42 protein-coding genes and 1 pseudogene (1 of these 43 cut by a window edge) are annotated in these 57,671 nt (G+C 66.4%); 22 read left to right on the plus strand and 21 right to left on the minus strand.

Features of this window, described 5'->3' with window-relative positions:
- Positions 1-291 precede the first annotated feature (291 nt).
- The 4 genes and pseudogenes from CFB40_RS29560 to CFB40_RS29575 all read right to left on the minus strand — a co-directional run.
- Positions 292-1,239: a choline ABC transporter substrate-binding protein gene (locus CFB40_RS29560; RefSeq protein ID WP_089426758.1), complete on the minus strand. Its 948-nt coding sequence runs from the start codon at positions 1,237-1,239 to the stop codon at positions 292-294.
- A gap of 98 nt (positions 1,240-1,337) precedes the next feature.
- On the minus strand, positions 1,338-2,336 hold the full coding sequence (locus CFB40_RS29565) for a GlxA family transcriptional regulator (protein ID WP_089433175.1): 999 nt from the start codon (positions 2,334-2,336) through the stop codon (positions 1,338-1,340).
- 105 nt (positions 2,337-2,441) lie between these two features.
- Complete coding sequence (choW, locus tag CFB40_RS29570; protein WP_046549695.1) at positions 2,442-3,338, minus strand: choline ABC transporter permease subunit; 897 nt, start codon at positions 3,336-3,338, stop codon at positions 2,442-2,444.
- Positions 3,331-4,619, minus strand: a pseudogene (locus CFB40_RS29575) (quaternary amine ABC transporter ATP-binding protein); the annotation flags it as partial. The pseudogene CFB40_RS29575 and the gene choW, both read right to left, overlap by 8 nt.
- Positions 4,620-5,104: 485 nt before the next feature.
- Here CFB40_RS29575 and CFB40_RS29585 point away from each other — a divergent pair.
- The 3 genes from CFB40_RS29585 to CFB40_RS29595 all read left to right on the plus strand — a co-directional run bounded on the left by CFB40_RS29585 (position 5,105) and on the right by CFB40_RS29595 (position 10,621).
- Positions 5,105-8,506, plus strand: a complete 3,402-nt coding sequence (locus tag CFB40_RS29585; protein WP_089433176.1) for a DUF2339 domain-containing protein — start codon at positions 5,105-5,107, stop codon at positions 8,504-8,506.
- Positions 8,503-9,846 carry a DUF3999 domain-containing protein gene (locus CFB40_RS29590; protein ID WP_089433177.1) on the plus strand — a complete coding sequence of 448 codons (1,344 nt, stop codon included), beginning with the start codon at positions 8,503-8,505 and terminating at the stop codon, positions 9,844-9,846. Before CFB40_RS29585 ends, CFB40_RS29590 begins: the two co-directional genes overlap by 4 nt.
- A 121-nt stretch (positions 9,847-9,967) precedes the next feature.
- A complete protein-coding gene (locus tag CFB40_RS29595; protein WP_089433178.1) occupies positions 9,968-10,621 on the plus strand; it encodes a lytic transglycosylase domain-containing protein in 654 nt (217 codons plus the stop codon).
- A gap of 8 nt (positions 10,622-10,629) precedes the next feature.
- On the opposite strand, the gene CFB40_RS29600 is transcribed toward CFB40_RS29595, so the two are convergent.
- From CFB40_RS29600 to CFB40_RS29610, 3 genes are all read right to left on the minus strand, one after another.
- The gene (locus CFB40_RS29600) at positions 10,630-11,328 is read right to left on the minus strand and encodes a winged helix-turn-helix domain-containing protein (protein ID WP_089433179.1); all 699 of its coding nucleotides are present in this window, start codon (positions 11,326-11,328) and stop codon (positions 10,630-10,632) included.
- 40 nt (positions 11,329-11,368) lie between these two features.
- Positions 11,369-13,426: a potassium-transporting ATPase subunit KdpB gene (gene kdpB / locus CFB40_RS29605; RefSeq protein WP_089433180.1), complete on the minus strand. Its 2,058-nt coding sequence runs from the start codon at positions 13,424-13,426 to the stop codon at positions 11,369-11,371.
- Between the two features lie 359 nt (positions 13,427-13,785).
- Positions 13,786-14,574: a GNAT family N-acetyltransferase gene (locus CFB40_RS29610; protein WP_089426752.1), complete on the minus strand. Its 789-nt coding sequence runs from the start codon at positions 14,572-14,574 to the stop codon at positions 13,786-13,788.
- A gap of 279 nt (positions 14,575-14,853) precedes the next feature.
- On the opposite strand from CFB40_RS29610, the gene CFB40_RS29615 reads away from it, so the two are divergent.
- From CFB40_RS29615 to CFB40_RS29630, 4 genes are all read left to right on the plus strand, one after another.
- The gene (locus tag CFB40_RS29615) at positions 14,854-15,159 is read left to right on the plus strand and encodes an NIPSNAP family protein (protein ID WP_089426751.1); all 306 of its coding nucleotides are present in this window, start codon (positions 14,854-14,856) and stop codon (positions 15,157-15,159) included.
- 311 nt (positions 15,160-15,470) lie between these two features.
- Positions 15,471-16,121, plus strand: coding sequence for an NADPH-dependent FMN reductase (locus tag CFB40_RS29620; RefSeq protein WP_089433181.1), 651 nt, complete (start codon positions 15,471-15,473; stop codon positions 16,119-16,121).
- Between the two features lie 228 nt (positions 16,122-16,349).
- A complete protein-coding gene (locus CFB40_RS29625; RefSeq protein ID WP_011354057.1) occupies positions 16,350-16,568 on the plus strand; it encodes a hypothetical protein in 219 nt (72 codons plus the stop codon).
- A 95-nt stretch (positions 16,569-16,663) separates the two neighbouring features.
- Positions 16,664-17,566 carry an aminomethyltransferase gene (locus CFB40_RS29630; protein WP_089426749.1) on the plus strand — a complete coding sequence of 301 codons (903 nt, stop codon included), beginning with the start codon at positions 16,664-16,666 and terminating at the stop codon, positions 17,564-17,566.
- 137 nt (positions 17,567-17,703) lie between these two features.
- Here CFB40_RS29630 and CFB40_RS38285 read toward each other — a convergent pair whose 3' ends face one another.
- Complete coding sequence (locus tag CFB40_RS38285; protein ID WP_143329903.1) at positions 17,704-18,024, minus strand: hypothetical protein; 321 nt, start codon at positions 18,022-18,024, stop codon at positions 17,704-17,706.
- Between the two features lie 549 nt (positions 18,025-18,573).
- On the opposite strand from CFB40_RS38285, the gene CFB40_RS38290 reads away from it, so the two are divergent.
- From CFB40_RS38290 to CFB40_RS29695, 7 genes are all read left to right on the plus strand, one after another.
- A complete protein-coding gene (locus CFB40_RS38290) occupies positions 18,574-26,463 on the plus strand; it encodes an ESPR-type extended signal peptide-containing protein (RefSeq protein WP_143329905.1) in 7,890 nt (2,629 codons plus the stop codon).
- Between the two features lie 124 nt (positions 26,464-26,587).
- Positions 26,588-27,250: an OmpA family protein gene (locus CFB40_RS29670; protein ID WP_089426744.1), complete on the plus strand. Its 663-nt coding sequence runs from the start codon at positions 26,588-26,590 to the stop codon at positions 27,248-27,250.
- A gap of 402 nt (positions 27,251-27,652) precedes the next feature.
- Positions 27,653-28,798: a DUF2827 domain-containing protein gene (locus CFB40_RS29675; protein WP_089433184.1), complete on the plus strand. Its 1,146-nt coding sequence runs from the start codon at positions 27,653-27,655 to the stop codon at positions 28,796-28,798.
- A 14-nt stretch (positions 28,799-28,812) separates the two neighbouring features.
- Positions 28,813-29,967: a DUF2827 domain-containing protein gene (locus CFB40_RS29680; protein WP_089426742.1), complete on the plus strand. Its 1,155-nt coding sequence runs from the start codon at positions 28,813-28,815 to the stop codon at positions 29,965-29,967.
- 25 nt (positions 29,968-29,992) lie between these two features.
- Positions 29,993-30,457: a DUF4019 domain-containing protein gene (locus CFB40_RS29685; protein ID WP_089426741.1), complete on the plus strand. Its 465-nt coding sequence runs from the start codon at positions 29,993-29,995 to the stop codon at positions 30,455-30,457.
- Positions 30,458-30,488: 31 nt separating this feature from the next.
- Positions 30,489-31,625 carry a DUF2827 family protein gene (locus tag CFB40_RS29690; RefSeq protein ID WP_089433185.1) on the plus strand — a complete coding sequence of 379 codons (1,137 nt, stop codon included), beginning with the start codon at positions 30,489-30,491 and terminating at the stop codon, positions 31,623-31,625.
- A 23-nt stretch (positions 31,626-31,648) separates the two neighbouring features.
- Entirely contained in the window at positions 31,649-33,634 is a 1,986-nt protein-coding gene (locus CFB40_RS29695) for an FkbM family methyltransferase (protein ID WP_089433186.1), read from the plus strand.
- A 98-nt stretch (positions 33,635-33,732) separates the two neighbouring features.
- On the opposite strand, the gene CFB40_RS29700 is transcribed toward CFB40_RS29695, so the two are convergent.
- From CFB40_RS29700 to CFB40_RS29710, 3 genes are all read right to left on the minus strand, one after another.
- On the minus strand, positions 33,733-34,149 hold the full coding sequence (locus CFB40_RS29700) for a hypothetical protein (RefSeq protein WP_089429033.1): 417 nt from the start codon (positions 34,147-34,149) through the stop codon (positions 33,733-33,735).
- 92 nt (positions 34,150-34,241) lie between these two features.
- Positions 34,242-35,045, minus strand: coding sequence for an EAL domain-containing protein (locus CFB40_RS29705; protein ID WP_089426738.1), 804 nt, complete (start codon positions 35,043-35,045; stop codon positions 34,242-34,244).
- Positions 35,046-35,823: 778 nt separating this feature from the next.
- A complete protein-coding gene (locus CFB40_RS29710; RefSeq protein ID WP_089426737.1) occupies positions 35,824-36,966 on the minus strand; it encodes a DUF2827 domain-containing protein in 1,143 nt (380 codons plus the stop codon).
- Positions 36,967-37,411: 445 nt separating this feature from the next.
- On the opposite strand from CFB40_RS29710, the gene CFB40_RS29715 reads away from it, so the two are divergent.
- On the plus strand, positions 37,412-38,734 hold the full coding sequence (locus CFB40_RS29715; RefSeq protein WP_089433187.1) for a galactosyl transferase GMA12/MNN10 domain protein: 1,323 nt from the start codon (positions 37,412-37,414) through the stop codon (positions 38,732-38,734).
- Between the two features lie 104 nt (positions 38,735-38,838).
- Here CFB40_RS29715 and CFB40_RS29720 read toward each other — a convergent pair whose 3' ends face one another.
- From CFB40_RS29720 to CFB40_RS29755, 8 genes are all read right to left on the minus strand, one after another.
- Complete coding sequence (locus CFB40_RS29720; RefSeq protein ID WP_089433188.1) at positions 38,839-40,953, minus strand: phosphocholine-specific phospholipase C; 2,115 nt, start codon at positions 40,951-40,953, stop codon at positions 38,839-38,841.
- Positions 40,954-40,995: 42 nt separating this feature from the next.
- Complete coding sequence (locus CFB40_RS29725) at positions 40,996-41,199, minus strand: hypothetical protein (RefSeq protein WP_039339629.1); 204 nt, start codon at positions 41,197-41,199, stop codon at positions 40,996-40,998.
- Between the two features lie 214 nt (positions 41,200-41,413).
- Positions 41,414-41,752, minus strand: a complete 339-nt coding sequence (locus tag CFB40_RS29730) for a DUF1493 family protein (RefSeq protein WP_089433189.1) — start codon at positions 41,750-41,752, stop codon at positions 41,414-41,416.
- Entirely contained in the window at positions 41,752-42,183 is a 432-nt protein-coding gene (locus tag CFB40_RS29735; RefSeq protein WP_089433353.1) for an STM2901 family protein, read from the minus strand. The genes CFB40_RS29730 and CFB40_RS29735 overlap by 1 nt, the downstream gene beginning before the upstream one ends.
- A 517-nt stretch (positions 42,184-42,700) precedes the next feature.
- Entirely contained in the window at positions 42,701-44,698 is a 1,998-nt protein-coding gene (locus CFB40_RS29740) for an acetyl/propionyl/methylcrotonyl-CoA carboxylase subunit alpha (RefSeq protein WP_089433190.1), read from the minus strand.
- Between the two features lie 45 nt (positions 44,699-44,743).
- Entirely contained in the window at positions 44,744-45,529 is a 786-nt protein-coding gene (locus CFB40_RS29745; protein ID WP_089433191.1) for an enoyl-CoA hydratase/isomerase family protein, read from the minus strand.
- A gap of 19 nt (positions 45,530-45,548) precedes the next feature.
- A complete protein-coding gene (locus CFB40_RS29750; protein WP_089426732.1) occupies positions 45,549-47,156 on the minus strand; it encodes a carboxyl transferase domain-containing protein in 1,608 nt (535 codons plus the stop codon).
- A gap of 31 nt (positions 47,157-47,187) precedes the next feature.
- Positions 47,188-48,369 (minus strand): isovaleryl-CoA dehydrogenase, encoded by a 1,182-nt coding sequence (locus CFB40_RS29755; RefSeq protein WP_039339638.1) that lies wholly within the window; start codon positions 48,367-48,369, stop codon positions 47,188-47,190.
- A 170-nt stretch (positions 48,370-48,539) separates the two neighbouring features.
- Here CFB40_RS29755 and CFB40_RS29760 point away from each other — a divergent pair, with 170 nt between their 5' ends.
- Positions 48,540-49,286, plus strand: coding sequence for a TetR/AcrR family transcriptional regulator (locus tag CFB40_RS29760; RefSeq protein WP_089426731.1), 747 nt, complete (start codon positions 48,540-48,542; stop codon positions 49,284-49,286).
- Between the two features lie 55 nt (positions 49,287-49,341).
- Here the strand turns inward: CFB40_RS29760 and CFB40_RS29765 are convergent, their stop codons facing one another.
- Positions 49,342-49,830: a MarR family winged helix-turn-helix transcriptional regulator gene (locus tag CFB40_RS29765; RefSeq protein WP_089426730.1), complete on the minus strand. Its 489-nt coding sequence runs from the start codon at positions 49,828-49,830 to the stop codon at positions 49,342-49,344.
- Between the two features lie 199 nt (positions 49,831-50,029).
- Here CFB40_RS29765 and CFB40_RS29770 point away from each other — a divergent pair, with 199 nt between their 5' ends.
- The 5 genes from CFB40_RS29770 to CFB40_RS29790 all read left to right on the plus strand — a co-directional run bounded on the left by CFB40_RS29770 (position 50,030) and on the right by CFB40_RS29790 (position 55,794).
- Positions 50,030-51,109: an aromatic ring-hydroxylating dioxygenase subunit alpha gene (locus CFB40_RS29770; protein ID WP_089433354.1), complete on the plus strand. Its 1,080-nt coding sequence runs from the start codon at positions 50,030-50,032 to the stop codon at positions 51,107-51,109.
- Positions 51,106-52,071: a PDR/VanB family oxidoreductase gene (locus CFB40_RS29775; protein WP_089433192.1), complete on the plus strand. Its 966-nt coding sequence runs from the start codon at positions 51,106-51,108 to the stop codon at positions 52,069-52,071. Before CFB40_RS29770 ends, CFB40_RS29775 begins: the two co-directional genes overlap by 4 nt.
- Before the next feature lie 49 nt (positions 52,072-52,120).
- Entirely contained in the window at positions 52,121-53,182 is a 1,062-nt protein-coding gene (locus tag CFB40_RS29780) for a Rieske 2Fe-2S domain-containing protein (protein WP_089433193.1), read from the plus strand.
- Positions 53,183-53,337: 155 nt separating this feature from the next.
- Positions 53,338-54,600: an MFS transporter gene (locus tag CFB40_RS29785; RefSeq protein WP_089433194.1), complete on the plus strand. Its 1,263-nt coding sequence runs from the start codon at positions 53,338-53,340 to the stop codon at positions 54,598-54,600.
- Positions 54,601-54,702: 102 nt separating this feature from the next.
- Positions 54,703-55,794: a porin gene (locus CFB40_RS29790; RefSeq protein ID WP_089433195.1), complete on the plus strand. Its 1,092-nt coding sequence runs from the start codon at positions 54,703-54,705 to the stop codon at positions 55,792-55,794.
- A 25-nt stretch (positions 55,795-55,819) separates the two neighbouring features.
- Here the strand turns inward: CFB40_RS29790 and CFB40_RS29795 are convergent, their stop codons facing one another.
- Positions 55,820-56,266, minus strand: coding sequence for a hypothetical protein (locus CFB40_RS29795; protein WP_089433196.1), 447 nt, complete (start codon positions 56,264-56,266; stop codon positions 55,820-55,822).
- Positions 56,267-56,665: 399 nt separating this feature from the next.
- Here CFB40_RS29795 and CFB40_RS29800 point away from each other — a divergent pair, with 399 nt between their 5' ends.
- Positions 56,666-57,671: the 5' end (the start) of a TonB-dependent siderophore receptor gene (locus tag CFB40_RS29800; protein ID WP_089433197.1), read on the plus strand. 1,184 nt of this gene lie beyond the right edge of the window; 1,006 of the gene's 2,190 nt are visible here — the first part of the coding sequence; its start codon is at positions 56,666-56,668; its stop codon lies beyond the right edge, outside the window.

A 57,671-nucleotide genomic window follows, 5' to 3' on the forward strand; every position in this document is an offset into this window, starting at 1 on the left:
CAAATGCGCGGGCAATTTCTGCGTATGCGGCATCCTGATTCCCCTTCGTGAAATTGGTGCGATTAACCAACACCAAAATACGCGATTACGAAAGGGTTTTCAATAATACAAGTTCGAAATTCGTATAACTAATTTTTCTTATATTTCTATCATTCAAATGCCAAGTCGCTCGAACACGGCGCTTGGCAAGCATACAAAAAACCCCCGAACCCAGATAACAACTCTGTCGTTCGGGGGCGCAGGGCCACCGTCAAACCGTAGGCTCAGGTGGAAAAGGCCAACACACCTCGCTCAATGCACGCCGAGATAGGCCTTCACCGCCGGCAGGCCCGGCTTGCCGTCGAGCGTCGTCACGCCGGCGAGCCACTTGTCGAGCGCCTGCGGGTTCGCCTTCAGCCACTCGGCCGCCGCCTTGTTCGGGTCTTCCTTGTTCATGATCGGCATCATCACGTGGTTCTCGATCGACGTCGTGAACTGCAGGTTCGACACGAACTTCGCGACGTTCGGGCAGCGCTGCGAGTAGTCGGGCGGCGTCGCCGTCAGCACCTTCGCTTCGCCGTAGTTCGGGCCGAACACGTCGTCGCCGCCGCTCAGGTAGTCGATCTTCATCTGCACGTTCATCGGATGCGGTTCCCAGCCGAGGAACACGATCCACTGCTTGTCGCGGATCGCGCGATTCACCTCGACCAGCATCCCGGCCTCGCTCGACTCGACCATCTTGAACTTGCCGAGGCCGAACTTGTTGCCGTCGATCATCTTCTTGATCAGCAGGTTGCCGTCGTTGCCCGGTTCGATCCCGTAGATCTTGCCGTTCAGCTTGTCCGCGTACTTCTGAATATCCGCGAACGACTTCAGGCCGCCCTGGTACACGTAGTCGGGCACCGCGAGCGTGTATTTCGCGCCGGTCAGGTTCGGCGTCGACAGCACCTTGATCTGGCCGGCCTTCGTGAACGGCTGGATGATCGGGTCCATCGTCGGCGACCAGTAGCCGAGGAACACGTCGATCTGCTTGCTCTTGATGCCGGCGAACGTGATCGGCACCGACGCGATCGTCTTCGTCGGGCTGTAGCCGAGCCCCTGCAGCATCGTCGATGCGAGGCCCGTGGTCGCCGCGATGTCGGACCAGCCGACGTCCGCGAAGCGCACGTTCTTGCACACGGGCGGATCGGCCGCATACACGGCCGACATCGGCGCGGTTATCCCGATCCCGCACACCGCTGCGATCAATAGGCGCTTCATCTTGCTTCTCCTCAAAGTGATGTCGTTTGCTTGAATGCGGGATCGTTTATTGAAGCCGCGCGCCGCGATCCCGGCGGCGTCGCGGACCATTAGGTTGGTCAGCGCCCCGGCAACCGGCGCTCGTAGCTCGGCGCGTGGCCGAACTGCGCACGGTAGGCCTTGCTGAAATGGCAGGGTGAATGAAAGCCGCAGACCGTCGTCACGCGTGCGATCGACGCGTCGGTCGTGCGCAGCAGGTCGCGTGCGCGCTTCAGGCGCAGCGTCAGGTAATAGTGGGTCGGCGACACGTTCAGGTACACCTTGAACATGCGCTGCAGGTGCCGCTGCGACAGCCGCACGAGCCGCGCGAGCTCCTCGAGCGACAGCGGCTCCTCGATGTTCGCCTCCATCAGCCGCACGACCTCGATCAGCTCCGCGCGCGAGAAGCCGACGCGCGCATCGACCGGAATCGGCTGCGTGTCCGTCGAGCTGCGGATGCGCTCCAGGATGAACTGCTCGGATACCTGCGCGGCCAGCTGCTGGCCGAAGCGCATCCCGACGAGGTTCAGCATCAGGTCGAGCGGCGCGGTGCCGCCGGTGCAGGTCAGCCGGTCGCGGTCGACGACGAACAGTTCGTCCGCAAAACCCACTTGCGGAAACTCGGCATGCAGCGAGGACAGGTTCTCCCAGTGCACCGTGCAGCGATAGCCGTCGAGCAGCCCGCTCGACATCAGCGCATACGCGCCCGTGCAGATGCCGCCGAGCGGCAGACCGCGTTCGGCGAGCGCCGCGAGCGTATCGCGCGCGCCTTCGTCGACCACGTCGCGGATGCGGATGCCGCCGCACACGATCATCACGTCGGGCAGGTTCGTGTAGTCGAGCGCCTGCGTGGGCCGTACCGCGATGCCGTTGCTGGCGTGAACCGGACTGCCGTCGAGCGAATAGATCGACCACTGATAGTGATCGGCGCGCCCGACGTAGTTCGCCATCCGAAGCACTTCGACGGCGCTCGAGAACGCGATCATCGAAAAGTTCGGCAGCGTCAGGAAGCCGAAATGGGCGAGCGATGAAACCGGTGAAACGCAGGCTGCGGGCGCGACAGCGACGGCGGACGTCACATCGGTCTCCTGGCGAGGAGGTTGCAGGGGGCCAGCCCCGCGGCGGAAACCGCGGAAGCCGTTATTCATTCAGGGTGAGCGGCCGGGGATGCCGGCCGCCGGAGGTCAGGCCTGCGCGGGCGCGGCCTTCACGCGAAACAGCTGCTTGAGGCCCGAGAACAGCGGCGCCTTCACGGTGCCCGGCGCACGGCCGAAGCTTTCGGTGATGCGGTCGAGAATGATCGCGAGCAGCACGACCGACAGACCGCTTTCGAAACCGAGGCCGATGTCGAGGCGCTGGATACTGGCGAGCACGTCGTTGCCCAGGCCGCCCGCACCCACCATCGACGCGATGATCACCATCGACAGCGCCATCATGATCGTCTGGTTCACGCCCTGCATGATCGACGGCAGCGCATTCGGGAACTGCACCTTGTACAGCAGCTGCCACGGCGTGCAGCCGAAGGCCTGGCCGGCTTCGACGATCTCGCGGTTCACGTGGCGGATCCCGAGGCTCGTCAGGCGCACCGCCGGCGGCATCGCGAAGATCACCGTCGACAGGATCCCCGGCACGCGGCCGAGACCGAACAGCATCGCGGCCGGAATCAGGTAGACGAACGCGGGCATCGTCTGCATCAGGTCGAGGATCGGGCGCACGATCGCGGCGACCCACTTGCTCTTCGCGGCCCAGATGCCGAGCGGGATGCCGAGCACGAGGCTGATGATCGTCGACGACAGCGTGAGGCCGAGCGTGATGACCGTCTGGTCCCAGAAGCCCGTCGCGAAGATCAGCAGCAGCGACAGCGTCGTGAACAGCGCGAAGCGCCAGCCCACCCGCCACAGCCCGACGCCGATGAAGATCGCCATCATCAGCCACATCGGGATCGCCTGCAGGCCGTGCTCGACGAATGCCGCGAGCCCTTCGATCGCCTGGCCGATCGTGTCGAACGTCTTGGCGTCGTGGTCGAGCAGGTAGTGAACGGACTGGTCGACCCAGGTACCGAGCGGAATCATTTCAGACATGGGAACCTCGCGAACGCGTGATGGCCTTCAGGATGAGCGCACGATCGACCGAGCCGCAGTAGCAGCCGTCGTCGTCGACGACCGGCAGTGCATTCGGGCTCGCGACCACACGCGCGACGACATGTTCGAGCGACGCGTCGCGCCGGATGGATTCGATCGGGCTCACGGACGGCGTCGCCTGGCCGATCGCGTCGCGCGTGACGAAGCCGCGGATCTTGCGTTGCGCATCGAGCACGAACGCATAGTCGGCACTGCCGTTCAGCGTCGCCGCGACGTTCGCGGCATCGCACTTCGACACGATCGGCACGGCGCCCGTCTGCATCAGGTCGCCGGCCGTCAGGTAGCGGCTGGTGTCGATGCCGTCGAAGAACGCGCGCACGTAATCGTCGGCCGGGTTCGCGATGATGTCCTGCGGCGTGCCGACCTGAACGAGCCGGCCACCTTCCATGATCGCGATGCGGTTGCCGATGCGCAGCGCTTCTTCCAGATCGTGCGACACGAACATGATCGTGCGGCGTTGTTCCTTCTGCAGCTGCAGCAGCACATCCTGCATTTCCCGGCGCTTGAGCGGATCGAGCGCGGAGAACGCCTCGTCCATGATCATCAGCGACGGGTTCACGGCCAGTGCGCGGGCGAGGCCGACGCGCTGCTGCATCCCGCCCGACAACTCGGACGGCAGCTTGTGCGAGAACGGGGCGAGGCCGACCTGCTCGAGCACTTCCATCGCGCGGCGCTCGCGCTCCTTCTTGCCCATGCCCCCGACTTCGAGTCCGAACGCGGCATTCGACACCACGGTGCGGTGCGGCATCAGCGCGAACGACTGGAACACCATGCTCATGTCCTTGCGGCGCAGCGCGGTCAGCGCCGAGCGACGCGCCGACGCGACGTCGAGCCCGTCGATCATCACCTTGCCGGCGCTGGGATCGACCAGCCGGTTCACGAGGCGGATCAGCGTGGACTTGCCGGAGCCGGACAGGCCCATCAGCACGAAAATTTCGCCTTCCTGCACATCGAAGGAGACGTTGTGCACGCCGACGACCTGGCCGGTGCGCTTGAGCACATCGTCCTTCGTCGCGCCGGCGGCGAGCATGTCGAGCGCCTGCTGCGGGTTGCTTCCAAACACCTTGCACAGACCTTCGACCACGACCTTGGGGGCATCCATCGAAACCTTCTCCTCGTGTAGCGGGGACTCGCGCTTGTCTTAGCGTGCCTACATAGTTGCCAGAAAAAACCCCGACCTGCCGACGAATTACGACAAACGCTTGCGCAAATACGACACGGCTGCCAGCCCCGCCGGGCGGGCCGCGGCACGCGGCGGCCCCCGATTGCGGCGGCGCAATACGCGCACGGCCAGCAACGGCGGGCGTCGCGCGTCGGACTTGTGCGCAGCAACGCGGCGCGGATCGCGTCGCGCGTTGCGCCAATTCGCATCGGGCACGCGTCGCTTTACGACAATTTCACGTCCGATCACGCGTCGATCTGCTCAGACGAAAGCGCATCGTCTCCACCGATAAAAAGCATGACCGTGCAAAAAGCCGCGCGGCGACACCGGACGGTGCACGCCGCGATACCGCGCCAACCCGGAAAATCCCCGACAGCCGCTGTGATACATTCCCCGCCAACAGGCTGACCGCGACACAGGCCATCACGCGGCCGCCGTGGTCAGCAGCGCATGCCGGTTCGCCTGCCGGCCATGCCGATACCGCCTCGACCGGCAAACATCCGATCGCAGGCCGATAACGATACGAGAGAGGGAGCAAGGCGAGATGAACTGGGCTTTTACCGCAATCGGCTTCATCGTGGGCGGGATTGCCGCATTGATCGGGGATTTCTCCGCCATTACCGGCGCAGTGCTCGGCGCCGCGATCGGGTTCTGCCTCGACAACACGCTGCAACAGCGCAAGCGCAAGAACAAAGGCACGGCCCCCGATGCGTTCGCGATGCAGGCACCGCCCGCCCAGCCGCCGGTTCCCCTGGCCGAGCGCGTCGCGCGCCTCGAAGCAACCGTCGAGACGCTGACGCGCGAAGTCGCATCGCTGCGCGGCCAGCTGGCCGGTGCGAAAGCCGGCTCGGCCGCGAGCGGCGCGACGGTGCACACGCCCTCCGGCACCGCCTCCGCCCCCCCATCCGCACCCGTCCCGCCTTCGGCCGCCCTGCCGCCGCGCCCGCCTGCCCAGCCGGCCGCCGCACGCGCGGATGCACCGGCGTCCGCATCGGCCCCCGCTCCCACCCTCGTTCGCGCCGCCACGCCGGCACCGACACCGGCCGCCGCGATCCGCGCGAGCGAAACGCCTGCCGCCCCGGCGCCCGCACCGTCGGCGCCTCCCGCGCCGCCCAAACCGCGCGAGCCCGACCTCGTCGAGCGCGCATTCCGCGCCGCACGCGACTGGCTGCTCGGCGGCAACACGGTCGTGCGCGTCGGGATCATCGTGCTGTTCTTCGGCGTCGCGTTCCTGCTCAAGTACGCGGCCGACAACCACATGCTGCCGATCGAATTCCGCCTCGCCGGCACCGCGCTCGCCGCGGCCGCGCTGCTCGCGATCGGCTGGCGCGTGCGCGCGCGCCGTTCGGCGTACGGGCTCGTGCTGCAGGGCGGCGGCGTCGGCATCCTGTACCTGACGATCTTCGCCGCGACCAAGCTTTACGCGCTGCTGCCCGTCGGCGCAGCGTTCCCGCTGATGGTGGCCGTGTGCGCGCTGAGCGCGTTCCTCGCGGTGCGGCAGAACGCGCTGCCGCTCGCATTCATGGGCACCGCGGGCGGCTTTCTCGCGCCGGTGCTGCTGTCGACCGGCCAGGGCAACCATGTCGCGCTGTTCAGCTACTACGCGCTGCTGAACGCGGGCATCTTCGCGATCGCGTGGTTCAAGGCCTGGCGTCCGCTGAACCTGCTCGGCTTCGTCTTCACGTTCACGATCGGCTCCGCGTGGGGCGTGACGGCCTACCGCCCCGCGCTGTTCGCGAGCACCGAGCCGTTCCTCATCCTGTTCTTCCTGATGTACGTCGGCATCGCGCTGCTGTATGCGGTGAAGCGCGAACTCGCGCTGCGGCACTACGTGGACGGCACGCTCGTGTTCGGCACGCCGATCGTCGCGACCGCGCTGCAGGCGTCGCTCGTGAAGGACATGCCGTTCGGGCTCGCGTGGAGCGCCGTCGCGCTGTCGGCGTTCTACGTCGTGGTCACCGCGTGGCTCGCGCGGCGCCGCGACCGCCTCGCGCTGCTGTTCGAATCCACGCTCGCGCTCGCGGTGATCTTCGCGACGCTGGCCGTGCCGCTCGCGTTCTCCGGTCCGACGACCAGCGCCGCGTGGGCGATCGAAGGCGCGGCCGTCGTCTGGCTCGGCGTGCGCGAGAAGCGCATGCTGCGGTTCGGCTTCGGGCTGCTGATGCAGGTTGCCGCGGCCGGCGCGTTCTTCACGAGCCTGCTCGGGCCGGCCGACGCCACCGCGTTGCCGGTGCTCAACAGCCCGTATATCGCGATGCTGCTGATCGCGCTCGCCGGCCTGTTCACCGGCTGGTGGCTGCACGGGCGCGGCGAAGCCCGCGCGTGGCATGCGTGGATGCCCGAGATCGGCGCCGCGGCCGCCGCGTGGGGATTGCTGTGGTGGGTGAGCGGAGGCCTGCACGAGATCCTCGTCTACGCGAGCCGTCACGTCGACCTGCATGCCGACCGCTTCGTCGTCGATTCGACCGCGCTGTTCGCGGCCGGCACCGCGTGGCTCGCGCACGTCGCCCGCCGCCGGCTGGCGTGGCCGCTCGCCGAATGGCCCGCGCTCGCGCTGACGCCGGTGCTGGCGCTGCTCGCGCTGCGTGTGTTCGATGCGCACGAAGCGCCGCTGTCGGGGATGGGCGCGTTCGCGTGGCCCGTCGCCGTCGGCGCAGGCCTTGCGCTGCTGTGGCGCCAGTCGCGCGGCACGGCAGGCGCCGATTCCGCGCCAGGCTCGGCGCGCGCCGTCGCGCCATCTCTCTCCGCAGCCATCATCGCGCCGCTGCATACGCTGATGTTCTGGACCGTGTGCGGGCTGCTGTCGCTCGAAGGCTTCTGGCGCCTGCGTGCGTACGTGCCCGAAGGCGCGTGGAGCTGGAGCACGTGGGCCTACGGTTTCGGTGCGCTGCTCCTGCTGGTGTCGGGCCCCGGCTCGCGGCTGCGCTGGCCCGTCGCGGCGTTTCCGCGCGCGTACCAGGTGTGGGGTGCGGCGCCGCTCGCGGCATTGCTGTGGCTGTGGAGCATTGCCAGCGTGATCAGCGACGGCAACGCGGCGCCGCTCTTCTGGCTGCCGCTGCTCAACCCGCTCGACATCGCGCAGTGCCTGGTGTTCATTGCATTCGCCGTGTGGCTGCGCCGGCTGAAGACGCTCGGCATCGCGTGGCATCCGCGCGTCGTCGACTACGTGGCCATCGCCACCGTGTTCCTGTGGTTCAACGCACTGATGCTGCGCACGCTGCATCAGCGCTTCCACCTGGCCTACGACATCGACACCGTGCTGTCGTCGTTCGGCATCCAGCAGGTGTTCATGGTCGGCTGGAGCCTGTTTGCGTTCGCCGGGATGTGGCTGACGCGTCGCGACGGCATCGCCCGCGTGTGCGCGCTCGCGTCGCTGCCGCTGATCGTCGTGATGTGGGGGTGGACCTTCTACGCAAACTTCACGCAGGACGGCGGAAGCTGGGCGCGCGTGCCGCTCTTCAACCCGCTCGACCTCGTGCTCGCGGTGGTCTACGCACTCGCTGCGTCGTGGTTCGTGCGCGCACGCAAGCTCGGCTGGTCGTTCGGCAAGTATCGCGTCGAGCTGCTGAGCGCGGCCGGCGCGACCGCGTTCCTGTGGCTCAATGCGATCTTGCTGCGCACGCTGCATCACTGGGCCGGCGTGCCGTACGAACTCGGCGCGATGGCGGAATCGACGCTCGTGCAGGCATCGGTGTCCGTGTACTGGACGCTCTGCGCGCTCGCGATCACGATCTGGGCCACGCGCCGCGGGCTGCGTCCGCTGTGGTTCGTCGGCGCCGCGCTGCTCGCGCTCACGGTCGTCAAGCTGTTCCTGTTCGACCTGTCGCACGTGACCGGCATCGAGCGCATCGTGTCGTTCATCGGCATCGGCGTGCTGCTGCTGTTGATCGGGTATTTCTCGCCGCTGCCGCCGAAGGCCGCCGCGCAGCAGGACGACACGCCATGAAACGACTCGCCGCCCTGCTCGGACTGAGCCTGCTCGCGTCGTTCGCGGCGGCCGACGGGCGCGTCGCGCAGCGCTTCTCGCTCGACCTCGACGGCACCGCCGCGTATTACCAGCTCACCGTGCCGCAGCCTGTCTACGCGGCGAGCCGGCGCGACGACCTCGGTGACGTGCGCATCTTCAACGGCGCGGGCGAGCCCGTGCCGTATTCGCTCGACGCGCCCGCGGCGGCCGCGCCCGCCGTCCCGCCGAAGCGCACGCCCGTGCACTGGTTTGCGCTGCCGCCTGCCCGCGCCGACAACGGCAATGCGCCGCTCGGCGTGACGGTCGGCCCCGACGGCGCGCTGCGCGCGGGCGTCGCCGCACCGGTGCGCGCGAAGCACGGCGCGGATCTCGTCGACCTGTCGCATGCGGACGGCGAGATCGACGCGCTGCTCGTGCACGTGAGCGACGACAGCTACCAGGGGCGTGTCGCCGTCGAAGCCAGCGACGACCTGCGCAGTTGGCGGCCGCTCGGCAGCACGCAACTGCTGAAGGTGGGCCACGGCGACGCGATGCTGGTGCAGGAACGCATCGCGCTCGAAGGCGCGGCGCCGCGCTACCTGCGGCTCGACTGGCTCGACGGCGCACCCGCGATCGCGTCGATCGACGTCGAGACGCACCCACGCGATGCACGCGGGACCGACACCGCATCCGTGCCGCGCCAATGGCGCGACGCCGTGCGCATGCGGGCCGGCGCCACGCCAGGCGAGTATCTGTTCGACACCGACGGCGCGTATCCGGTCGACCGCGTGCGCATCGACCTGCCGCAGCCGAACACCGTCGCACGCGCGACGCTGCAGAGCCGCGCCGACCCGCAGGCGCCGTGGCGCGACGTCGCGGGCGCCGTGCTGTTCCGGCTGCAGGGCAAGGCCGGCGAACAGCGCAATCCGCCGCTCGAATTCGCGGCGAATACGGATCGCGCGTGGCGGATCGTCGTCGACATGCGCAATGGCGGATTCGGCGGCGGCCAGCCGGCCGTCGCGATCGGCTGGCATCCGGCCGCGCTGACGTTCGTCGCGCGCGGCACGCCGCCGTTTACGCTCGGCGTCGGCGACGCGTCGCTCGTGTCGTCGGCCGTGAGCCGCGACGCATTGCTGGTGGGCATGGCGCCCGAAGTGCGGCCCGCGCGGGTCGGCGCGGTGCTGCCGGTGTCGGCAGTCGCGCCGGCGTCAGCCGCCGATCCGGATGCACCGCGCCGCTATGTGCTGTGGGGCGCGCTGGTCGTCGCGGTCGGCGTGCTCGGCACGATTGCGTGGCGCCTCGCGAAAAGTGGCGGCGATACGCACGGCCGCGACGGGTGACGCCGCGCAGTCATGCGCACCACCCGTCTTTACGCGCCGTTTATCTCGCGTGCCGGTTTCTTTCGACGGTCGCAATGCATAACTGCGTACAGTCGTCGCATCGGAACCACGATGCGACGACATGCAGGAAACCTATCCATCGTATGACCGGCCGCTGCCACGCACGCGCGTGCGCCCGGCCCTGCGGCTGAAGCGGCTTCTGCTGCTCTTCCCGATCGTGCTGCCGCTGTCGATCGCATTGCCCGCGCATGCCGACGACACGCCAGCGGCGCCGGCCAGCGCAGCCAGCACGACCGAACCCTCGCTTCCCCCGACCCTCGACACGATCGTCACCGCGCTGCGCAACCGCTTTCACCTCGCGTACGCCGACGCGCGCACGATCGCGCGCGCGGTGCAGACCGAATCGGATCGCTACGGGCTTGCTCCGGCACTGCTGCTCGCGATCATCGCGGTCGAGTCGGGCTTCGATCGCCACGCGGTCAGTGTCGCCGGCGCGCGCGGGTTGATGCAGGTGATGCCCACCGCCCATCGCGATCTCGTCGCGCATGTGAAGGATCTCTCCGATCCGGCTACCAACGTGCGGATCGGCGCGGCGATCTTCCGCGGCTATCTCGACGATGCGGATGGCGACGTCGAAACCGCGCTCGTGCGCTACAACGGCGGCACGAAGCGCTATGCGCAGCGGGTCGCGCTGCGCGTGCAGCAATTCGATGCGCAGCTGCGCCGTTCGAACGGCGCGGCGAGCGACGCGCTGCGGACGGCCGCGAATCCCTGAGCGCGTCGCTACCGCGCACCGTCGAGCCGGTAGCCGACGCCCGTCTCCGTGACGATGTACGCGGGCCGCCGCGGATCGCATTCCAGCTTGCGCCGCAGGTGGCCGACATACACGCGCAGGTAGTGCGCATCCTTGCCGTGCGCCGCGCCCCATACTTCACTCAGCAGGCGGTCGTGCGTCAGTAGCCGGCCCGCGTGATGCGCGAGCGCGGCCAGCAGCCGGAATTCGATCGGGCTCAGATGCACGCGCGCCCCGCCGCGCAACACCTGGCGACCGCCGAGATCGACGGTCACGTCGCCGAAGCGGACGCACGCCGCATCGATGCGCCCGCCGCCGGCTTGCCGCCGCAGGTGCGCACGAATCCGCGCGATCAACTCGGCGGCGCCGAACGGCTTGGTCAGGTAGTCGTCCGCGCCCGCGTCGAGCGCCGCCACCTTGTCGCGTTCCGCGCTCAGTGCCGACAGCACGATCAGCGGCGCGGCCGAGTACGCACGCAGCACATGGATCAGGTCGGTGCCGCCGATGTCGCGCAGGTTCGTGTCCGCGACGATCAGGTCGGGACGTCGCGCGCCGACGGCCGCCACGCCCGCCGCTCCGGTCGCGGCCTCGAAGACGTGCATGTGCTCGGCCTTCAGCGCGACACGGACGAAATGCCGGATGAACCTGTCTTCGTCGACGATCACGATGACGACGCTCGGTTCGCTCATGCGGCAGCACCTTCGTCCGGTGCATTGTGCGCGCCCATGCTCAGGCCCATCCGCATGCCACCAGCACCACGTCGATCAGCTTGATGAACGGGAACGGCAACAGCACGCCACCGAGTCCATACAGCAACAGGTTCCTGCGCAGCAGCGGCGCGGCGCCGAGCGGGCGATAGCGCACGCCCTTCAGCGCGAGCGGGATCAGCGCGACGATGATCAGTGCGTTGAAGATCACCGCCGACAGGATCGCCGACGCCGGCGACGCGAGGTGCATCACATCGAGGACGCGCAGTTGCGGATACGTCGTCGCGAACGCGGCCGGGATGATCGCGAAATACTTCGCGACGTCGTTCGCGATCGAGAACGTCGTCAGCGACCCGCGCGTCATCAGCATCTGCTTGCCGATCTCGACGATCTCGATCAGCTTCGTCGGGTTCGAGTCGAGGTCAACCATGTTGCCGGCTTCCTTCGCCGCCTGCGTGCCGGTATTCATCGCCACGGCGACGTCGGCCTGCGCGAGCGCCGGTGCATCGTTGGTGCCGTCGCCCGTCATCGCAACCAGACGGCCCGCCGCCTGATGCTCGCGGATCGTCGCGAGCTTGGTTTCCGGCGTCGCTTCCGCGAGGAAATCGTCGACGCCCGCTTCCGCCGCGATCGCCGCGGCCGTCAGCCGGTTGTCGCCCGTCACCATCACGGTCTTGATGCCCATCTTGCGCAGTTCCGCGAAGCGCTCCTTGATGCCGCCCTTCACGATGTCCTTCAGCTCGATCACGCCGAGCACGCGGGCAACGCCGTCGACGCGCTCAGCCACCGCGAGCGGCGTGCTGCCGCGACGCGCGATGTCGGTCACGACGGCCTCGACTTCGCGGGTGACGCGGCCGCCGTAGGACTCGACGTAGTGCTTGATCGCATCCGCGGCGCCTTTGCGGATCTCGCGGCCCGGGAGGTCGACGCCGCTCATCCGCGTCTGCGCGCTGAACGACAGGAACACCGGGTGCAGTGCCTGCATGTCGCGCTCGCGCAGGTTGAAACGCTGCTTCGCGAGCACGACGATGCTGCGGCCTTCCGGCGTTTCGTCGGCAAGCGACGACAGCTGCGCGGCATCGGCCAGCGCTTCCTCGGTCACGAACGGCGCGGGCACGAACGCCGACGCCTGGCGGTTGCCGAGCGTGATCGTGCCGGTCTTGTCGAGCAGCAGCACGTCGACGTCGCCGGCGGCTTCCACCGCGCGGCCCGACGTCGCGATCACGTTCGCCTGCATCATCCGGCTCATCCCGGCCACGCCGATCGCGGACAAGAGGCCACCGATCGTCGTCGGGATCAGGCACACGAGCAGCGCAACCAGTGCGGTGATCGTCACGACATGGCCGGCCTTCATCGCCTCGACCGCGAACGTCGAGAACGGCAGCAACGTGGCGGTGGCGAGCAGCATCACGATCGTCAAGGCAACGAGCAGGATCGTCAGCGCGATCTCGTTCGGCGTCTTCTTGCGCTTCGCACCCTCGACCATCGCGATCATCCGGTCGAGGAACGCCTCGCCCGGATTGACGGCGACACGCACGACGATCCAGTCGGACAGCACGCGCGTGCCGCCCGTCACCGACGAGAAATCGCCGCCCGCCTCGCGGATCACCGGCGCGGATTCGCCGGTGATCGCCGATTCGTCGACCGACGCGACGCCTTCGATCACGTCGCCGTCGGCCGGGATCGTGTCGCCGTTTTCGACGAGCACGACGTCGCCTTTGCGCAGGTCGGTCGATGCCATCACTTCGACGACCGCCTTCGCACGCGGCGCCGAGAGCTTTTTCGCGACCACGTTGTGTTTCGCACTGCGCAGCGATGCGGCCTGCGCCTTCGAACGCCCTTCGGCGAGCGCTTCGGCGAAGTTCGCGAACAGCACGGTGAACCACAGCCACAGCGCGATCGCGACGATGAAGCCGGCGGGCGCTTCGGCCTGGCCGAACAAGGCGGCGATCCACAGGATCGTGGTCAGGATGCTGCCGACGTACACGCAGAACATCACCGGGTTGCGGAACTGCGTGCGCGGCGTGAGTTTCCGGAACGAATCGGCGATCGCCGGGCGCACGAGCGCGGGATCGAACATCGAGCGCACGGCCGTGCGCGGATGGCCGGGCTGCGCAGGGCGCGGACCTGTCACGGGCGAGAGAGACATGGCGGTTTCCTTTTGCCGGCACGCCCGCGCATCTACATCCGGCATCGGTCAGGCGAGCCGGCGGCCTTCGCGCATGCTCGCGTGCGGCTTTCGTTTCCACGCAACCATCTTATGAAGGTTCGCGTGAAGATCGCGGCAAAGGATCGCGTCGGGGTGTAAAAAGCGCGTAAACGTCCGTTTCGCCGCGGCGCGGCGGGGGTGTCTCAAGGGCCGTACACGAGCGGGAGCGCCACACTCCGCTCATCCGACGCTTACGCGGCAAAGCAGGAAAACGAACCGGTGCGCGGCGTTCAGCCGAACGTGTAGCGCCCGTGCTGACGCGGACGCCACGGCGACGAGCGGCAACTCGCGGCACCGGCCGCGCGTCGTGCCGCCCAGCCGGCGCCGCGGCGCACGTGCTGGCCGCGCCGGGCCACGGCGACCACGCGCGACGGCAACGCATACGCAAGACGCCGCACGGCCGCCACGCGCGCGGCCATGCGCGACGCCGGCGCCACCCGGCGCGCCACCTGCGCGACGGGCCGCTTGCAGAGGATCGCGCTGTCGTAGCGCTTGCCGTCGAAGCGCATCACGTCGACGACGTCGAAACCCTGCGCGCCGTAGAACGCGAGCAGGTGCGAAGCGGGATGCGGCGTATCGAGTGCGAGCAGCGTATAGCCGCGCAGCGCGGCCCACTGTTCGGCGAACGACAGCAGCAACGCGCCGATCCCGCGGCTCTGGCAATCGGGGTCCACCGCCACCTGCCGCACGCTCGCGACGCCTTCGCGCCGGTACAGCGAGCACGCCGACGACGGATCGGTCGCATACAGCGTGGCCGTGCCGATCACGCGCCCGCCGCACACGGCGACGTAGCACTCGCCCGCTTCCGCGCGGCGGCGCGTGACGTCCTCGCTCTGGTCGACGCACGTGCAGTTGAGTCCCATCGCACCGAGTCGCGCGAACGCGCGATGCAGCATCGGCGTGAGTTGTGCATAACTGTCGAAGGCCGGATCGAAACGCCGCACGATCACCCGATCGGCGCGCACGGAAGGCGGCGCGGCGGGTATGTGTTCGGCGATCGCGTTCCAGGGTATCGACATTGCCTTGCTCCGTGGTTGGGATGCCCGAAGTCTATGAGCGCGCCAGCCGCCCTCGCAAGAAAAAATGTCGTAAAAGTTTGGGGAAATGCGTGCGGGAGAGATGGTTGAAAAGGTGCGCGCCGCGGCGCTGCGCGGGTCGTTGCGAACGCATGAAAGCGCACCGATCGTTGTTTGCGCAAGCAACGCATCCCGCGGCCGAATCACTCGCCGGCGAACGCCGTTGACACATGCGGCGACGCCTTCCAGACTCGCGGGTTCCTTCCCTCACCGAGCGCGCTCATGATCACCTGCTACCTTCGCTACGTCATCGATCCGTACAAGCTCGACCAGTTCGAAACCTACGGCAGGATGTGGATTCCGCTCGTCGAAAAGTTCGGCGGCACGCATCACGGCTACTTCCTGCCGTCCGAAGGGGCGAACAACATCGCGCTCGCGATGTTCTCGTTCCCGAGCCTCGCCGAATACGAGCGCTACCGCGAACGCTCGATGGACGATCCGGCCTGCCAGGCCGCGTTCCGCTACGCGGAGGAAACACGCTGCATCGTCAGCTACGAGCGCAGCTTCTTCCGGCCGGTGTTCGAGTAACGGGCAACGGCCCCGCACATCGCGCCCCTTTTTCCAGACCGGGACGAAAAAAAGCCCCGCCTGCATCCGCGCGGCGGGGCCAACCCATGTCAGTAGAGACATCATGGAGGAGACGGGCCCATCTTATCGACCGCGGCCCGCCGTCCCAACCAAGCATTTCTGCTATCGATCTGGGCGGCCGCGCACACGATTGCCCCTGCCGCGCGGCATATCGATAGAACGAAAAGTCGTTTTCAGAGTGGCGGCGGGGTCGTTACCATCTGGTTTTAAGCCTGTGCTTAGCCGGGCAAGCCATCCCCCAGGAGCGCCCCTTGACTGCATTCGATCAACACCGCCGCCCGTTCGTCGTCGGCATTGGCGGTACCACCCGGGCAGCGTCGTCGACCGAACGCGCGCTGTCGTTCGCATTGCGCGGCGCGCAAGCGGCCGGCGCACGCACGCGGCTGTTCGACGGCCCGTTCCTGCATACGCTGCCGCACTACGCGCCCGAGCACAAAACGCTGACCGACGCGCAGCGCGAACTGATCGACGCCGTGCGCCAGGCCGACGCGATCATCATCGCGACGCCCGGCTATCACGGCGGCGTCTCCGGCCTCGTGAAGAACGCACTCGACACGCTCGAGGAACTGCGCGCGGACGATCGCCCGTATCTCGACGGCCGTGCGGTCGGCCTGATCGTCACGGCCTACGGCTGGCAGGCGGCCGGCACCGTGCTGACGTCGCTGCGTTCGATCGTGCACGCGCTGCGCGGCTGGCCGACGCCGTTCGGCGCGACCGTGAACACGCTCGAAACGCGCTTCGACAGCGCCGAGAGCTGCTCGGATCCGAAGGTCGTCGCGCAGCTCGAGACGGTCGGCACGCAGGCGGCCGAGTTCGCGCTCGCGTTCGCCTCGCATCGCGCGGCCTCGCATGCGGCATCGGTCGATGCGCTCGCACCCGTGCTGAAGATCGCCAACCAGTAATTTCCCCGCCTTCCACCGCCCGCGCCCGGACGATTCCATTCGCCGGCGCGGGCGGTGCACATTCGGACGAGCGGCCACGCGCCGTGTACGTCGACGCCTCTCCCTGCTGCCCTTTCCCCGCGCCGATAAGAATTCGGCCCGCCGCGTGATTTGCATTGGCCGAAAGATTGGTTCACGCCGCGGGCGGGTTTTCGTACGCTGAACCTCCGAACTTTCTCCGCGCACGCCATGAACCGTACGATCCGCTACAAGGGCTACGAAGTCGCCCCCGCTGCCGCCCGGTTGCCGAACGGGCTGTTCGCCGCCAACCTGACGATCGAGAAGGCGAGCGGCGGCCCGTCGCCGCGCGCCGTTTCGTTCGACGCGATCGATTTCTTCTTCGAGGAAGAGCACGCTCTGGCCTACGCGTCCCGCTGGGGCCGCCTCTGGGTCGACACGAACGCGTGACGCACGCCTGGCCGGCGTGCGCATGGCCGCTCGAAAATACGCGTTTACGGAAGCTATGCAAGAATCTTTCGACCCGTAATCGCATAACAACAGCCATGAGTGACACGCTGCAGGAACAGCATGCAGCAGCAGATCACGCAATGCGCAACTGGACCTTCGAGAGGCAAGGTCCGGTCCGGATCGGTTCCGATGCGCACATGCAGATGTTCTGCCGCATGCTGCTCGACACACACAATCCGTACAAGCCGGCCGTGATCGACTGGCCGGCGCTCACGCCCGCCGAGCTCAAACGGCTCACGTCGCTGCCGATCTGGGACATCGCGGTGCAGACCGAAGGCCGCGCATCGATTCGCGTGGCCACCTATGCGGCGACGATCGGCAATCCGCTATTGCGCCGCGCGCTCGAGATGGACGGCGGCGAGGAAGCGCGGCACAAGGTCGTGCTGTCGAAGCTCGTCGAGGCATACGGCATCCGGCTCGCCCCCGAGCCGGCCTACCCTGCACCGAAAGATCCCGAGTGGTGGTGGATCGTCACGGGCTTCAGCGAATGCATCGACAGCTTCTTCGCGTTCGGCCTGTTCCGTTCCGCGCAGCGCTCCGGCTATTTCCCGCCCGAACTCGTTGAAACCTTCGAGCCGGTGATCCAGGAAGAAGGCCGCCACATCCTGTTCTTCGTGAACTGGTACGCGTGGTACTGGCGCTCGCTCCCGTGGTGGCGCCGGCCGTGGTTCTTCGCGCGGGTCGCGGCCGTGTGGGTGCATTTGATCCGGGAGCGCATCGGCATCGCGCGCGGCATCGATTCCGACGGCGTCGCACGTGACGCGAACTTCCCGGCAACCGGCACCGCCGATATCGGCGACGCGCTCAATCCGCGCGAGCTGATCGAACTGTGTCTCGCCGAGAACGACCGGCGGATGGCCGGCTACGACAAGCGCCTGCTGCGCCCGCTGTTCGTGCCGCGCATGGCGCGATTCGCGCTGCGGTTTCTCAAGAAGTAAGGGCGCCGCGCCGGGCAGCAGCCCGGTTGCCCCGGTTGTCCGGTCGGGCAACCGGGCAACTCGAGGCCGCCCCATCGCACGCGGTGCGGAACCTCGCTGACTTTCATCGACCTGCTGATGTGGCGCGGCTGACACACTCACTCGCGCCCTTTTTTCTTCGGCGCTTCGGCACGCGCGGACAAATTGTCACACCCGGGATTTGACGTTTCGGGGACGTCGCCACCGATGCCGGACAGCCCTTTTAACAACCTGTCGCCGCCAGGCGCACCATCGACGTCGGTCACGCCTGCCAGACGGATTCGCCCCGTCGCCGAATCCCATCCGATTGTCACCATCATCGAAATAGTCAATAGGACAAATTCGAAAGATGAATGGTGATGGTTCGGCCCACCACCCTGTAGCACTTTTTTACAAATTGGACGGGCCAACCGGCCCGAAACGCCCGTCTCGCGGGCCATCGCAGTGGACCCGATGCGTAAATCAGCACAGCCAGATGTTCGATATTTCAAATTAATTTAATTTAAAGATAATCGATAAAATCAATATAAAAACGAAACACAAATCTTGAATTAACACATTAACAAGATGGGAATCACATTATCCCATGGCACATCCACATACATTACATAGCTGAAAGAATCCTCCGCTCCGCAAACGTTTGCTATTTCATCCATCTTACAATTGAGCGTCTCCGTTGTGTAACCCAACGCACAAAACTACCGTAAAGCCATGATTTTTATACGAAAAACCAATGCGCCCCCGTAAGTTTCAAACCCTGCACTAAACATTCTTACAACTTTCAAATACATTCCGCACAGATGCATCAAAACGCGACTTATTAACCATCCTTTAACTTTCAAAACCCGCTATTTATCACTTTTTATCAATCTGAAAAATCCCCCTCCAATAAACTCCGCCCATCAATTTTGAGATTCGCGCGAGCGCACGGAGTATTCCTCTAACAAAAGAGACCGGTGTGTGGCGTGCATATTTGGAGGTAGCAGGACATGAACCGCACATACCGCTCGATCTGGAACGAATCCCTCGGCGCGTGGGTCGCCGCATCGGAAATCGATTCGGCACGGGGCAAGCCGAACAAGTCGGCCGTCGTCAAGGCCGTCGCGGCCGCCATCATGGTCGCCGGGGCGGCCGGCGGCAACGTCGCCTATGCGCAGTGCTCGACATCCGGGTATAGCGCCGGGGGCGGCAATTCGACCAGCTCAACCTCGATCGCCATCGGCTCCGGCTCTTTCGGCTCGTGCGTGGCGGGCCAAAGCCCGACCGCCTCCAATGCCGGCGCGATTGCTATTGGCGCCAACTCGCCGAGCAACACGGTCGCCAGCGGATCGAACTCGACGGCTTTCGGTACGGGCTCATCGGCCACCAACACTGCCTCTTCCGCATTCGGCCAGGGCACGTCGGCAACCGGCCAGTTCGCCACCGCCGTTGGCAGCGGCACGAAGGCAACCGGCAACTATGCAACCGCCATGGGTAGCACCAGCGCGGTCAACGGCATTCAGACACTGGCGTCCGGCGCCGGCTCGACCGCGATCGGCAGCAACTCCACCGCGGGCGCACAGGCGACCGCGCAGGATTCGATCTCGATCGGCGGCCAATCGTCGGTCACCTCGAGCGCAACGTCCGGCATCGCGATCGGCCGTGGTGCGACGACGAACGGCGCCTACGGCATCGCACAGGGCGATGGCGTCGTTTCCGGTGCAACCGGCCAGAACGTCGCAATCGGCTCGTCGGGCACGACGGCCAACAGCGGTTCCGCAACTGGCGGCGCGGTGGCGATCGGTCGTTCGCAGACGGCCAGCGGCGACGGCGCGGTTGCGCTCGGCACCAGCAATTCGGCAAGCGGCACGGGCGCGGTCACGCTCGGCAACGGCAACTCGGCGAATGGCACCGGCGCGGTTGCGCTCGGCAGTGCCAACAGCGTGACGGGTGCGGGTTCGGTCGGTATCGGCAGCAGCGCCACGGCGGCTTACGCAGGTTCGACCGCAATCGGCGCTTCGTCGTATGCGGGCGGCTCTTCGGCACCGGCTTCCGCTTACGGCAACGGCAGCTCCGCGACGGCGAACTATGCGACCGCGATCGGCGTCAATGCCAGCGCGGCTGGCGGGGGCAGCGTGGCGCTTGGCGTGGCCACCGCAAGTGCGCTCCAGAGCGTGGCAATCGGCCAGCAATCCACGGCTTCCCAGGCAGGAAACATTTCGATCGGTTCGTTTGCGACGGCCAGCGGCAACGGCAATGCGGTCGCGATGGGATACCAGTCGACCGCTTCGGCCGGCAACGCGATGGCGCTCGGTTACCTGTCGACAGCCAACGTGGCAAATTCCGTTGCTCTTGGCAACAACTCGGCGACGATTGGTGCAGCGAACTCGGCGACCGGCGGCACAGGTTCGATCAGCTCCGCCACGATCGGTAGCCAGACGTTCGGCAACTTTGCCGGCGCAAGCGCTGCCAACGGCGTCGTCAGCGTCGGTACGGCGGGCAACGAGCGTCGCATCCAGAACGTTGCAGCGGGCCTCGTCACGTCGACCAGCACCGATGCGATCAACGGCAGCCAGCTCTATTCGGTAGCAAGCACGACGACGTCGAGCATCACGAGCCTGTCGACGTCGGCTTCGACCGGTTTGTCGTCGGCGAATAGCTCGATCACTTCGCTGTCGACTTCGACATCGACGGGTCTGTCGTCGGCCACCAGCTCGATCGGCTCGTTGTCGACCGGCCTGTCGTCGACCAATAGCTCGGTCACTTCGTTGTCGACTTCGACGTCGACGGGTCTGTCGTCGGCTACCAGCTCGATCGGTTCGCTGTCGACCGGCCTCTCGTCGACCAATAGCTCGGTCACTTCGCTGTCGACTTCCACGTCGACCGGCCTCTCGTCGGCTAACAGCTCGATCAAGTCGCTGTCCACGTCGACCTCGACGGGTCTGTCGTCGGCTACCAGCTCGATCGGCTCGCTCTCGACCGGTCTCTCGTCGACCAATAGCTCGGTCACTTCGCTGTCGACATCGACCTCGACCGGCCTGTCGTCGGCTACCAGCTCGATCGGCTCGTTGTCCACCGGTCTCTCGTCGACCAACAGCTCGGTCACTTCGCTGTCGTCTTCGACCTCGACCGGTCTGTCGTCGGCTACCAGCTCGATCGGCTCGCTCTCGACCGGCCTCTCGTCGACCAATAGCTCGGTCACTTCGCTGTCGACTTCGACCTCGACCGGCCTGTCGTCGGCCACCAGCTCGATCGGCTCGCTCTCGACCGGTCTCTCGTCGACCAATAGCTCGGTCACTTCGCTGTCGACTTCGACCTCGACCGGCCTGTCGTCGGCTACCAGCTCGATCGGCTCGCTCTCGACCGGTCTCTCGTCGACCAATAGCTCGGTCACTTCGCTGTCGACTTCCACGTCGACGGGTCTGTCGTCGGCCAATAGCTCGATTACCTCGCTGTCCACGTCCACGTCGACGAGCATCAACTCGCTGTCCACGTCCACGTCGACCGGTCTCTCGTCGGCCACCAGCTCGATTACCTCGCTGTCCACCTCGACCTCGACTGCGATCGAAGCCGCGAAGACGCACTACTACAGCGTCAACGACGGTGGTGTGCAGCAAGCCAACTACAACAACAACGGCGCAACGGGCATCAACTCGCTCGCCGCCGGTGTAGCCGCCACGGCCGCGGGCGCCAGCAGTGTCGCCGTCGGCAATGCTGCCAACGCAGCCGGCGCAAGCGGCGTCGCCGTCGGCAATGCTGCGAGCGCGAGCGCAAGCAACGCGGTCGCGATCGGCCCGAATGCCGTCGCGAGCAACGTCGGCAGCGTCGCGCTGGGCAGCGGCTCCACTACGGCCCCAGCCAACCCGACGCCTACCGGTACCGTCGGCGGCGTAACCAGCACGTTCGCGGGCGGTAATCCGACGAGCGTGGTCAGTGTTGGCAGCTCGACCAACCAGCGCCAGGTCACGAACGTTGCGGCCGGCGCGATCTCCGCGGCCAGTACCGACGCAATCAACGGCTCGCAGCTCTTTGCAACCAATGTGGCCGTGGATTCGCTGTCGACAACTGTGTCGTCGTCCAGCAGCGCAATCTCGTCGCTGTCGACCGGCCTGAGTTCGACCAACAGTTCGGTCTCGTCGCTGTCGACTTCCACGTCGACGGGGCTGTCGTCAGCCAACAGCTCGATTACGTCGCTGTCCACCTCGACCTCGACCGGCCTGTCGTCGGCCAACAGCTCGATCGGTTCGCTGTCCACCGGCCTCAGCTCGACGAATAGCTCGGTGACTTCGTTGTCGACCTCGACTTCGACCGGCTTGTCGTCGGCTAACAGCTCGATCACGTCGCTGTCGACGTCGACGTCGACGGGTCTGTCGTCGGCCAACAGCTCGATCACGTCGCTGTCCACCTCGACCTCGACCGGCCTGTCGTCGGCTAACAGCTCGATCACGTCGCTGTCGACGTCGACGTCGACGGGTCTGTCGTCGGCCAACAGCTCGATCGGTTCACTGTCCACCGGCCTCAGCTCGACGAATAGTTCGGTAACTTCGCTGTCGACCTCGACTTCGACCGGTCTGTCGTCGGCCAATAGCTCGATCACGTCGCTGTCCACTTCGACCTCGACCGGCTTGTCCTCGGCTAACAGCTCGATCACGTCGCTGTCCACGTCGACGTCGACCGGCTTGTCGTCGGCCAACAGCTCGATCACCTCGCTGTCGACCTCGACCTCGACCGGCTTGTCCTCGGCTAACAGCTCGATCACTTCGCTGTCCACGTCGACGTCGACGGGCCTGTCATCGGCCAACAGCTCGATCGGTTCGCTCTCGACCGGCCTCTCATCGACCAATAGCTCGGTCACCTCGCTGTCGACCTCGACGTCGACGGGCCTCTCGTCGGCTAACAGTTCGATCACGTCGCTGTCGACTTCCACCTCGACCGGTCTGTCCTCGGCTAACAGCTCGATCACGTCGCTGTCGACTTCAACGTCGACCGGCCTCTCGTCGGCTAACAGTTCGATCACGTCGCTGTCGACTTCGACCTCGACTGGTCTGTCGTCGGCAAACAGCTCGATCACGTCGCTGTCGACCTCGACCTCGACCGGCCTGTCGTCGGCAAACAGCTCGATCACATCGCTGTCGACTTCCACGTCGACCGGCCTCTCGTCGGCTAACAGTTCGATCACGTCGCTGTCGACTTCGACCTCGACTGGTCTGTCGTCGGCAAACAGCTCGATCACGTCGCTGTCGACCTCGACCTCGACCGGCCTGTCGTCGGCAAACAGCTCGATCACATCGCTGTCGACTTCCACGTCGACTGGCCTCTCGTCGGCTAACAGTTCGATCACGTCGCTGTCGACTTCGACCTCGACTGGTCTGTCGTCGGCAAACAGCTCGATCACATCGCTGTCGACTTCGACCTCGACCGGCCTGTCGTCGGCAAACAGCTCGATCACATCGCTGTCGACTTCCACGTCGACTGGCCTCTCGTCGGCTAACAGTTCGATCACGTCGCTGTCGACTTCGACCTCGACTGGTCTGTCGTCGGCTAACAGCTCGATCACATCGCTGTCGACTTCGACCTCGACCGGCCTGTCGTCGGCAAACAGCTCGATCGGTTCGCTCTCGACCGGCCTCTCGTCGACCAATAGCTCGGTCACCTCGCTGTCGACTTCCACGTCGACCGGTCTGTCGTCGGCCAATAGCTCGATCACGTCGCTGTCCACCTCGACCTCGACCGGCTTGTCCTCGGCCAACAGTTCGATCACCTCGCTCTCGACGTCGACCTCGACGGGCCTGTCATCGGCTAACAGCTCGATCACGTCGCTGTCCACGTCGACCTCGACCGGCTTGTCCTCGGCGAACAGCTCGATCACGTCGTTGTCGACCTCGACGTCGACGGGTCTCTCGTCGGCTAACAGCTCGATCGGTTCGCTGTCCACGGGTCTCAGCTCGACGGATAGTTCGGTGACCTCTCTGTCGACCTCGACCTCGACCGGCCTCTCGTCGGCTAATAGTTCGATCACGTCGCTTTCGACTTCGACGTCGACCGGCCTGTCCTCGGCTAACAGCTCGATCGGTTCGCTGTCCACGGGCCTCAGCTCGACGAATAGTTCGGTGACCTCGCTGTCGACTTCAACCTCGACTGGTTTGTCGTCGGCCAACAGCTCGATCAGTTCGCTGTCCACGGGCCTCAGCTCGACGGATAGTTCGGTGACCTCGCTGTCGACCTCGACCTCGACCGGTCTCTCGTCGGCGAACAGCTCGATCGGTTCGCTGTCCACGGGCCTCAGCTCGACGAATAGCTCGGTGACGTCGCTGTCGACTTCCACGTCGACCGGCCTGTCGTCGGCCAACAGCTCGATCGGTTCGCTGTCCACGGGCCTCAGCTCGACGAATAGCTCGGTGACGTCGCTGTCGACTTCGACCTCGACCGGCTTGTCGTCTGCGAACAGCTCGATCACCTCGTTGTCGACCTCGACCTCGACCGGTCTGTCCTCGGCTAACAGTTCGATCACGTCGCTGTCCACCTCCACGTCGACCGGTCTGTCGTCGGCGAATAGCTCGATTACGTCGCTGTCGACTTCCACGTCGACCGGTCTGTCCTCGGCCAACAGCTCGATCACCTCGCTGTCGACCTCGACCTCGACGGGCCTGTCTTCGGCAAATAGCTCGATCACGTCGTTGTCGACTTCCACGTCGACCGGCTTGTCGTCTGCTAACAGCTCGATCACCTCGCTGTCGACCTCGACGTCGACCGGTCTGTCCTCGGCTAACAGCTCGATCACGTCGCTGTCCACCTCCACGTCGACCGGCCTGTCGTCGGCTAACAGCTCGATCGGTTCGCTGTCCACGGGTCTCAGCTCGACCAATAGTTCGGTGACCTCGCTGTCGACTTCGACCTCGACGGGTCTGTCCTCGGCCAACAGCTCGATCACGTCGTTGTCGACCTCGACGTCAACGGGCCTCTCGTCGGCCAACAGCTCGATCGGTTCGCTGTCCACGGGCCTCAGCTCGACGAATAGTTCGGTCACCTCGCTGTCCACGTCGACCTCGACCGGCTTGTCCTCGGCGAACAGCTCCATCACCTCGCTGTCGACCTCGACCTCGACGGGCCTCTCGTCGGCCAACAGCTCGATCGGTTCGCTGTCCACGGGCCTCAGCTCGACGAATAGTTCGGTAATCTCGCTGTCGACTTCGACCTCGACCGGTCTGTCGTCGGCGACCAGCTCGATCACCTCGCTGTCGACCTCGACCTCGACCGCGATCAACGCCGCGAAGACGCACTACTACAGCGTCAACGACAACGGCGTGCAGCAAGCCAACTACGACAACACGGGCGCAACGGGCACCAACGCCCTCGCAGCCGGCGTGAACGCCAGCGCGGCAGGCGCCAGCAGCGTCGCGGTCGGCGACGGCTCGAACGCACAGTCGGCAGGCGCGGTCGCCATCGGCCAGAACGCCTCGGCAACGGGCGGCAAGGCCGTGTCGATCGGCTCCGGCAACACGGCAACCGGCGACGGCGCGGTCGCGATCGGCGACCCGAGCATCGCAACGGGTACCGGCGCGGTGGCGATGGGCGCGAACGACACGGCGACCGGCAACGGCGCAGTGGCGCTCGGCAACGCGAACACGGCCAACGGCGCGAGCGCGCTCGCCCTCGGCAACTCGAACCAGGCCACCGCGGACAACACGATCGCGCTCGGCAACCAGGCCACGGCAAGCGCCACCGGCGCGCAAGCGTACGGCTCGGCTGCGAAGGCAACCGCCGCCGACGCACTCGCCTTCGGCACGAACGCACAGGCCAACGTCGCCAACTCGATCGCGCTCGGCGCGAACTCGGTCACGAGCGCCGCGAACCCGACGTCGAGCGCCACGATCGGCGGTGTCACGTACCCCTTCGCAGGCGGCTCGCCGGTCGGCGTGGTGAGCGTCGGCGCACCGGGCCAGGAACGCCAGATCACGAACGTCGCCGCGGGCCGGATCTCGGCCAGCAGCACGGACGCGATCAACGGCAGCCAGCTCAACGCGACGAACAACGCGATCAACACGCTGTCGACGTCGACCGCGTCGAACGTCGCGTCGCTGTCGACGGGCATCAACTCGCTGTCCACCGGCCTGAGCGCGACGAACAGCAACGTGGCGTCGCTGTCCACGTCGACCTCGACCGCGATCAACTCGCTGTCGACGGGCCTGAGCACGACCAACAGCAACGTCAACTCGCTGTCGACGTCGACCTCGACCGGCATCGGCTCGCTGTCCACCGGCCTGAGCACGACGAACAGCAACGTGGCGTCGCTGTCGACCGGCGTGACCAACATCAACAACACGTTGAACTCGCTGTCGACGACGATCAACAACAACACGATTCGTTCCAACAACAACAACGGCGTCGCCGCCGACCTGAACGGCAAGGGCAACGACCTTCCGGTCGTCACCGCGGGTTCGAACTCGGTGGCGATCGGTGCGGGCTCCAACGACGGCGGCCGCTCGAACGTGGTGTCGGTCGGCAGCGACCAGCAGCAGCGCCAGATCACGAACGTCGCGCCGGGCACGCAAGGCACCGACGCGGTGAACGTGAACCAGCTGACGCAGGTGCAGACGACGCTGTCGACGGCACTGTCGGGCCAGCAGGCGCAGATCAACTCGCTGGGTTCGCAACTGCAGCAGACCGACCAGATGGCGAAGCAGGGTATCGCGGCCGTCGGCGCGATGGCATCGATCCCGCAGCTCGATCGCGATGCCAACTTCGGGATGGGCGTGGGTACGTCGACCTTCCTCGGCCAGAAGGCGATGGCGGTCAACATGCAGGCTCGCATCACGGAGAACCTGAAGGCGTCGATCAACGGCGGCTTCAGCGGCGGTCAGAAGGTGATCGGCGCCGGCATGCTGTACCAGTGGAAGTAACGCGTCGCGCCGCCAGGCCGCCCGGCTCGCCAGCCGGACGGCCCGCGGCGGCCCCGACGGCCGGACGAGCCCGCCGCGCCACCCGTGGCGGGCTTCAGTCAACCCAAGCATTGAGGATGTAACCGTGAACAAACTCGCTCTTGCGCTCGCACTTTCCGCAACGGCCCTCGCCGCGTGCTCGACCGCATCCGGCCCGACCTTCAGCGCTTCCGAACTGCAGCCGCGCGACGGCGTGCGGACCTTCCAGGTGGACTGCCACGGCCTGCTGTCGGGCCCGCAGACCTGCATGAAGGCCGCCCGCAAGATTTGCGGCGAAGAGCCGGTGCGCGCCGTCGACTCGGCCCGCGCGCTGCGCGACAAATCCGATCCCGCGACGCTCGTGTTCCAGTGCGGCGCGGCGCCGGCCGAAGCAGCGTCGGCCGCCGCGCCGGCGGCTGCCGTCGTCGAACAGGTGAACCTGTCGGGCGACGCGCTGTTCGCGACCGACCACGCGACGCTCGCCCCGACCGCGCGCGAATCGCTCGACCGGTTGCTGAGCGAGCGCGCCGACCACACGTACTCGCAGGTGAGCGTCACCGGCTTTACGGACTCGGTGGGCAGCGACGACTACAACCTCGCGCTGTCGAAGCGCCGCGCCGAATCCGTCGCGGCGTACCTGAAGGCGCACGGCCTGAAGACCGACTCGCTGACGGTCACGGGTCGCGGCAAGGCCGATCCGGTCGCGTCCAACACGACGCCGGAAGGCCGCGCCAGCAACCGCCGCGTCGAAATCCGCCTGCAGCACTGAGCGGGCCGCCGCCGCGCGCGGCGCACCGATCCGGCCGGCCGCCAGCGCCGCGCCGGGCTCGCACCCGACCGCCGCCGGACCGCCCGGGCGCCGCTTCGCCGGCGCCCGTTTCCGTTGGCCGGCGGCTATGTCAAAGTTCGTCACGTCCCGCCAAAACCGGTGGTTTCCGTGCCACAATCGCCGCAGACAGTCGCCGGGGCAGCCTGCCCGACTCGCACGCCGTGCCAGGCGTACCCGACGACACGCCGGAAACCGGCTGCCGCCCTCGCGAACCCGGTCGCCCGATTCGCCCGCCGCGGCGCACCGGCGCACATGCAACCATGACGATCCACGGCGCGCCGCTTCCAGGCCAGACGCTCGACGCGATGCCCGGACGCACGACGCCGCAGAGGAAACCAACCGGTGACGGACATCAATGAAGCCGCCTCGGGCGGCACCCGCAAGCAACGGCCGGCGGTCGGCATCTCGCTGTTTGCGCGCGACGGCCAGGCGATCTGGGAAAACGGCATACACCAGAACATCGCGTTCCTCGCGATGATGCTCAAGCGCTCGGATCGTGTCGGCCCCGTCTACTTCCTGAACGGCGGCGACGCCAGCGCGCTGCCGGCCGGCCTCGAACTCGACGGCCTCGACATCCCGCTCGTGAAGCCCGCCGACGTCACGCACGAACTCGACGTCGTGATCGAAATGGGCGCGCAGCTGCCGGTGGAATGGCTCAGGCACATGAAGGCGCTCGGCAAGAAAATCGCCGCGTTCTTCTGCGGGCACGTGTATGCCGGCCTGTGCGAAACCCCGATCTTCGGCAAACCGTCGGGACACATCTTCAACGGCGCGCCGTTCGACGAAGTGTGGCTGCTGCCGCAATACGACAAGACCGCCGCGCCAATGCTGCAGACCATCCTGCGCGCGCCGGTCCACCTGATGCCGCACATCTGGTCGCCGTACTTCCTCGATCGCCGCGTCGCCGCGCTCGCCGCGGAAGGCGCGACGTTCGGCTATCGGCCGGGCCGCCGCCCGTGGCACCTGGCGATGCTCGAACCGAACATCTCGGTCGCGAAGTCCTGCCACTACCCGATGCTCGCGTGCGACGAGTTCTACCGCGCGCGCCCGGACGCGGTCCAGCACATGTTCGTCGTGAATTCGTTGCACATGAAGGAGCATCCGACCTTCGTGCACTTCGCGAACAGCCTCGAGCTCGTGCGCCAGCACAAGGCGACCTTCGAGCCGCGCCTCGACCTGCCGGGCTTCATGGCGCGCCATGCGGACGCGGTCGTGTCGCACCACTGGGAAAACGGGCAGAACTATCTGTATTACGACGTGCTGTACGGCGGCTACCCGCTGATCCACAACTCGACGCTGATCGGCGACGCCGGCTACTACTACCCGGACTTCGATTCCGCCGCGGGCGGCCGAGCGCTGCTCGAGGCGTGGCTGCATCACGACGAACGCCTCGACGACTACCGCGCGAAGGCCGGCCGGCTGCTGCAGTCGGTCTCGATCGACAACCCCGCGAACCTGGACGCGTTCGTCTCGCGTCTGGTCGCCTGAACCGGAGCATACGCATGTCGGACTCCAATGCCCGTCAAGCGCCCGGCGAGGGCAAGCGTCTCGTCGTCGGCGTGTCGCTGTTCGTGCGCGGCGCCGGCCAGTCGCTGTGGGAAAACGGCATCTTCCAGAACTGCCTGCTGCTGATCCTGCTGCTGCGCCAGTCGCCGCTCGTCGCGGAAGCCGTGATGGTGAACGGCGGCGAACAGGTCGCCGATCCGCAGATGATGCTCGGCGAATGGGACGTGCCGCTGCTGTCGATGGACGAAGCGCTGCAGCGCTGCGACGTCCTGATCGAAATGAGCGCGCAGTTCGGCGCGGACTACCTGCGCGCGTTCCGCGAGCGCGGCGGCAAGGTCGTCACGATGCGCGTCGGCAACGACTACGTGATCGACATCGAACGCGCGATGTTCGACAAGCCGTCGGGCTTCCTGTTCTCGGGCGCGCCGTACGACGCCGTGTGGACGATCCCCGAATTCGAGCGCTCGTGCCTGCACTATTACCAGACGGGCCTGCGCGCGCCCGTCACGATCGTCCCGCATATCTGGCACCCGATGCTGTTCGACAAGGCGCGCGCGACGCTCGGCGCCGGGCTGTCGTTCGGCTATGCGCCCGGCAAGCCGCGCTGGCGCGTGACGATGTTCGAGCCGAACATCTGCATGGTGAAGACGAGCGTGATCCCGATGCTGGTGGCCGAGGAAGCGTATCGGGCCAAGCCTGATTTCCTCGAGTTCGTGCGCGTGTGCAACACGCTGCACCTGAAGGAGCATGCGACGTTCGTCCACTTCGCGAAGAGCCTCGACATCGTGAACCACGGGATCACGACGTTCGAAAGCCGCTATGCGGTGTACGAGTTCATGGCCGCATACGGCGATGCGGTGGTGTCGCACACGTGGGAAAACGCGCAGAACTACCTGTACTACGAGCTGCTGTACGGCGACTACCCGCTGATCCACAACTCGCCGTTCCTCGGCAAGGCCGGGTATTTCTATCCGGACTTCGACTGCCAGGCCGGCGGCCGCGCGCTGCTGAAGGCGTTCACCGAGCACGACGCGAACCTCGACGCGTACCGCGAGCAATCGAAGCACGTGCTCAGCGCCGTCAGCATCTACAACCCCGAGAACGTCGCCGCCTATACGGACGCGATCGCCACCCTCTATCGCGACGCGTGACGCGCCGCCCCTTCCGGACTCCGACATGAACGCACGCCCGCTCCTCACCCGCGCAAAATGGCTGATCGGCTGCGCCGTCGCTTCGATCGCGATCGGCGCACACGCGCAATCGACCGGCCCGTCGGCCGACACGCTGCTGAGCGACTCGGCTGCGGTGCTCAAGCAGCTCGACGCCGGCCAGTTCGGCGCGGTGTGGACCGACGCCGCCCCGTTCGTGAAGGCGCGCATCAAGCAGGACCAGTTCGTGGCCGACACGCAGCGTGCGCGCCAGAGCGTCGGCTCGGTCAGCCACCGCGACTGGATGCAGATCACGCGTATCCACTCCGTGAATGCCGCGACGACGCCCGACGGCTTCTACGCGAACGTCGCTTACACCACGACGCTGACGAATGGCGAAACCATGTTCGAGAAACTGAGCTTTCGTCTCGACGACGGCCAGTGGCACCTGACCGGCTACGTGCCATACAAGTCGCCGAGCGGCACGCCGTAATCCGCGCATCGCCCGCACCACGGAGCCTCCGATGAAACTCAATGTCGCGATAACGATGAACGTGCAGCGCGACGCGACGCAGTCGATCTGGTACAACGGCGCGAACCAGCACTGCGTGTTCCTGTACATGCTGCTGAAGCAGTCGCCGCTGATCGGCGAGGTCTGGCTCGCGCACGACGACGGCATCACCGACTATCCGCAAGCGCTGATGATGGACGCGTTCGGCGACGCGCTGCGGCCGCTGTCGGCCGTCGTCCACCAGACCGACCTGCTGATCGAGATGAATGCGTTCATCGACCAGACCCACACGGATGCGGTACGCCGGCGCGGCGGCAAGTGCGTGTCGTACCGCTTCGGCAACGACTACGTGATCGCGGTCGAGACGATCAACTTCGAGAAGAATCAGTGGCGGCCGAACCCGAACCGCGTACAGTTCGACGAGATCTGGACCAACCCGCAGCACATGCACACGTGCGCGGCGTATTTCCAGGCCGTCTATCGCGCGCCGGTGATCGAGCTGCCGCACATCTGGTCGCCGTATTTCATCGAACGCAGCCTCGACGCCGACCCTGAACTGAAAGCGCGCTTCGGCTATCGCAACCACGGCACCGCAAAGCGCATCGCGTTCTTCGAACCGAACCTGAACGTCGTGAAGAGCTCGATCGTGCCGATGCTCGCCGCGAACGCGTGCTACGTCGAGCATCCGGAGCTCGTCGAGCACGTGTTCATGACCAACACGTTCGACAAGAAGGAAAACGTCGCCTTCAAGCATCTCGCGCTCGGGCTCGAGATGGTGCGCGACGGCAAGGCGACTGCCGACGTGCGCGCGCCGTTCGTCGCCTGGGCCGCGCATCACACCGACATCGTCGTGTCCCATCACTGGGAAAACGGCCTCAACTACCTGCTGTACGACGCGCTGTACGGCAACTACCCGCTCGTGCACAACTCGCCGTTCCTGCGCGACGTCGGCTACTACTACCCCGACTTCGAGATCTTCGATGCGGCGCGTGCGATCGCGACCGCCGCGCAGACGCACGACGCGCGGCTCGACGACTACGCGGCCGCGGCCCGCCGCTGCCTGCACCAGGTCGACACGCTCGCCGAGCACAACGTCCACGCATATTCCGCGCAGATCCGGCAGCTGTTCGACGGCCGCGCGCTCGGCTGACCTCCTTCGCACACGCCCCGCCCATGAATCAGACCGTCCGCAATTTCGTCGTGATCGATTCGATCCACGGCCCGTTCGTCATCAACCGGCACTGCGCGCTTCAGGCCGAAGCGCTGATCAAGACCGGCCGGCCGCACATCCAGGGCGAGCTCGACACGATCCTGCACGTGATCGACCAGTTGCCGGACGATGCGATCGCGGTGGACGGCGGCGCAAATGCGGGGCTCGTATGCGTGCCGATCGCGCACCGGCTGCGGGCACGTGGCGGCCGCGTGTATGCGTTCGAGCCGCAGCGCACGCTGTTCCATGCGCTCGGCGGCACGGTCGCGCTCAACCAGCTCGACAACGTCCATCTGCTGAATATGGGGCTCGCCAGCGCCAACGGGACGATGAAGGTGCCCGACGTCGACTACGGACAGGAGGCCGACTTCGGCCAGGTCTCGCTCGTCGGCGGGCAGGCTGACGGCGGCACGCCGACCCCGGTCGTGCGGCTCGACTCGCTCGGGCTGCCTCGGCTGGATTTCCTGAAGCTCGACATCGAAGGGATGGAGATCGACGCGCTGCGCGGCGCGCGCCGGCTGATCGAGACGCATCTGCCGTGGTGCTGGATCGAATACTGGAAAGTCGGCGAGGCGCCGATCATCGCCACGTTCGCCGGCCTCGACTACACGTTCTACCGGATCGACGGCCTGAACATGCTGTGTGTGCCGAACCCGCGCTGGGACCGACAGAAGCTGATCATCTCGGGCGAACCGCTCGCCGTCACGTCGAAGGCGGAAAGCGATACGGCGCCCCCGGCAGCGACAGCCGCAGCCGCAGCCGCCGACGCCGAGGCGCCCGAAACGAACTGGAATCTCGCACTCGACCACGAGTCGCGCGGCGAATGGGGCCATGCCATCGACCGCTGGCACCGTGCGCGCGGCCGCGGGCTCGACGACGATGCGATCGCGCTGCAGCTCGCGTCGTGCTACGGCTTCGCCGGCGCGCCCGAAGCCGGGCTCGCGGCGCTCGAACGCTTCGGCGATCCTGCCGCCCTGCCCGACGCGACGCGTGGGCGCATCGAACTCGCGCGTTCGGCGCTGCTGCTGCGCGCCGGCCGGCGCGACGAGGCCGCCCTCGCCACCATCGCCAGCGAAAACGTGCTGACGGCCGCCCAGTTCGGGCTGGCGACGGAGCGGCTCTACCAGGGCCAGCCGCTGCAAGGCAAACGGCTGCTCGTGCTCAGCTACGGCGGCGTCGGCGACCAGCTCCAGTACGCGCGCTACCTGCCTGCGCTCGGCGCACTCGGCTGCACGAGCGTGACCGTCGTCGTGCCGGACGCGCTGACGGGCCTGCTGCGTCACACGTTCCCGCACATCGAATTCATCGGCACACAGGGCGCATGGGTCGACACGTCGCCGCTCGCGCACGACTACTGGTGTTCGTGCCTGATGCTCGCCGCGCAGTTCGGCTATGCGCCGGCGCCCGCAGGCTCGGCGGCCGCCTACCTGTCGTGCCCGCCCGAGCGCGCGGCCGCGTGGCGCGAGCGCGTGTCGCGCGACGGCCATCCCGCCGGCACGCGCCGCATCGGGCTCAACTGGCGCGGGCGCGACGAAAGCGACGCGCGCTTCCATCGCGCGGCCAGCCTGCGCGACTTCGCGCCGCTGACGCGAATGCACGGCCACGCCGCGTACTGCATCAACCGCGACCTGTCCGCGCAGTCCGAGCAATCGGACCTGCCGGTGACGTTCCCGCATCACGCGATCGGCGACTTCAGCGACCTGGCGGGGCTGATGCTGGCGCTGGATGCCGTGGTGACCACCTGCACCGCGCACATCCACCTCGCCGGCGCGCTCGGCGTGCCGGCCGTGCTGCTGCTCAGCCCGAAAGCCGACGCGCGCTGGGAAACCGGCTCGCGCACCGCGCTCTATCCCGGCATCCGGATCGTGCGCGCCGCGCGCGTCGGGCAATGGGACGACGCGGTCGACCGCGCGATGGCGTTCGTGCTCGGCGGATTCGGGAAGGATTGATCGACAGGATGTTGATCGGGGCCGCGGCGCGCGGATGATGTCGACGCGGGCCGTGCGCCTCGTGCCGCGCCGGCACCCGTGACTGGCGTGAACAGGCGCTAGACCAGCACCCGATCGCCGCTCTGCGCGGCGAACGTACGGCCATGCCGCCGCCCCATCCGCGCGAGCACCGCGAAGCAATGCGCCACCGGCCGGCTGGCGCCGCCGGATGGCTTGACGAGGCTGTCGGACACGCCGCGCGCGATGGCCGAATCGTCGCCGCACGCGCCCGCGATGACGGCCGCGTAATAGTGCCGCGCCGCCAGCTCGCGGCCGCCGGCGTCGAGCGGCGTCATCCGCTGAATGCGGCGTGCAATGGCTTTCAGGCCGTCGAGATACGGTGCGACGTCGATCGGCACCTCGGTCGATTCGGCGCCCAGTTGCCACAGCATGTCGGCCAGCTCGGTGATCGCGACGAGGTCGCGCGCACCGGCCGCCTGCGTGCCCGTTCCGCCTCCGGCCTTCGTCCCTGCCATGCTCAGCCCCTTTGCGATTCGTCCCGGCCACGCGCCGATCACGCCCGACATCGGCGTGCATCCTGCACGCCACCTCGCCTGTTCCCGCGCCGTCACGCGGCGGCCGGCGACCGCCACGAAAAACGGATGCCCTGTGCCCACGCGACGCCGGCATCCAGGATGATCTGCCGGTCGACCTCGCTCTCCACGCCTTCGACGACGACGTGTCGCGCCCCTTCATGCGCGAACGCGATCAGCCGGCGGAGCTGGTAACGCCCGATCGCGTTGCGCTTGATCATCGACAGGATCGACCGGTCGAGCTTCACGATGTCGGGATTGCCGACCACCAGGTTGTTCAATGCGCTGAAGCCGACCCCGAAATCGTCGATCGCGATGCGGCACCCGGCCTGCCGGAAGCGGTTCACGAACGATCGCCCCGCGACGGGGTTCAGCGGCCCCGTCTCCGTGATCTCGACCACCAGCCGCGCCGCGACCGACGGCTCGCGCTCGAGCCGCCTGAAGATGGCCAGCCACGCGTCGTCGACCACCGCGCTCGCCGCCGCCACGTTGCAGCCGTAAACGGCAGCCGGATCGGCACGCAGCGCATCGATCGTCCGGCCGACCACGAGCCGGTCGAACCACCGCATCAGCCCGAGCGCCTCGAGGCGCGGCAGGAACGCGACCGGCGGCAGCGTATCGCGCTCACCCCACCGCAATCGCGCCAGGCATTCCTGGTACAGCACACCACCCGAGAGGTCCGCCCGGCACACGGGCTCTTGCGCGAACCCGAGCCGGCTTTCCACGAAACTGCGTACCGACGCAAGGTCGGGATGATCGTCGGGGGCGCCGAACACGAGATCGATTTCGTCACGATTCGCTTCCCGATTCGCCTCCAGGCGAGCTTCGACCGCATTCATCCGGCGCTCCGGCAAATGGCGAGCCGCCGATCGCGGCTCGACCTCAACAAACATGCGGAGCAAGCCGACCCATGACGCGCTCCGCCGCCTACCCGGCCCATCCTGTTATGTCGATCTTTTCCGGGGGCGTACTGTTCGCTTCGGCGCGCCGTCAAATTCGATATTTTTCAACGATATTCAGTTACTGGAAATACACCATGCGCGCACGATACCGAATGTGCGACAGGTCACACTAACGCAAATTACGGAACCCCGATTCGAATGCTGTTTATTTCTTTCGACTAAACAACTCGATCCAAATCAATTCACCAGGAATTTACGGATCTCTAAATCAGGAAATCCTGAATTGATCAGATAAATACCGCCCCATGAAGTATCGTGTCATCGCCCGCTGTCGAGCCTATCGCGGAGGCCGGCACCTACGTCGAAAATCGGCTGCCGCACGTCATTCGATCGTCGCAGCATTCAATTTTATTGCTTCAAACGAATTATTGAATTTTCAAACATGAATCAAACAGCATTTAATCGATAATATCAATTTAATTCATATGATGATTATAGATTGAACCATTTTTAACAATCTTAAATACTTGTTAACCTCTAAAATGATTTCCGACGGACTTCCCTCGGAGCCGTCAAATTCGTGCCTTCAAAACCGTCGAACCGATCGGGTTCGGCGGTTTCTTTTTTAACGGCACTATTTCGTCAGACATTAGGGCGGGACAATCCCGATGGCGGGATTGGGCGCGACGGTGTGCGTCGCGCGAAACATCGGGCCTTATGCGGCCGAGGCGCCGACCAGGTTCGCGAGCAGCGCGTCGTATTCGGCGACGAGTGCCGGATTGGCCGACGTATAGCGGCCGAGGATCTCGCGCTGGCGCCGCGTGTACGCTTCCCAGTCGTCATCGTGCGTATGCAGCGCGCGCAGCAGCGCATCGGCGCCCTGCTGCACGTCGTTGTCCGGATAGTAGTAGCCGAGATCGGGCGCGAGGCTCGCGTTGTGCACGAGCGGATAGCCCTGCCAGCACACATCGAAATAGAAATAGTTGAGCGGGTTCGACCATTGGTGCGACACGACGATATCGGTCAGGTCGGCCAGGAACAGCGGCGTATCGAAGCGCCCGACGAAGCTCGCCTTGCCCGCGCGCACGATGTCGAGGTAGTTCATCAGCATCACGAACTCGGGGCTGTCGTGTGCGAGATGGAGGGCATTCGTCACGTGCGTGAAGCAGATCGCATCGGGGTCGCGCCGATACGCTTCGTCGATGATCAGCATCGGATACACGCAGAACTTCACCACGTCGTGGTTCGGCTCCATCACCGTCAGCCGCTTGCCGGGCTCGCTGCGCGGCCGGTATTCACCGTGCTCGGGCAGCGGCGCGGCGCGCGCACTCAGGAACATCGGATCCCACACGAACGGCACGACGCGCCCGGGGCAGCGGCGCAGCGACTGCAGGAACGGCAGCGACGAGGGCGCGATCTGCGGAATCGCCCACACCTCGTCGTAGCCGCGGTTGATGAACAGCGAATCCCACAGCCGGCGGCCGAACAGCATCGACTCCATCACGTTGATGTACTCGACGCCGCAGCAGTAGCTGACGAGCTTCGCGCCGCGCGCCTTCAGGTAGGCCGTCTGCTCCCCGTTGACCTGGCCGCCGAGCTCGATCATCACGTCGAGTGAATCCTTCATGTCGTCGAACGTGCGCGTGTCGAATACGTGGCGATCCCACGGCAGCGCATCGGTGAGCGGCACATCGGTGGTGTTGACCAGCGTCACGCGGTAGCCGTGCGGCGACGCCATCAGCAGCTTCGCGAGAAACAGCGCGTTCTGCTTGATGCCGTTGATCCACAGGCTTTCGTCGGGGGCACGCAGTCCGATCGTGATACCGATGCGCAGGCCGTTCAGGACAGGGGACGTCATCGTCGGCGGGATGGAAGGTTGGATGGGGATGGAATGGACGCAGTGTAGCGCGCGATGCGCCGCCCGCGTCAAGCGGCGCTCGCCGGCGGCCAGCGGGCATTCTAGCGGAGCGCCGGCCGCATACTGTCAGGGATGGTCAGCGCACGGCCGGCGCATGCCAATCGGCGAGACGGTTGTGCGATACTCCGGCGACCCGCCGCGCTACCGGGATGCCGGGGGATGGCCGGACGCTATCGGCATCCGGCGCGGGCAGACAACGACCTCGCAGCCACGCTGCGGAAAAAATGGCTGACAGAATGGAACGCGACGCCGCGCAAGTCTTCCGGGCAATCCATCATGAACAGGGGCGGCATGCGCCGGAACGCGTGCCCGGCCGCGATGCCGTGCCGACACGCCCCGCGCCCGGCGCCCGCCGCGATCCGCTTCGCGGCCTCCGGAGCGCGCGATGATCGTCCTCAGCCATTTCAGTCACGACGCGCCCGCCAGCCTCGAGAATCACCGGCAGTACGCGCAGGCGCACGGCTATCGCCACGCAATCGTCGACGCCTCCGCGATGCCGCAGGCGCTGCCGTTGCGGCCGCTCCATCGCTACGAATCACTGCTCCATGTGCTGCGCGGCGCGCAGCCCGGCGAGCTCGTGCTGCTGCTCAGCGAAGATGCGGCGATCATCGAGCCCGTCGCGCTCGATCGCCTGATGCGCAGCCGCGACATGCTGTTCGTCGACGCGTTCGCGCCCCCGTTGCCGCAGGTCGACGTGCAGATCTGGCGCAATACGGCGGCCGTGCGGGCGATCGTGATGCAGCTGGTGCAACGCTGCAAGCTCGGCAGCGAACCGCGGCTGACCTCGGAGGCCGCGCTGTTCGCGGCGCTCGACACGCATCACTACATGACCCCGATCGACGGGCTGTATCCGGTCATGCCGAGCAGCCCCGACCTCGATCCGATGTGGAGCCGCGAACCGACGTTCGCGATCAGCATCGACGACACGCCGGACGATCCCGAACGGAAAGGCACGACACCCCGTTTCCGCGACACGCTCGTCGCGTACGTCAATCGATGCCGTGCCGCCGGCCGGCCGATGTTCTCGTTCGATCACGACGCCGCCAACACGCCGGACGAAGCCGCCGAGCGCAGCACCTACAACCCGGGCCGCCCGATTGCGTTGATGACGCTCTACACGCCGAACATCGGCAGCTATGCGCGCGTCGCCGAACGGAATTTCCGGCGGTACTGCGACACGCACGGCTACACGCTCTACGTGCATCGCGACATTCCGGCCGAGATCGGCCTGAACGCGACCGGCAACTGGTTCAAGCCGTGGCTGCTGCATGCGTACCTGCAGCATCACGAATGGGTCGTGTGGCTCGATGCCGACGTGCTGATCGCGGACCAGCAGAAAGCGCTGGCGCCGCTGCTCGAAGGGCGCGACTGGCTGCTCGCGCACGATCTCGGCCAGTGGGCGTTCAACTCGGGCGTGATGGCGTTCCGGCACACCGAGCGCAACGACGCAATGCTGCGCGACATGATGACGACGATCGCCGCGCTGCACGACCGGTCGAGCGTCTACGCGAGCGACGGCGACCAGCTGCATTTCATTCGCGCGATGGAGCGCGACGGGCAGTTGGACGGCGAAGGCGTGGCCGATCTCGTCAGCTTCAACACGCCCTGGCTGTTTCGGCGCGCGGACAGCTACATCGTCCACTACTACGGAATGTGGTCCGCGATGCGTGCGCTGATGATGGCGCACGACGACGGGGTGCTGGGCTGATACCGATGTTCGAAGCGGCAAAAGCCGCTGGATGACTACAATCCATCCCCCGAGCGACGGCGCTCATCGCGTGCCGGCGAGCCGCCGGCACGCACGGGCCGCGGTCAGATCGCCGTCACCGTCGGCGCGACGGCGGCCGGATCGGTAAGGCTGGGCTTGCCGGTTTCCACGTGCCCCGCGATACGTCGCGTCCAGCCGGCATTCCCCGCCACCGCGAACTGCAGGTCGTACCAGTGGCTGCTGCACGACAGATCCCAGCGCGCCTCGATGCGCTGCCCCGCCGGCACCGTCAGCGTGCGCGCGGCGCTACCGTACGCGACATCGGTCACCGTGACCGTGAGCGCGCCGGTGCCCGCGTTGGCGATCGTCACGTACACGTCGCCATTGGCCGTGTCGTAGCACGGCGTGATTTCAGGCTTCGCGCCGGCATCCGCCGCGGCCGAACCCGCGAAGCGCCGGAAATAACCGTTCGGCCCCCACACGCTCACCAGGTAGTTGCCGTTCGCGTCGAGCGCCCACGTATCGGTCAGCTGCTTGCCCGCTTCGACCGTATAGCGGCGCGGCATCGCGGTCGCGTCACCCGTATAGACCCAGAAGTGCGCGCCTTGCGTGCCGGTATTCGCGAACGTCAGCGCGTAGCCCTGCGCCTGGAGCTGGCCGGTCACATGCAGTTCGTACGGCAGCGCGCGCGCCGGCCGCGTGCCGGGTTCCTGCGCGGTCACGACCTGTTGCGCGGTGCTGGCCGGCGCGGTCTGCGACGACGCGCGCGAGCACTGCAGGTCCGCCTGCGCGACATACGCCTGCGTGCTCGGCAGCGTCGGCAGCGTGGCATCCGATTTCGAGAAGTCGAGCGCCGACGTCAGGTCGCCGCAGATCGCGCGGCGCCACGGCGAGATGTTCGTTTCCATCACGCCGAAGCGCTTCTCGATGAATTGCAGCACCGACGTGTGATCGAAGACCTGCGAGCAGACGAAGCCGCCCTTCGACCACGGCGAGACCACGAACATCGGCACGCGAGGCCCGAGGCCATACGGCAGGTTGTCGGCCGTGTACGTGCCGGTCTGGGTCGAGGTCACGACGTTGTGCCGCTCGAGCGACACGTCCACGGTGCTCATCCCGGAGCCCGGCAGCGTCGGCGCCGACGGCGGCACGACGTGATCGAAGAAGCCGTCGTTCTCGTCGTACATGATGAGCAGGACGGTCTTGCTCCAGACCTCCGGATTCGACGTCAGCGCATCGAGAATCGTCGACAGGTAGTACGCGCCGTAGAGCGGCGTGAACTTCGGATGTTCCGAATACGCGGCGGGCGGCAGCAGCCACGACACCTGCGGCAGCGCGTTCGCCTGCACGTCGGCCTTCAGTTGCGTGATCGGACGCGTGCTCATCCCGCGCGTCTGCAGCGACGAGCCGGCCGGCGCATTCACGAAGTTGTTGAAGCACGCGAGCATGTTCGTGCCGTAGTTGCCGGTGAAGTTGTCGAACCCGGTGCCCTGCTGATAGATCTGCCACGAGATGCCGGCCTTTTCGAGCCGTTCCGGGTAGGTCGTCCAGTTGAAAGGCGGCAGCTTGATCTTGTCGAACTGGTTGTCGATGTAATCGGTGTTGTCGAGCAGCGGGCCGCCGCCCGTGCCGAGCGGGTCGACCATGCCCGTCATCAGGTACATGCGGTTCGGGTGCGTGTTGCCGGGGATCGAGCAGAAGTAGTTGTCGCACACGGTGAACGCATCCGCGAGCGCGTAATGGAACGGGATGTCGTCGCGGACGTGATAGCCCATCGTCATGTTCGACTTCTGCACCGCCCACTGGTCCGCGCGACCGTTGTCGATCGCGCCGTGCGTCGTCGCCCACGTATGCGGCAGGCCGCCGATGCACTGCGCGTTGACGCCCGGGTTGGTCGTGTCGTAGCGGAACGGCGCGATCACGCTCGACGTGTCTTCCTGACGCGGCTGGAACCACACCGGCTTGCCGTTCGGCAGCGTGACCGGGAAGCGGTCGTTGTAGCCGCGCACGCCGCTCAGGTGACCGAGGTAGTGATCGAACGAACGGTTCTCCTGCATGAACACGACGATGTGCTGGACATCCTGGATCGTGCCCGTCACGGTATTCGGCTCGATTGCCAGCGCCTTGCGGATCGATTCGGGCAGCAGTGCGGTGGCGGCGGTCGCACCGGCGAGGCCGGCGGAGAACTTCAGAAAGTCGCGTCGCGAATGGGTGGCCATGCTGGTTGCTCTTGATTGGATTTCTGGTGGAAACGGCCGGGATCAGGAAGCGGGCGAGGAGGCAGGCGCGGTGAAACCGGGCGGGCAGTGCATCTGCGCGGTGGCGACCACGCCGCCGCCGCAGGCGGCCTTCTGCTGCGCGACGGGTGCGGCGGGTGCGGTCACGTCGTCGTTGCAGGCGCCGAGGAGTGCGGTCAGCGCGATCAGGCCAGCGACCGCGAAGGGCCGTAGGGCCGAGTTTCGCATAACGTCTCTCCGTGGATGTGACGACGTGACCCAGGCGCGGATGCGCTCCGGTCATATCGACGGCGAGATGCTAATTTCGACGTGTTACACGATGGTGTCGTGCGGCGGGAGGATCGACGTGCGCGCAGCGCGCGCCATGCGGGGATACGGGAGGGAGGATGACAATCGCAAGGTTATCGAAATATCTTCGTTAGCCAAGCGTTTTTTCGAGCGGTTACATCGTCCACCGGCCGGTTTCAATCGCCGTCTCCATCATCTTGATCGTGAGCGGACGCTCCAGTATTTTGTCCCTGGCGTCGGCGCTGAATGGCGACCTGAATACCGTCAGCAAGAATCGGCCCAGCCCCAGTTTCCGGGAAGGGTAATAATAATCAACGTCGAAATCGGAAATATCGACACCAAACGTTTCCGAAAATCTCCGCATCAATCTCAACATGGCCCTGTCGGAAATTTCAAGGTCGATGCAAAGATCCGTGTCCTCGGTAATCTCGAGCTCGCCCCATAGTGGCGAATCGGCCTCATCCCGCACCAGCTCTATCAGACGACCGTCCATTAAAAGCGATCCTCCTGCTTGACCAAGCCATTGTACGTGACTGTAGAGCGGTACATGATGACTGATATATCGATAGCGGTGATGATCCAACCGACCACCGGTACAGCCCGCCCGACAAAGGCGCCGAGCTCCCGGGTAAATTTGATCTTGAGCAGCAGGAGACTCTTGAATGACGTTACCGTTGGCAGAATTTTGTACTTGAGTTCATAGGGCAACACCTTTCTCGATACCCTGGATACGATCGAGGTTCCCTTGACCGCTCCGCCGAATTTCCCTCTGGTCGGCACGAACCCTTGACCTAATAAAATCATTGCGATCCCGACAGCATCGTCGATACCCCATTCATCACAGGCCACGTCGATAACAATCAGGCAGAAAAGTTCTGGCGGAGTAAGGTCGATGTGAATTCCGTATTTATATTTGTTCGCCATCTCAGTCTTTCTCTCGGCTACATTGCGCAGGACACCGGGCCGCACATCCCGGCGATTACGCTAACGCAACCATGTCGCGCACCGGCAGGAACGCGGGACTGTTTCTCCAATCGAGCCTGTTTTTCTGGACACACCGGAAAGCAGTCGCGATCGCACGCGGCCTTTCTCCACAAGAGGAAGCAGTCAGTTCGTTTTGGCGAAGAAGTCCGGACGGGGCCGGTTTCGATCTTTGAACAACTGTTGCAACGGACAAACCGGTGCAAGACAGCGCACGTCAAGCGGCCGGTCGCCGGCGAGAATCCCGGGATTATTCAAAAATCCTGAAGCTGCGACACGCAGATTATTCTTTTTTGTCTACGCGCGACGACAGCGACGATCACAACACAGAAATGCGATGTCGTCCTGATGCAGGCACATCAGGTATTCGCAGCCGGATGGTGTCGGAGACGATCGGATAATACGGGGCAGGATGGTCCGTGCGTGAGAGCCGGAAACGGCCCTCACGCATATGCAACGCTCAGCCTTCCGCCATCATCAGCAACTGCGCGCCATCCGACACCTGATCGCCGACGCCGTACAGCACTTCCGCGACCACGCCCGCGCTCGGCGCGCCGATCGTGTGCTCCATCTTCATCGCCTCCATCACGATCAGCGGCGTGCCGGCTTCGACCTTCTGGCCGGGCTCGACCAGCACCGCGATCACCTTGCCCGGCATCGGCGCGGTCAGGCGGCCACCGCCCTGCTCCGCGTCACCCGCATGCGCGAGCAGGTTGCGCCATTCGAACGTCTCCGCCGCGCCTTGCGTGAACACGTGGAAGTGGTCGCCGTCCGCATACACGCGGCCGCTGCTGCGCACGCCGCCGAGCGTCACGTCGAAATCGAGCGGCGTGGCGCCACGCGTCCACGCGAACGGCTGCGCGGCGGCGTCGCCGATCGCGAGGCGCGTACCCGCGCCGTCGTCCTCGTACGTGACCGTCACGTCCGCTTCGCGCTCGGCCGCGAGCCATTCGAGCGTGCGGCGATAGCCGCCGTTCAGCCGCCAGTCCGGCAGCGCGCCCCACGGCGACGAACCCTGCGCAGTCGCGCCGCGTTCGCGTGCGAGCAGCGCCGCGCACGCGAGCGCCAGCATCGCGCGCGGCGGCTCCTGCGGCGCGAACAGCGCGTCGTGGTTGCGCTCGATCAGGCCCGTGTCGAGATCGGCGGTCGCGAACGGTGCGCACGCAACGATTCGCTGCAGGAACGCGGCGTTCGTGTGCAGGCCGACCACTTCACAGGCACGCAGTGCGCGCAGCATCAGGCTCAGCGCTTCCGCACGGTCCGCGCCATGAACGATCAGCTTCGCGATCATCGGATCGTAGAACGGCGTGATCGCATCGCCTTCGCGCACGCCGCTGTCGACGCGCACCGACGCACCGATCGCGAACTCGACGCCGGCCGGCAGCCGCAGGTGCTTCAGCGTACCCGTCGACGGCAGGAAGCCGCGCGCCGGGTTTTCCGCATAGAGGCGCGCCTCGAGCGCGTGGCCCTGCACGCGCAGTTCGTCCTGCTTCAGCGGCAGCGGCTCGCCGGAGGCGACGCGCAATTGCCACTCGACGAGATCGAGCCCCGTGACCATCTCGGTGACCGGATGCTCGACCTGCAGGCGCGTGTTCATTTCCATGAAGTAGAACGCTTCGCCCGTCATGATGAATTCGACGGTGCCCGCGCCGACGTAATTCACCGCACGCGCGGCCGCGACGGCCGCCTCCCCCATCGCCTGGCGCACGTCGTCGTGCAAACCCGGCGCCGGCGCTTCCTCGAGCACCTTCTGGTGACGGCGCTGCACCGAGCAGTCGCGGTCGAACAGGTACACGGTGTTGCCGTGCGTGTCGCCGAATACCTGCACCTCGACGTGGCGCGGGCGCGTCAGGTACTTCTCGATCAGCACGCGATCGTTGCCGAAGCTGCTCGCGGCTTCACGCTGGCACGACGCGAGCGCCGCCGGGAAATCGTCGGAGCGCTCGACCACGCGCATCCCCTTGCCGCCGCCGCCCGCGCTGGCCTTCAGCAGCACCGGATAGCCGATCGCGTCGGCTTCGCGATGCAGGTTGGACGCGTCCTGGTCGTCGCCGTGATAGCCGGGCACGAGCGGCACGGCCGCCGCGTGCATCAGCGCCTTCGCGGCCGCCTTCGACCCCATCGCCGCGATCGCGTCGACCGGCGGCCCGATGAAGACGATGCCGGCCGCTTCGCACGCATGTGCGAAATCTTCGTTCTCCGACAGAAAGCCGTAGCCGGGGTGGATCGCCTGCGCGCCGGTGGCGCGCGCGGCTTCGATGATGCGCTCGATGCGCAGGTAGCTGTCCGCGGCGGCCGAGCCGCCGATGTGCACGGCCTCGTCGCATGCGGCCACGTGTTTCGCGTTCGCGTCCGCATCGGAATAGACGGCGACGCTCGCGATCCCGAGACGTTTGCACGTCGCGGCGACGCGGCACGCGATTTCGCCGCGGTTGGCGATCAGAATCTTGTCGAACATGGCTTCGGTCTCGTCCGGAAAGAGGGGGTCACGCGCGCTGCGCGATCATTCACGCCACGACGGCGTACGCTTTTCGAGGAAGGATGCAATCCCTTCGCGCGCTTCCGCGCCGGCGCGGGTGCGCGCGATCCAGTCGGCGGTCTGCTCGATCAGCGTCGCGTCGAGCGGCCGGCCGGCCACATCGGCGACGAGCCGCTTGCACGCCTTCACCGCGTCGGGGCCGTTCGCGACCAGCGTCGCGGCCAGCTTCGCGACGGTTTCGTCGAGCGCGTCGGCCGGCACCGCGTCGTGAATGAAGCCGAGCGACGCCGCGCGCGTGCTGTCGAACACCTCGGCCGTCGTGAAGTAGCGGCGCGCCGCGCGCTCGCCCATCGCGCGCACCACGTACGGCGCGATCGTCGCGGGGATCAGCCCGAGCCGCGCTTCCGACAGGCAGAACTTCACGCCGTCGGCGGCGATCGCGATGTCGGCCGCCGCCACCAGGCCCACGCCGCCCGCATACGCGTCGCCATGCACGCGTGCGATCACCGGCTTGCCGCAGCGATGGATCGCCTCGAGCATCCGCGCGAGCTTGCGCGCATCGGCACGGTTCTCGTCGTCCGAGTAGCCGGCCATCTTCTTCATCCAGTTCAGGTCGGCGCCCGCGCAGAACGCCGCGCCTTCCGCGGCGAGCACGATCGCGCGCACGCCTTCATGCGCGTCGAGCCATTCGAACGCGGTGGTCAGCTCGGCGATCGTCGTCTCGTTGAACGCGTTGCGCACGTCGGGACGCGCGAGCGTGACGGTCGCCACGCGGCCGGCTTCGCTTACCTTGATCGTTTCGTATCGCATCGTTCAGCCCTCCCGGCCGTTACATGCGGAACACGCCGAAGCGTGTGTCCTCGATCGGCGCGTTCATCGACGCGGCGAGGCCGAGCCCCAGCACGTCACGCGTCTGCGCGGGGTCGATCACGCCGTCGTCCCACAGCCGCGCGCTCGCGTAATACGGATGCCCCTGGCGCTCGTACTGATCGCGGATCGGCTGCTTGAACGCATCCTCTTCCTCGGCCGACCACGAACCGCCCTTCGCCTCGATGCCGTCGCGGCGCACCGTCGCGAGCACCGACGCGGCCTGCTCGCCGCCCATCACCGAGATGCGCGCGTTCGGCCACATCCACAGGAAGCGCGGGCCGAATGCGCGACCGCACATCCCGTAGTTGCCGGCGCCGAACGAGCCGCCGATGATCACCGTGAACTTCGGCACCTTCGCGTTCGACACGGCCGTCACCATCTTCGCGCCGTGTCGCGCGATGCCTTCGTTCTCGTACTTGCGCCCGACCATGAAGCCCGTGATGTTCTGCAGGAACACCAGCGGAATCTTGCGCTGGCAGCACAGCTCGATGAAATGCGCGCCCTTCACCGCCGATTCGGAGAACAGGATGCCGTTGTTCGCGACGATCCCGACCGGGTGGCCCCAGATGTGCGCGAAGCCCGTGACGAGCGTCGTGCCGTAGCGCGCCTTGAATTCGTCGAACTCGGAATCGTCGACGATGCGCGCGATCACCTCGCGCACGTCGAACGGCTTGCGCGTATCGACCGGAATCACGCCGTACAGGCTCTTCGCGTCGTAGCGCGGCGGCTTCGGCTCGCGCAGCGCGACCGGCGACGCAATCTTCGGCGCGAGGTGACCGACGATGTTGCGCGCGATCGACAGCGCATGCGCGTCGTTCTGCGCGAGATGGTCGGCCACGCCCGACAGGCGCGTATGCACGTCGCCGCCGCCGAGATCCTCGGCGCTCACTTCCTCGCCGGTCGCGGCCTTCACGAGCGGCGGCCCGCCGAGGAAAATCGTGCCCTGCTCCTTCACGATGATCGACTCGTCGCTCATCGCCGGCACGTACGCACCGCCCGCCGTGCACGAGCCCATCACGACGGCGATCTGCGCGATCCCCGCCGCCGACATCGTCGCCTGGTTGAAGAAGATGCGGCCGAAGTGGTCGCGATCGGGAAACACGTCGTCCTGGTTCGGCAGGTTCGCGCCGCCCGAATCGACGAGGTACACGCACGGCAGCCGGTTTTCCGCGGCGATTTCCTGCGCGCGCACGTGCTTCTTCACGGTGACCGGGTAGTAGGTGCCGCCCTTGACCGTCGCGTCGTTGCACACGATCACGCATTCGCGGCCGGCGATGCGGCCGATCCCGGTGATGACGCCCGCGCCCGGCGCGTCGTCGTTGTACATGCCGTTCGCCGCGAGCTGCGAGAACTCGAGGAACGGCGCGCCCGGATCGAGCAGTTGCGCGATGCGGTCGCGCGGCAGCAGCTTGCCGCGCGACAGGTGCTTGTCGCGCGCGGCCTGGCCGCCGCCCTGCGCGAGCTGTTCGATCTTCGCGCGCAGGTCGGCGACGACCGCCTCGAGCGCGGCGGCATTCGCGCGGAAGTCTTCCGAGCGCGGATTCAGTTTCGATTCGATGATCGGCATCGACGGGGCTCCGTTCGCGTGACGTGGGGCGTTACATCGTTTCCGCGAACAGCTCGCGGCCGATCAGCATCCGGCGGATCTCGCTCGTGCCGGCGCCGATCTCGTACAGCTTCGCATCGCGCCACAGGCGCCCGACCGGGTATTCGTTGATGTAGCCGTTGCCGCCGAGGATCTGGATCGCCTCACCGGCCATCCACGTCGCCTTCTCGGCCGTGTAGAGGATCACGCCCGCGCAGTCCTTGCGCACCTGGCGGATGTGGTCGCTGCCGGCCGAGTCGAGGTGGCGGCCGACCGCGTACAGGTACGCGCGGCACGCCTGGAACGTCGTGTACATGTCGGCGACCTTGCCCTGGATCAGCTGGAATTCGCCGATCGCCTGGCCGAACTGCTTGCGGTCGTGGATATACGGCACCACCGCGTCGAGGCACGCGGCCATGATGCCCGTCGGGCCGCCCGACAGCACCGCGCGCTCGTAGTCGAGCCCGCTCATCAGCACCTTCACGCCGCCGTTGAGCTGGCCGAGGATGTTCTCCTCCGGCACTTCGACGTCCTGGAACACCAGCTCGCCCGTGTGCGAGCCGCGCATGCCGAGCTTGTCGAGCTTCTGCGCGACCGAGAAGCCCTTCATGCCCTTCTCGACGATGAACGCGGTGATGCCGCGCGAGTTGGCTTCGACGTCCGTCTTCGCGTAGACGACGAGCGTGTCGCAATCGGGGCCGTTCGTGATCCACATCTTCGTGCCGTTCAGCACGTAGCGATCGCCGCGCTTGTCGGCGCGCAGCTTCATGCTGACGACGTCGGAGCCCGCGTTCGGCTCGCTCATCGCGAGCGCGCCGATGTGTTCGCCCGACACGAGCTTCGGCAGGTATTTCTGCTTTTGCGCTTCCGTGCCGTTGCGGTGGATCTGGTTCACGCACAGGTTCGAGTGCGCGCCGTACGACAGGCCGATCGATGCCGATGCGCGCGAGATCTCTTCCATCGCGACCATGTGCGCGGTGTAGCCCATGTTCGCGCCGCCGTATTCCTCGGCCACCGTCATGCCGAGCACGCCGAGATCGCCGAACTTCTTCCACAGATCCATCGGAAACTGGTCGGTGCGGTCGACCTCCGCCGCGCGCGGCGTGATTTCCTTCGCCGCGAACGTCGCGACGGCGTCGCGCAGCATCTCGATGTCTTCACCGAGCATGAATTGCACACCGGGCAGGTTGATCATGTCTCCTCCGTCTCCAGAAAGTGTGTGGCACCCACCGATTTCTGAGTTTCGCTCAAATCGAATGAATACCTAGATTCATTGACCAATACAGCGTAAATTTTGCACAGTTTCGCGCCTCGCCGGGTTCGGCGTCAATAGTTTTTTGAGTGACACTCAGATATCATGCCGAGATGACAGCCGCTACCGCCGACACCATGACCGCCACCGTCAAAGCCGACCGCGCCGATACCTCGCGCGCGCCCGCCGGGCGCAAATCCCAGCAACGCGTGCAGGACATTCTGCGCGCCGGCCGGGAAGTGTTCGCCGAAAAAGGTTACGAGCATGCGACGGCCGCCGAGATCGCGCAGCGCGTGGGCGTCTCGGAGGCGACGGTGTTCAGCTATTTCCGCGGCAAGCGCGAGCTGTGCGCGCGTGTCATCGCGGATTGGTACGACGAAAACATCGCCGCATTCGAGGCAGGGATGCCGCAGGACGCGTCGGTGCAACAGCAGTTCGCGTTCATCGTGCGCACCCACCTGCGGCTGATGCTGGTGAACGGCACCGGCCTGTGCGCGCTGGTGCTGTCGGAAGGCCGCGCGAAGCAGCATGCGCTGAGCGACGAGCTCACCGCGCTGCAGCGCCGCTACACCGCGCCGCTGATGGACGTGCTCGCGCGCGGCCAGGCGGCCGGGCAGGTGCGCACCGACCTGCCGCTGAGCCTGCTGCGCTCGATGGTGTTCGGGCCGATCGAGCACGTGCTGTGGGATGCGATCCTCGGGCACCGCAAGCTCGATACGGAAACGACGGCCACGCAGCTCGTCGACATGCTGTGGGCGGCCGTGCAGCCGCCGGCGCCGGAACAGGCGGCGCTCGTGCGCTTCAGGAACGAAGTGGCGGAAGCCGTGCGGCGGCTGGAAGGCGACAGCACGCGCGGGTGACGAACGGCGGGCAGCGCGCCCGCCGCTTCCCCGCCGCTGCTGGGGGTCGAGGGCGTTACGACTCGTCGCCGACGCGCAGCGGCGCGCGGCTCTGCTCGTTGTTCAAATGGACGAACTTGCGCAACAGGCGCACCAGTTCCTGCGAATCGTCCTCCCCCATCCCGTCGAACAGGCCGGCACGCAATTCCTTCACCGACGGAATCAGGTGCGTCAGCAGTTCGACGCCCGCCGGTGTCAGCAGCAAGCGGCGCTGACGCCGCGGCAGCACTTCGCGCACGATCAATCCTTTCGCTTCGAGCCGGACCGCGAGATCCGCGGTCGTCGACGTGTCGAGCGCGACCCGCTGCGCGAGCGTCACCTGATCGAGCCCCGGGCACTCGTACAGCATCCGCAGGACCGCGTACTGCACGGGCGTCACGTCCCGGCCCAGCTTCTCGTAGAACATCGCAACCGCGATCTGGTGTGCGCGCCGGATCAGGTGCCCGGGTTCGTCGTACAGATCGAGCGGGAAAACCGGCAGGTCGGCGGGATTCGTTTTTTCCATGAATGAGTCGATGACATAAACGGCGCATGCCGGTTGCACGCGCCGACGGCATGGCGCTGCCTCGCGCCATTTCCCGGGAAAACCAGTATACCGCCCGCCTTGCTCCAGCCAATCTCGATGAGTACACTGAATCTCATTCAGTACACGGAATGAAAAGATGCCGCGTACCGGCGGCATCGACCTGAAGGAGACGACGAACGTGTTTCTCAAGAATGCTTGGTACGTGGCGTGCACGCCCGACGAAATCGACGGTAAGCCGCTGGGCCGCCAGATCTGCAACGAGTCGATGGTGTTTTATCGCGCGGCGGACGGCCAGGTCGCCGCGCTGGAGGACTTCTGCCCGCATCGTGGCGCACCGCTGTCGCTGGGATTCGTGCGCGACGGCGTGCTCGTGTGCGGCTATCACGGGCTGGAAATGGGCTGCAACGGCAAGGCGGCCGGCATGCCGGGCCAGCGTGTCGGCGGCTTCCCGCCGATTCGCAGCTTCCCCGTGATCGAGCGATATGGATTCATCTGGGTCTGGCCGGGCGATGCGTCGGCAGCCGATCCCGCGAAACTGCCCGCGCTGGCGTGGGCCGAGGATCCGGCCTGGGCCCACGGCGGCGGCCTGTACCACATCCGCTGCGACTACCGGCTGATGATCGACAACCTGATGGATCTCACGCACGAAACCTACGTGCATGCGTCGAGCATCGGCCAGAAGGAAATCGACGAAGCGCCGCCGAAGACCACCAGCCACGGCGACGAAGTCGTCACGAGCCGCTTCATGGAGAACGTGATGCCGCCGCCGTTCTGGCAGATGGCGCTGCGTGGCAACGGGTTGGCCGACGACGTGCCGGTGGATCGCTGGCAGATCTGCCGCTTCACGCCGCCGAGCCACGTGATGATCGAAGTCGGTGTCGCGCATGCGGGCCACGGCGGCTACGACGCGCCGGCCGACCTGAAGGCGTCGTCGATCGTCGTCGATTTCATCACGCCCGAGTCGGACACCTCGATCTGGTACTTCTGGGGAATGGCGCGCAACTTCCGGCCCGACGACCACGCACTGACCGACGAGATCCGCCAAGGCCAGGGCAAGATCTTCGCCGAGGATCTCGAGATGCTCGAGCGCCAGCAGCTCAACCTGGAGAAGTGGCCCGATCGCAAGCTGCTCAAGCTCAACATCGACGCCGGCGGCGTGCTGTCGCGCAAGGTGATCGAGCGGCTGCTCGCCGACGAGCATGCATCGAGCCCGTCGCGGCCCGTGATTCCGGTCGCGCAGGTCAGGGAGGCGTCATGAGCGCCGCGACGCTGACGGTCCGCGTGGCCCGCAAGTGGCAGGAAGCACGCGACATCTGCGGCTTCGAATTCGTCAGCGATGACGGCTCGCCGCTGCCGCGCTTCGACGCCGGCGCCCATATCGACGTGCATCTGCCGGGCGGCCTCGTGCGCCAGTATTCGCTGTGCAACCACCCGGAGCACGGCGATCGCTATCAGATCGCCGTGCTGCGCGATGCCGACGGTCGCGGCGGGTCGCGCACCATTCATGATGCAGTCCGGCAAGGCGATACCGTGCGGATCGGCGTGCCGCGCAATCAGTTTCCGCTCGCCCCCGACGCGCCGCACCACCTGCTGCTCGCAGGCGGGATCGGCGTCACGCCGATCCTCTGCATGGCGGAACGGTTGTTCTCGTCCGGCGGCGCATTCGACATGCATTACTGCGCGCGCTCGACCGACCGCATGGCCTTCGTCGAGCGGATCAACGCGGCCGGGTTCCGTGATCGTGCCCGCTTCCACGTCGACGACGGCGCGCCCGAGCAACGCTTCGACGTGGCCGCCGTGCTCGCCGCGGCGCCCGAAGGTACGCACCTGTACGTATGCGGGCCGCGCGGCTTCATGGATGCGGTGTTGAACGCCGCGCGCGAGCGCGGCTGGGCGGAAGCGCGACTGCACTACGAGTTCTTCGGCGGCGCGGTGGCGGCGTCCGGCGCGGATCGCGCGTTCCAGGTCCGGATCGCGAGCAGCGGCCAGGTGATCGACGTGCCGGCCGAATGCACCGTCATCGCCGCACTGGCGGCCAACGGCGTCGACGTGCTGACGTCGTGCGAGCAAGGTGTATGCGGAACCTGCCTGACACGCGTGCTGCAAGGCGAGCCCGATCACCGCGATGCGTATCTGACCGACGAGGAAAAAGCCGCCGGCGACCAGTTCATGCCCTGCTGCTCGCGAGCGCGAACCGACCTGCTGGTACTCGATCTGTAGACGGACACGCCCGACCCGAGGCGACCCACCACCACAATGGAGACGATCAATGGCGCAACCTGCCCGTCCATCAATCAATACTGCTAAATTCCCGGTCGACCGATGGTGGGTCGCCGCACTGTCATCCGAACTGACGGACAAGCCCATCGCCCGCACGCTGCTCGGCCATCCGGTCGTCCTGTTCCGGCTGCCGTCCGGGGAAGTCGGTGCGCTGGAGGATCGCTGCTGCCACAAGTCGCTGCCGCTGTCGTGCGGCTCGCTCGAAGCACGCGGCCTGCGCTGCGGCTATCACGGTCTGCTGTTCGACCGCGGCGGTGCATGCGTGGAAATTCCCGGGCAAGACCGGATTCCGGCCAAGGCGTGCGTGTCGTCGTATCCGATGCAGGAGCAGGACGCGATCGTGTGGATCTGGATCGGCGCCGACGCGCACGCTCGACCGACCTGCGCGCCGCCACGCTACGCGTTCCATACGGATCCGCAATACCGGTTCGGCGGCGGCCAGTACCATTACGACGCGCCGTATCAACTGATTCATGACAACCTGATGGACCTGAGCCACCTCGGCTATGTCCATCTGAAAACGATCGGCGGCAACGCGCCGCTGCACATGGGCGCGGAAACCCGCGTCAGCAGCGACGGCGACACGGTGACGCTGGTGCGCCGGATGCCGGATTCCGTCCCGCCGCCGACCTACACCGCCGCATGGCCGTTCGCGGCCCGCGTCGATCGCTGGCAGGAAATCGAGTTCCACGTGTCGCACATCCGGATCTGGACCGGCGCGATCGACGCCGGCACCGGCGACCTGCACGATCCGGCACGCGGCGGCCTTCACATGCGCGGCTTCCACGGCATCACGCCCGAGACGGAAACGACGACGCACTACTTCTGGACCGTCGCGACCAATCCGCAGCACGACGTCGAGCGCATCGCGCAAACGGTCATCGAGCAATCCGCGGCGACGTTCGACGAGGACAAGGCCGTGATCGAAGCGCAATACCGGAATCAGCTGCGCTTTCCGGACGGTCGCCAGCTCGACATTCACGTCGACGCGGGCCCCAATCGTGCGCGGCGCGTGATCGAGCGGCTGCTGCTGCAACCCGAACCCGCGTAAGCATCTTGCCGGCGCACTTGCGGCGCCTGCCGATCGCAGCGGGTGTTCCCCGGGGATGCCCGTCAACCCACGCATTCGCTTTCGTCCCATTCGCTACCCCGGCTTCAATGCCATTCCATTTGATTAGTCATACTATTTTATGAAGGGTCTTTGATGTGAGCGCAAATATCCGCAATACGATCGACGAATCCCCGATGAGCGCGTTCCAGACGATGGCGGTCACGGCCTGCGTCGTGCTGAACATGCTCGATGGCTTCGATGTGCTGGCCGTCGCGTTTGCCGCGCCGCACCTGGCGGCCGAATGGAAACTGAGCGGCAAGGAAATCGGCCTGCTGCTGAGTGCCGGGCTGGCCGGCATGGGCATCGGCTCGGTGCTGATCGCGCCGCTGGCCGACCGCGTCGGCCGCCGCCGCATCATCCTGCTCTGCCTCGCCGTGATCTCGACCGGGATGCTCGCCTGCGCGGCCACGCACAGCACGCTGCAACTCGCCGTCGCGCGTGCGTACACGGGGCTCGGCATCGGCGGCATGCTGGCGAGCCTGACCGTGATCAGCGGCGAGTACGCATCGAACAAATGGCGCAGCGCCGCGATCGGCATGCAGTCGACCGGCTACGCGATCGGCGCCACCGCCGGCGGCGTCATCGCCGGTTACTTGCTGTCGACGTGGGGATGGCGCAGCGTGTTCGCGTTCGGCGGCATCCTGACCTTGCTGGCGATCCCGATGGTGCTCGCGCTGCTGCCGGAATCGCTCGATTTCCTGCTGGCGAGGCGTCCGGACCACGCGCTGCAGAAAATCAACCGCATCCTCGCGAGAATGAAGCGCGCACCGCTCGCGCGCCGCACGATCGCGTTGTGGATCGCGTTCTTCCTCGTGATGGGCAGCTTCTATTTCGTCGTGAGCTGGACGCCGAAGCTGCTGGTCCAGGCCGGGCTGTCGGCATCGCAGGGCGTCACCGGCGGTGTACTGCTCAACCTCGGCGGCATTGCGGGCGCCTCGCTCTTCAGCCTGCTGTCGACGCGTGTCGGCCTGCGCAACCTGTTGGGCGCGACCCTGCTGCTCGGCGGCGCGCTGATGGTCGTGTTCGGCGCGAACACGGGCTCGCTCGGTATCGGGATGGCCGTCGCGGTGTTCCTCGGCGCGGTGATCAATGCGTGCGTGGCCGGCATGTATGCGCTGTCGCCGACGCCGTACCCCGCCGAAATCCGCACGACCGGCATCGGCCTCGCGGTCGGCATCGGCCGCCTCGGCGCGATCCTGTCGCCGATGACGGTCGGTGCGCTGCTGGACGACGGCTGGTCCGTGTCCCATCTCTATCTCGCGTTCCTCATGCCGATGGCCGGCGCGGCAATCGCCGTCGCCGTAGTGGGCGCGCGTGCCGCGGCACCGCGCCCGCAACGCGACCCGGCGATGTCGTAACACGCGACGCCAGCCGTCTTGCCGCTGCCTGTCGGCACCCCGGATTCGTCCGGGTCATTATAAAAATCGATAAGCACAGCTACATACCGTTTGGAGACAATCATGAAAAAGAAACTGGGCGTCGCGCTCGCGACGGCGATGGCACTGGCCGGACCGGCCTGCGCGCAAAGCAGCGTCACGCTGTACGGGATCATCGATACCGGCGTGTCCTACTACAACAACGCCGCGCACGGCGGATCGTTCACGGGCATGCCGACGCTGACCGGCGAGGTGCCGTCACGGTGGGGGCTGCGAGGCACGGAGGATCTCGGCGGCGGCTACCAGGCCTTCTTCGTGCTCGAAAACGGTTTCCAGCCCGGCACCGGCGCACTGAACTACGGCGGGCGCCTGTTCGGGCGACAGGCGAACGTCGGCGTGAACGGTCCGTTCGGCGCGCTGACCCTCGGCCGCCAGATGAACATGTCGATGATCGTGCTGACCAATGCGGACGTGATCGGCCCGTCGATTCACTCGATGGCGGATTTCGATTCCTATCTGCCGAACGCGCGCAGCGACAATGCGATCGGCTACAAGGGCACGTTCCACGGCGTGACGCTCGGCGCCACCTACAGCTTCGGCCGCGACGCGGCCGGGCCGGCAGGGCCGTCGGCGACGGGCTGTGCCGGGCAGGTGCCCGGCGACATCGTCGCCTGCCGCCAGTACACGGCGATGCTCGCGTATGACGCGAGCAACTTCGGGATCGCCGCGTCGCACGACGTGATGCGCGGCGGCGGCGGCGCGCTCGCCCCGCTGAACAATCCCGCATACACCGACACGCGCGACATCGTCGCCGGCTACGTGAAGATCGGCCCGGCGAAACTGGGCGCCGGGTGGATCCGCCGCAATCTCGCGGCGGCCGACCACCTGCAGGCCGATATCGTGTTCGCCGGCGGCACGTACTACGCGACGCCCTACCTCGCGCTCGACCTGCAGGGCGTACGCTACCTGCAGCGCCGCGAAAACAGCGAAGGCACGAATGCCACACTGCTCGTCGGCCGCGCGAACTATTTCCTGTCGAAGCGGACGACCGTCTATACGTCGGTGGGCTACATGTTCAACAGCACGCTGGCGGCGAACGCGGTCGCCGCCGGCGGGACGGTCGGGACCGGGATGAACCAGCTCGGCGTGATGGCCGGCATCCAGCAGAAGTTCTGAACGCCGGACACCGCGCCGGCGCAGGTCAGTTGGCGAGCTTGCAGTGCGAGAGCTTCAACCCCGGCAGCACCGGCGCATCGATATAGCCTTCGTTCACGCAGCTGAAGCGGAACGCCGCCGACGTGACGAACGGCTTGATCTCGCCGCCGGGGAATTTCGGCTTCAGCGCATCCTGGTCGGCCACGTCGAAATGCGTGTCGAACTGCTCGCCGTCCTTCGTCAGCGCGCCGAAATAGGTGCCGCCCGGATCGCTGCCCATCCGGATCACGGCGCCGACGAACACGAGGCGCTTGCCGTCGTACTTCGTCTTCGCGGCGGCCATGTCCTGCGTGTACGCCTCGATCATGGCGCCGTAATGCGCGTCGATCGCGGGCTCGGTGTCCGACGCGGCGCAGGCGGTCTGGTGAACGCCCGCCAGCATCGTGCATGCTGCAAGCGCGGCCGCCGCGAACGGCGCGGAAATCTTCTTCATGGGTGGTCTCCCGTCTAGCGTGGTGGTTGAAGTAATTGAAGCCCGGCGCTTGCGCCGGACGAATTCGCTTCCGTTGCTTTAATCGTTCGAATGGCGGAACACGGCTGCGATCACTTCTCCACCCGCATGGTCGTGTGCGGTGCGCAGCGTCGCGCTGAACGCGACGTGACAGGAAGGTGACATGGTGCGGCCCCCGGCTCTCTCATTGAATTTCACTGCGTCTGATTTTGGTCGCTACGGTAGCAGACGGCCGACGGCCCGGCAACCAAGGTCCCCGTGGCGCCGATCATTTCATTACAATTGCAAATGATTCTCATTACATATATTATTCGCGTCCTGGTCGTGGCGAAACGCCGCGGCCCGCGCCCCGATCCTTAGCACTCCGTCCTGCATCGATTCATGCCATCCCGCCGAACACCCCGCCGTGCCCGGACCCTGCGTCCGTGGCGCACGAGCCTGCCTGCCCTGATCACCCTGTGCGTCGCGAGCGGCACGCATGCGTCCGCCGCAGAACGCGCCGACGCCGAATCCGCCGCCCCTGCTTCCGCTTCCACACCCGCGCCGCCGGCCGCGCGCGAACTCCCGGCGATCAGCGTCAGCGCATCGGCAACCGCCGATCCGACGGTCGGCTATCAGCCGCGCACCACGAGCATCGCGGGCGGCGACAACCGTTCGATCAAGGAGATTCCGCAATCGGTCGCGGTGGTCAGCAGCAGCGTGATGCAGGACCAGCAGGCGCGCACGCTCGACGACGTGCTCGGCAACATCAGCGGCGTCACGCAAACGAACACCCTAGGCGGCACGCGCGACGCGTTCATCAAACGCGGCTTCGGGTCGAACAACGACGGCTCCGTGCTCGTCGACGGCGTGCGCACGCCGGTGCTGCACAGCTATCTGGCGACGATCGACCGCGTCGAAGTGCTGAAGGGCCCGGCGTCGCTGCTCTATGGGATGCAGGATCCGGGCGGCGTGATCAACCTCGTCACGCGCAAGCCGGAAGACACGTTCGGCGGCTCGATCTCGGCCTCGCGCACGAGCCACGGCGGCAGCAGCGCGACGTTCGATCTCACGGGCCCGCTCGGCAAGCCGGGCCAGGTCGCGGGCGGCACGCTCGCGTTCCGGCTGACCGGCCAGTACGACACGAGCCGCTACTGGCGCAGCTTCGGCCGCCAGCGCGACGCGCTGATCGCACCCGCGCTGTCGTGGCACGACGCGAGCACGTCGATCGACGTCAGCTACCAGTACGTCGACTACACGACGCCGTTCGATCGCGGCACGGTGCTCGTGAACGGCCAGCTCGACGATGCGCTGCGCTATCGCCGCTACGAGGAAGCGTGGTCGCAGAGCACCGGCATCCAGGAAACGCTGCGTGCGCGCGTCGAGCACCGCTTCTCCGATGCGTGGC

Origin of the sequence: Burkholderia sp. AU31652 (assembly GCF_002223155.1) — a bacterium.
Classification (GTDB): Bacteria; Pseudomonadota; Gammaproteobacteria; order Burkholderiales; family Burkholderiaceae; genus Burkholderia.

Bases quoted from the DNA above. Each gene is read 5' to 3' on its own strand.
- CFB40_RS29615 (WP_089426751.1), top strand. From the start codon at position 14,854: ATGATCACCTGCTACCTTCGCTACGTCATCGATCCGTACAAGCTCGAC.
- CFB40_RS29600 (WP_089433179.1), bottom strand. From the start codon at position 11,328: ATGAGCGAACCGAGCGTCGTCATCGTGATCGTCGACGAAGACAGGTTC.
- CFB40_RS29630 (WP_089426749.1), top strand. From the start codon at position 16,664: ATGAGTGACACGCTGCAGGAACAGCATGCAGCAGCAGATCACGCAATG.
- CFB40_RS29740 (WP_089433190.1), bottom strand. From the start codon at position 44,698: ATGTTCGACAAGATTCTGATCGCCAACCGCGGCGAAATCGCGTGCCGC.
- CFB40_RS29560 (WP_089426758.1), bottom strand. From the start codon at position 1,239: ATGAAGCGCCTATTGATCGCAGCGGTGTGCGGGATCGGGATAACCGCG.
- CFB40_RS29795 (WP_089433196.1), bottom strand. From the start codon at position 56,266: ATGAAGAAGATTTCCGCGCCGTTCGCGGCGGCCGCGCTTGCAGCATGC.
- CFB40_RS29790 (WP_089433195.1), top strand. From the start codon at position 54,703: ATGAAAAAGAAACTGGGCGTCGCGCTCGCGACGGCGATGGCACTGGCC.
- CFB40_RS29760 (WP_089426731.1), top strand. From the start codon at position 48,540: ATGACAGCCGCTACCGCCGACACCATGACCGCCACCGTCAAAGCCGAC.
- CFB40_RS29765 (WP_089426730.1), bottom strand. From the start codon at position 49,830: ATGGAAAAAACGAATCCCGCCGACCTGCCGGTTTTCCCGCTCGATCTG.
- CFB40_RS29730 (WP_089433189.1), bottom strand. From the start codon at position 41,752: ATGGACGGTCGTCTGATAGAGCTGGTGCGGGATGAGGCCGATTCGCCA.
- CFB40_RS29695 (WP_089433186.1), top strand. From the start codon at position 31,649: ATGAATCAGACCGTCCGCAATTTCGTCGTGATCGATTCGATCCACGGC.
- CFB40_RS38290 (WP_143329905.1), top strand. From the start codon at position 18,574: ATGAACCGCACATACCGCTCGATCTGGAACGAATCCCTCGGCGCGTGG.
- CFB40_RS29585 (WP_089433176.1), top strand. From the start codon at position 5,105: ATGAACTGGGCTTTTACCGCAATCGGCTTCATCGTGGGCGGGATTGCC.
- CFB40_RS29610 (WP_089426752.1), bottom strand. From the start codon at position 14,574: ATGTCGATACCCTGGAACGCGATCGCCGAACACATACCCGCCGCGCCG.
- kdpB (WP_089433180.1), bottom strand. From the start codon at position 13,426: ATGTTCGATCCCGCGCTCGTGCGCCCGGCGATCGCCGATTCGTTCCGG.
- CFB40_RS29720 (WP_089433188.1), bottom strand. From the start codon at position 40,953: ATGGCCACCCATTCGCGACGCGACTTTCTGAAGTTCTCCGCCGGCCTC.
- CFB40_RS29725 (WP_039339629.1), bottom strand. From the start codon at position 41,199: ATGCGAAACTCGGCCCTACGGCCCTTCGCGGTCGCTGGCCTGATCGCG.
- CFB40_RS29595 (WP_089433178.1), top strand. From the start codon at position 9,968: ATGCAGGAAACCTATCCATCGTATGACCGGCCGCTGCCACGCACGCGC.
- CFB40_RS29755 (WP_039339638.1), bottom strand. From the start codon at position 48,369: ATGATCAACCTGCCCGGTGTGCAATTCATGCTCGGTGAAGACATCGAG.
- choW (WP_046549695.1), bottom strand. From the start codon at position 3,338: ATGTCTGAAATGATTCCGCTCGGTACCTGGGTCGACCAGTCCGTTCAC.
- CFB40_RS29710 (WP_089426737.1), bottom strand. From the start codon at position 36,966: ATGACGTCCCCTGTCCTGAACGGCCTGCGCATCGGTATCACGATCGGA.
- CFB40_RS38285 (WP_143329903.1), bottom strand. From the start codon at position 18,024: ATGGCCCGCGAGACGGGCGTTTCGGGCCGGTTGGCCCGTCCAATTTGT.
- CFB40_RS29705 (WP_089426738.1), bottom strand. From the start codon at position 35,045: ATGAATGCGGTCGAAGCTCGCCTGGAGGCGAATCGGGAAGCGAATCGT.
- CFB40_RS29780 (WP_089433193.1), top strand. From the start codon at position 52,121: ATGGCGCAACCTGCCCGTCCATCAATCAATACTGCTAAATTCCCGGTC.
- CFB40_RS29690 (WP_089433185.1), top strand. From the start codon at position 30,489: ATGAAACTCAATGTCGCGATAACGATGAACGTGCAGCGCGACGCGACG.
- CFB40_RS29735 (WP_089433353.1), bottom strand. From the start codon at position 42,183: ATGGCGAACAAATATAAATACGGAATTCACATCGACCTTACTCCGCCA.
- CFB40_RS29590 (WP_089433177.1), top strand. From the start codon at position 8,503: ATGAAACGACTCGCCGCCCTGCTCGGACTGAGCCTGCTCGCGTCGTTC.
- CFB40_RS29685 (WP_089426741.1), top strand. From the start codon at position 29,993: ATGAACGCACGCCCGCTCCTCACCCGCGCAAAATGGCTGATCGGCTGC.
- CFB40_RS29625 (WP_011354057.1), top strand. From the start codon at position 16,350: ATGAACCGTACGATCCGCTACAAGGGCTACGAAGTCGCCCCCGCTGCC.
- CFB40_RS29680 (WP_089426742.1), top strand. From the start codon at position 28,813: ATGTCGGACTCCAATGCCCGTCAAGCGCCCGGCGAGGGCAAGCGTCTC.
- CFB40_RS29775 (WP_089433192.1), top strand. From the start codon at position 51,106: ATGAGCGCCGCGACGCTGACGGTCCGCGTGGCCCGCAAGTGGCAGGAA.
- CFB40_RS29715 (WP_089433187.1), top strand. From the start codon at position 37,412: ATGATCGTCCTCAGCCATTTCAGTCACGACGCGCCCGCCAGCCTCGAG.
- CFB40_RS29745 (WP_089433191.1), bottom strand. From the start codon at position 45,529: ATGCGATACGAAACGATCAAGGTAAGCGAAGCCGGCCGCGTGGCGACC.
- CFB40_RS29700 (WP_089429033.1), bottom strand. From the start codon at position 34,149: ATGGCAGGGACGAAGGCCGGAGGCGGAACGGGCACGCAGGCGGCCGGT.
- CFB40_RS29750 (WP_089426732.1), bottom strand. From the start codon at position 47,156: ATGCCGATCATCGAATCGAAACTGAATCCGCGCTCGGAAGACTTCCGC.